The sequence below is a fragment of the Sulfurimonas sp. genome (assembly GCF_029027405.1).
Taxonomy (GTDB): Bacteria; Campylobacterota; Campylobacteria; order Campylobacterales; family Sulfurimonadaceae; genus Sulfurimonas.
The window spans coordinates 1441785-1499105 of the sequence record NZ_CP093396.1; the positions used below are offsets into that span (position 1 = coordinate 1441785).

63 protein-coding genes (2 of these 63 running past the window's edge) are annotated in these 57321 nt (G+C 31.9%); 39 read left to right on the top strand and 24 right to left on the bottom strand.

Annotated features, from left to right (window positions below; all coding sequences use genetic code 11):
• Window positions 1-1406, top strand: partial view of a transporter substrate-binding domain-containing protein gene (locus MOV42_RS06785; RefSeq protein ID WP_324170437.1) — the 3' portion only. 922 nt of this gene lie to the left of the window's left edge; the window shows 1406 of its 2328 coding nt (coding positions 923-2328); the start codon falls outside the window, past its left edge; the stop codon is at window positions 1404-1406.
• Between the two features lie 4 nt (window positions 1407-1410).
• Here the strand turns inward: MOV42_RS06785 and MOV42_RS06790 are convergent, their stop codons facing one another.
• Complete coding sequence (locus MOV42_RS06790; protein WP_324170438.1) at window positions 1411-2274, bottom strand: hypothetical protein; 864 nt, start codon at window positions 2272-2274, stop codon at window positions 1411-1413.
• Window positions 2275-2328: 54 nt separating this feature from the next.
• Between MOV42_RS06790 and hemL the strand changes: the two genes are divergently transcribed.
• From hemL to MOV42_RS06805, 3 genes are read left to right on the top strand one after another with little or no spacing between them, the layout of a single operon-like run.
• Window positions 2329-3621, top strand: a complete 1293-nt coding sequence (hemL, locus tag MOV42_RS06795; protein ID WP_324170439.1) for a glutamate-1-semialdehyde 2,1-aminomutase — start codon at window positions 2329-2331, stop codon at window positions 3619-3621.
• Entirely contained in the window at window positions 3614-3970 is a 357-nt protein-coding gene (locus MOV42_RS06800; protein WP_324170440.1) for an AtpZ/AtpI family protein, read from the top strand. The genes hemL and MOV42_RS06800 overlap by 8 nt, the downstream gene beginning before the upstream one ends.
• Window positions 3951-4487 (top strand): hypothetical protein, encoded by a 537-nt coding sequence (locus MOV42_RS06805; protein ID WP_416385451.1) that lies wholly within the window; start codon window positions 3951-3953, stop codon window positions 4485-4487. Before MOV42_RS06800 ends, MOV42_RS06805 begins: the two co-directional genes overlap by 20 nt.
• Here MOV42_RS06805 and MOV42_RS06810 read toward each other — a convergent pair.
• Window positions 4484-5167 (bottom strand): hypothetical protein, encoded by a 684-nt coding sequence (locus MOV42_RS06810; protein WP_324170442.1) that lies wholly within the window; start codon window positions 5165-5167, stop codon window positions 4484-4486. The genes MOV42_RS06805 and MOV42_RS06810 overlap by 4 nt on opposite strands.
• A 5-nt stretch (window positions 5168-5172) precedes the next feature.
• On the bottom strand, window positions 5173-7032 hold the full coding sequence (gene rpoD / locus MOV42_RS06815; RefSeq protein ID WP_324170443.1) for an RNA polymerase sigma factor RpoD: 1860 nt from the start codon (window positions 7030-7032) through the stop codon (window positions 5173-5175).
• A gap of 156 nt (window positions 7033-7188) precedes the next feature.
• Here rpoD and MOV42_RS06820 point away from each other — a divergent pair, with 156 nt between their 5' ends.
• From MOV42_RS06820 to MOV42_RS06830, 3 genes are all read left to right on the top strand, one after another.
• A complete protein-coding gene (locus MOV42_RS06820) occupies window positions 7189-8010 on the top strand; it encodes a flagellar hook-basal body protein (protein WP_324170444.1) in 822 nt (273 codons plus the stop codon).
• 10 nt (window positions 8011-8020) lie between these two features.
• A complete protein-coding gene (flgG, locus tag MOV42_RS06825) occupies window positions 8021-8809 on the top strand; it encodes a flagellar basal-body rod protein FlgG (RefSeq protein ID WP_324170445.1) in 789 nt (262 codons plus the stop codon).
• 112 nt (window positions 8810-8921) lie between these two features.
• Window positions 8922-11033 carry a methyl-accepting chemotaxis protein gene (locus MOV42_RS06830; protein WP_324170446.1) on the top strand — a complete coding sequence of 704 codons (2112 nt, stop codon included), beginning with the start codon at window positions 8922-8924 and terminating at the stop codon, window positions 11031-11033.
• A 56-nt stretch (window positions 11034-11089) separates the two neighbouring features.
• On the opposite strand, the gene MOV42_RS06835 is transcribed toward MOV42_RS06830, so the two are convergent.
• The 5 genes from MOV42_RS06835 to MOV42_RS06855 are packed head-to-tail and all read right to left on the bottom strand — an operon-like array spanning window position 11090 to window position 18993.
• Window positions 11090-13096 carry a dynamin family protein gene (locus MOV42_RS06835; RefSeq protein ID WP_324170447.1) on the bottom strand — a complete coding sequence of 669 codons (2007 nt, stop codon included), beginning with the start codon at window positions 13094-13096 and terminating at the stop codon, window positions 11090-11092.
• Window positions 13093-15462, bottom strand: coding sequence for a dynamin family protein (locus MOV42_RS06840; protein WP_324170448.1), 2370 nt, complete (start codon window positions 15460-15462; stop codon window positions 13093-13095). The genes MOV42_RS06835 and MOV42_RS06840 overlap by 4 nt, the downstream gene beginning before the upstream one ends.
• A 50-nt stretch (window positions 15463-15512) precedes the next feature.
• On the bottom strand, window positions 15513-16232 hold the full coding sequence (locus MOV42_RS06845; protein WP_324170449.1) for a fumarate reductase iron-sulfur subunit: 720 nt from the start codon (window positions 16230-16232) through the stop codon (window positions 15513-15515).
• A complete protein-coding gene (locus MOV42_RS06850; protein WP_324170450.1) occupies window positions 16229-18214 on the bottom strand; it encodes a fumarate reductase flavoprotein subunit in 1986 nt (661 codons plus the stop codon). The genes MOV42_RS06845 and MOV42_RS06850 overlap by 4 nt, the downstream gene beginning before the upstream one ends.
• The gene (locus MOV42_RS06855) at window positions 18211-18993 is read right to left on the bottom strand and encodes a fumarate reductase cytochrome b subunit (protein ID WP_324170451.1); all 783 of its coding nucleotides are present in this window, start codon (window positions 18991-18993) and stop codon (window positions 18211-18213) included. Before MOV42_RS06855 ends, MOV42_RS06850 begins: the two co-directional genes overlap by 4 nt.
• Before the next feature lie 207 nt (window positions 18994-19200).
• On the opposite strand from MOV42_RS06855, the gene MOV42_RS06860 reads away from it, so the two are divergent.
• The 6 genes from MOV42_RS06860 to MOV42_RS06885 are packed head-to-tail and all read left to right on the top strand — an operon-like array spanning window position 19201 to window position 22689.
• Entirely contained in the window at window positions 19201-19704 is a 504-nt protein-coding gene (locus MOV42_RS06860) for a 3-isopropylmalate dehydratase small subunit (protein WP_324170452.1), read from the top strand.
• Complete coding sequence (gene leuB / locus MOV42_RS06865; protein ID WP_324170453.1) at window positions 19704-20771, top strand: 3-isopropylmalate dehydrogenase; 1068 nt, start codon at window positions 19704-19706, stop codon at window positions 20769-20771. The genes MOV42_RS06860 and leuB overlap by 1 nt, the downstream gene beginning before the upstream one ends.
• Before the next feature lie 12 nt (window positions 20772-20783).
• Window positions 20784-21023: a hypothetical protein gene (locus MOV42_RS06870; RefSeq protein ID WP_324170454.1), complete on the top strand. Its 240-nt coding sequence runs from the start codon at window positions 20784-20786 to the stop codon at window positions 21021-21023.
• Entirely contained in the window at window positions 21023-21370 is a 348-nt protein-coding gene (locus tag MOV42_RS06875) for a CiaD-like domain-containing protein (RefSeq protein ID WP_324170455.1), read from the top strand. The genes MOV42_RS06870 and MOV42_RS06875 overlap by 1 nt, the downstream gene beginning before the upstream one ends.
• Window positions 21367-22203, top strand: coding sequence for a formyltetrahydrofolate deformylase (purU, locus tag MOV42_RS06880; RefSeq protein WP_324170456.1), 837 nt, complete (start codon window positions 21367-21369; stop codon window positions 22201-22203). The genes MOV42_RS06875 and purU overlap by 4 nt, the downstream gene beginning before the upstream one ends.
• A 15-nt stretch (window positions 22204-22218) precedes the next feature.
• Window positions 22219-22689, top strand: a complete 471-nt coding sequence (locus tag MOV42_RS06885) for a tRNA (cytidine(34)-2'-O)-methyltransferase (RefSeq protein WP_324170457.1) — start codon at window positions 22219-22221, stop codon at window positions 22687-22689.
• A 112-nt stretch (window positions 22690-22801) separates the two neighbouring features.
• Here the strand turns inward: MOV42_RS06885 and MOV42_RS06890 are convergent, their stop codons facing one another.
• On the bottom strand, window positions 22802-22960 hold the full coding sequence (locus MOV42_RS06890; protein ID WP_324170458.1) for a hypothetical protein: 159 nt from the start codon (window positions 22958-22960) through the stop codon (window positions 22802-22804).
• Between the two features lie 59 nt (window positions 22961-23019).
• On the opposite strand from MOV42_RS06890, the gene MOV42_RS06895 reads away from it, so the two are divergent.
• Together MOV42_RS06895 and MOV42_RS06900 are read left to right on the top strand one after the other, a co-directional pair.
• Window positions 23020-23679: a LexA family transcriptional regulator gene (locus MOV42_RS06895; protein WP_324170459.1), complete on the top strand. Its 660-nt coding sequence runs from the start codon at window positions 23020-23022 to the stop codon at window positions 23677-23679.
• Window positions 23680-23695: 16 nt separating this feature from the next.
• Window positions 23696-25033 (top strand): SH3 domain-containing C40 family peptidase, encoded by a 1338-nt coding sequence (locus tag MOV42_RS06900; protein WP_324170460.1) that lies wholly within the window; start codon window positions 23696-23698, stop codon window positions 25031-25033.
• A gap of 9 nt (window positions 25034-25042) precedes the next feature.
• Here MOV42_RS06900 and MOV42_RS06905 read toward each other — a convergent pair whose 3' ends face one another.
• Both MOV42_RS06905 and MOV42_RS06910 read right to left on the bottom strand, forming a co-directional pair.
• The gene (locus tag MOV42_RS06905) at window positions 25043-25348 is read right to left on the bottom strand and encodes a hypothetical protein (RefSeq protein WP_324170461.1); all 306 of its coding nucleotides are present in this window, start codon (window positions 25346-25348) and stop codon (window positions 25043-25045) included.
• 68 nt (window positions 25349-25416) lie between these two features.
• Window positions 25417-26616: a tetrahydrodipicolinate N-succinyltransferase N-terminal domain-containing protein gene (locus tag MOV42_RS06910; protein WP_324170462.1), complete on the bottom strand. Its 1200-nt coding sequence runs from the start codon at window positions 26614-26616 to the stop codon at window positions 25417-25419.
• Between the two features lie 75 nt (window positions 26617-26691).
• On the opposite strand from MOV42_RS06910, the gene MOV42_RS06915 reads away from it, so the two are divergent.
• Window positions 26692-27195, top strand: a complete 504-nt coding sequence (locus MOV42_RS06915) for an ankyrin repeat domain-containing protein (RefSeq protein WP_324170463.1) — start codon at window positions 26692-26694, stop codon at window positions 27193-27195.
• 1 nt (window position 27196) lies between these two features.
• Here the strand turns inward: MOV42_RS06915 and MOV42_RS06920 are convergent, their stop codons facing one another.
• Window positions 27197-27388, bottom strand: a complete 192-nt coding sequence (locus tag MOV42_RS06920) for a hypothetical protein (protein ID WP_324170464.1) — start codon at window positions 27386-27388, stop codon at window positions 27197-27199.
• Window positions 27389-27488: 100 nt separating this feature from the next.
• Here MOV42_RS06920 and MOV42_RS06925 point away from each other — a divergent pair, with 100 nt between their 5' ends.
• Window positions 27489-28727 carry an EAL and HDOD domain-containing protein gene (locus MOV42_RS06925; RefSeq protein WP_324170465.1) on the top strand — a complete coding sequence of 413 codons (1239 nt, stop codon included), beginning with the start codon at window positions 27489-27491 and terminating at the stop codon, window positions 28725-28727.
• A gap of 1 nt (window position 28728) precedes the next feature.
• Here MOV42_RS06925 and MOV42_RS06930 read toward each other — a convergent pair whose 3' ends face one another.
• Window positions 28729-29334 (bottom strand): DUF6166 domain-containing protein, encoded by a 606-nt coding sequence (locus MOV42_RS06930; protein WP_324170466.1) that lies wholly within the window; start codon window positions 29332-29334, stop codon window positions 28729-28731.
• Between the two features lie 240 nt (window positions 29335-29574).
• Here MOV42_RS06930 and MOV42_RS06935 point away from each other — a divergent pair, with 240 nt between their 5' ends.
• Genes MOV42_RS06935 through MOV42_RS06950 form a run of 4 tightly spaced genes read left to right on the top strand, consistent with a single transcriptional unit; the run spans window position 29575 to window position 34474 of the window.
• A complete protein-coding gene (locus tag MOV42_RS06935) occupies window positions 29575-29862 on the top strand; it encodes a hypothetical protein (protein WP_324170467.1) in 288 nt (95 codons plus the stop codon).
• Window positions 29863-29921: 59 nt separating this feature from the next.
• Window positions 29922-32306, top strand: a complete 2385-nt coding sequence (locus tag MOV42_RS06940) for an efflux RND transporter permease subunit (RefSeq protein ID WP_324170468.1) — start codon at window positions 29922-29924, stop codon at window positions 32304-32306.
• Window positions 32303-33085 (top strand): outer membrane lipoprotein-sorting protein, encoded by a 783-nt coding sequence (locus MOV42_RS06945; RefSeq protein ID WP_324170469.1) that lies wholly within the window; start codon window positions 32303-32305, stop codon window positions 33083-33085. Before MOV42_RS06940 ends, MOV42_RS06945 begins: the two co-directional genes overlap by 4 nt.
• A gap of 3 nt (window positions 33086-33088) precedes the next feature.
• The gene (locus MOV42_RS06950; RefSeq protein WP_324170470.1) at window positions 33089-34474 is read left to right on the top strand and encodes a DUF1302 family protein; all 1386 of its coding nucleotides are present in this window, start codon (window positions 33089-33091) and stop codon (window positions 34472-34474) included.
• Between the two features lie 4 nt (window positions 34475-34478).
• Here MOV42_RS06950 and MOV42_RS06955 read toward each other — a convergent pair whose 3' ends face one another.
• From MOV42_RS06955 to MOV42_RS06965, 3 genes are all read right to left on the bottom strand, one after another.
• The gene (locus MOV42_RS06955; protein ID WP_324170471.1) at window positions 34479-35669 is read right to left on the bottom strand and encodes an ATP-binding protein; all 1191 of its coding nucleotides are present in this window, start codon (window positions 35667-35669) and stop codon (window positions 34479-34481) included.
• An 85-nt stretch (window positions 35670-35754) separates the two neighbouring features.
• Window positions 35755-36822, bottom strand: coding sequence for a HAMP domain-containing sensor histidine kinase (locus MOV42_RS06960; protein ID WP_324170472.1), 1068 nt, complete (start codon window positions 36820-36822; stop codon window positions 35755-35757).
• A complete protein-coding gene (locus MOV42_RS06965; protein WP_324170473.1) occupies window positions 36809-37462 on the bottom strand; it encodes a response regulator transcription factor in 654 nt (217 codons plus the stop codon). The genes MOV42_RS06960 and MOV42_RS06965 overlap by 14 nt, the downstream gene beginning before the upstream one ends.
• Window positions 37463-37595: 133 nt before the next feature.
• Here MOV42_RS06965 and MOV42_RS06970 point away from each other — a divergent pair, with 133 nt between their 5' ends.
• The gene (locus MOV42_RS06970; protein WP_324170474.1) at window positions 37596-38396 is read left to right on the top strand and encodes a nucleotide-binding protein; all 801 of its coding nucleotides are present in this window, start codon (window positions 37596-37598) and stop codon (window positions 38394-38396) included.
• On the opposite strand, the gene MOV42_RS06975 is transcribed toward MOV42_RS06970, so the two are convergent.
• Window positions 38389-38547, bottom strand: a complete 159-nt coding sequence (locus MOV42_RS06975) for a hypothetical protein (protein WP_324170475.1) — start codon at window positions 38545-38547, stop codon at window positions 38389-38391. The genes MOV42_RS06970 and MOV42_RS06975 overlap by 8 nt on opposite strands.
• 65 nt (window positions 38548-38612) lie before the next feature.
• Between MOV42_RS06975 and MOV42_RS06980 the strand changes: the two genes are divergently transcribed.
• Together MOV42_RS06980 and MOV42_RS06985 are read left to right on the top strand one after the other, a co-directional pair.
• Complete coding sequence (locus tag MOV42_RS06980; protein ID WP_324170476.1) at window positions 38613-38912, top strand: type II toxin-antitoxin system RelE/ParE family toxin; 300 nt, start codon at window positions 38613-38615, stop codon at window positions 38910-38912.
• Window positions 38905-39183, top strand: a complete 279-nt coding sequence (locus MOV42_RS06985; RefSeq protein WP_324170477.1) for an addiction module antidote protein — start codon at window positions 38905-38907, stop codon at window positions 39181-39183. The genes MOV42_RS06980 and MOV42_RS06985 overlap by 8 nt, the downstream gene beginning before the upstream one ends.
• A gap of 45 nt (window positions 39184-39228) precedes the next feature.
• Here MOV42_RS06985 and MOV42_RS06990 read toward each other — a convergent pair whose 3' ends face one another.
• Together MOV42_RS06990 and aspS are read right to left on the bottom strand one after the other, a co-directional pair.
• The gene (locus tag MOV42_RS06990; RefSeq protein ID WP_324170478.1) at window positions 39229-39798 is read right to left on the bottom strand and encodes an adenylate kinase; all 570 of its coding nucleotides are present in this window, start codon (window positions 39796-39798) and stop codon (window positions 39229-39231) included.
• Window positions 39799-39922: 124 nt separating this feature from the next.
• Window positions 39923-41680, bottom strand: coding sequence for an aspartate--tRNA ligase (gene aspS, locus MOV42_RS06995; RefSeq protein ID WP_324170479.1), 1758 nt, complete (start codon window positions 41678-41680; stop codon window positions 39923-39925).
• Between the two features lie 55 nt (window positions 41681-41735).
• On the opposite strand from aspS, the gene MOV42_RS07000 reads away from it, so the two are divergent.
• The 13 genes from MOV42_RS07000 to mrdA all read left to right on the top strand — a co-directional run bounded on the left by MOV42_RS07000 (window position 41736) and on the right by mrdA (window position 52437).
• Complete coding sequence (locus tag MOV42_RS07000) at window positions 41736-42626, top strand: NAD(+)/NADH kinase (protein WP_324170480.1); 891 nt, start codon at window positions 41736-41738, stop codon at window positions 42624-42626.
• 86 nt (window positions 42627-42712) lie between these two features.
• Entirely contained in the window at window positions 42713-44248 is a 1536-nt protein-coding gene (locus tag MOV42_RS07005; RefSeq protein WP_324170481.1) for an AAA family ATPase, read from the top strand.
• Window positions 44245-45021, top strand: a complete 777-nt coding sequence (locus MOV42_RS07010) for a TatD family hydrolase (RefSeq protein WP_324170482.1) — start codon at window positions 44245-44247, stop codon at window positions 45019-45021. Before MOV42_RS07005 ends, MOV42_RS07010 begins: the two co-directional genes overlap by 4 nt.
• Window positions 45022-45077: 56 nt before the next feature.
• A complete protein-coding gene (locus tag MOV42_RS07015) occupies window positions 45078-46307 on the top strand; it encodes a lytic transglycosylase domain-containing protein (protein ID WP_324170483.1) in 1230 nt (409 codons plus the stop codon).
• Window positions 46300-47109 carry a septal ring lytic transglycosylase RlpA family protein gene (locus MOV42_RS07020; protein ID WP_324170484.1) on the top strand — a complete coding sequence of 270 codons (810 nt, stop codon included), beginning with the start codon at window positions 46300-46302 and terminating at the stop codon, window positions 47107-47109. Before MOV42_RS07015 ends, MOV42_RS07020 begins: the two co-directional genes overlap by 8 nt.
• A 4-nt stretch (window positions 47110-47113) precedes the next feature.
• Window positions 47114-47686, top strand: coding sequence for an imidazoleglycerol-phosphate dehydratase HisB (gene hisB / locus MOV42_RS07025; RefSeq protein WP_324170485.1), 573 nt, complete (start codon window positions 47114-47116; stop codon window positions 47684-47686).
• The gene (locus MOV42_RS07030) at window positions 47683-48177 is read left to right on the top strand and encodes a KdsC family phosphatase (RefSeq protein ID WP_324170486.1); all 495 of its coding nucleotides are present in this window, start codon (window positions 47683-47685) and stop codon (window positions 48175-48177) included. Before hisB ends, MOV42_RS07030 begins: the two co-directional genes overlap by 4 nt.
• Window positions 48178-48189: 12 nt before the next feature.
• A complete protein-coding gene (lptC, locus tag MOV42_RS07035; protein WP_324170487.1) occupies window positions 48190-48714 on the top strand; it encodes an LPS export ABC transporter periplasmic protein LptC in 525 nt (174 codons plus the stop codon).
• A complete protein-coding gene (gene lptA / locus MOV42_RS07040) occupies window positions 48711-49187 on the top strand; it encodes a lipopolysaccharide transport periplasmic protein LptA (protein ID WP_324170488.1) in 477 nt (158 codons plus the stop codon). The genes lptC and lptA overlap by 4 nt, the downstream gene beginning before the upstream one ends.
• Window positions 49184-49786, top strand: coding sequence for a ribosome biogenesis GTP-binding protein YihA/YsxC (yihA, locus tag MOV42_RS07045; RefSeq protein ID WP_324170489.1), 603 nt, complete (start codon window positions 49184-49186; stop codon window positions 49784-49786). The genes lptA and yihA overlap by 4 nt, the downstream gene beginning before the upstream one ends.
• Window positions 49779-50237 carry an N-acetyltransferase gene (locus MOV42_RS07050; protein WP_324170490.1) on the top strand — a complete coding sequence of 153 codons (459 nt, stop codon included), beginning with the start codon at window positions 49779-49781 and terminating at the stop codon, window positions 50235-50237. Before yihA ends, MOV42_RS07050 begins: the two co-directional genes overlap by 8 nt.
• Window positions 50204-50656 (top strand): hypothetical protein, encoded by a 453-nt coding sequence (locus MOV42_RS07055; RefSeq protein ID WP_324170491.1) that lies wholly within the window; start codon window positions 50204-50206, stop codon window positions 50654-50656. Before MOV42_RS07050 ends, MOV42_RS07055 begins: the two co-directional genes overlap by 34 nt.
• The gene (mrdA, locus tag MOV42_RS07060; protein ID WP_324170492.1) at window positions 50653-52437 is read left to right on the top strand and encodes a penicillin-binding protein 2; all 1785 of its coding nucleotides are present in this window, start codon (window positions 50653-50655) and stop codon (window positions 52435-52437) included. The genes MOV42_RS07055 and mrdA overlap by 4 nt, the downstream gene beginning before the upstream one ends.
• Here mrdA and MOV42_RS07065 read toward each other — a convergent pair.
• The 3 genes from MOV42_RS07065 to MOV42_RS07075 are packed head-to-tail and all read right to left on the bottom strand — an operon-like array spanning window position 52427 to window position 54002.
• Window positions 52427-53356, bottom strand: a complete 930-nt coding sequence (locus MOV42_RS07065) for a calcium/sodium antiporter (protein ID WP_324170493.1) — start codon at window positions 53354-53356, stop codon at window positions 52427-52429. The genes mrdA and MOV42_RS07065 overlap by 11 nt on opposite strands.
• A 3-nt stretch (window positions 53357-53359) precedes the next feature.
• Window positions 53360-53779 carry an rRNA maturation RNase YbeY gene (ybeY, locus tag MOV42_RS07070; RefSeq protein WP_324170494.1) on the bottom strand — a complete coding sequence of 140 codons (420 nt, stop codon included), beginning with the start codon at window positions 53777-53779 and terminating at the stop codon, window positions 53360-53362.
• Window positions 53780-53822: 43 nt separating this feature from the next.
• Window positions 53823-54002: a hypothetical protein gene (locus tag MOV42_RS07075; protein ID WP_324170495.1), complete on the bottom strand. Its 180-nt coding sequence runs from the start codon at window positions 54000-54002 to the stop codon at window positions 53823-53825.
• An 83-nt stretch (window positions 54003-54085) separates the two neighbouring features.
• On the opposite strand from MOV42_RS07075, the gene queC reads away from it, so the two are divergent.
• The gene (queC, locus tag MOV42_RS07080) at window positions 54086-54760 is read left to right on the top strand and encodes a 7-cyano-7-deazaguanine synthase QueC (protein ID WP_324170496.1); all 675 of its coding nucleotides are present in this window, start codon (window positions 54086-54088) and stop codon (window positions 54758-54760) included.
• Window positions 54747-55415: a SprT family zinc-dependent metalloprotease gene (locus tag MOV42_RS07085; protein ID WP_324170497.1), complete on the top strand. Its 669-nt coding sequence runs from the start codon at window positions 54747-54749 to the stop codon at window positions 55413-55415. Before queC ends, MOV42_RS07085 begins: the two co-directional genes overlap by 14 nt.
• On the opposite strand, the gene MOV42_RS07090 is transcribed toward MOV42_RS07085, so the two are convergent.
• Both MOV42_RS07090 and MOV42_RS07095 read right to left on the bottom strand, forming a co-directional pair.
• A complete protein-coding gene (locus MOV42_RS07090) occupies window positions 55405-56631 on the bottom strand; it encodes a putative glycoside hydrolase (RefSeq protein ID WP_324170498.1) in 1227 nt (408 codons plus the stop codon). The two genes, MOV42_RS07085 and MOV42_RS07090, sit on opposite strands and share 11 nt — an antisense overlap.
• A gap of 60 nt (window positions 56632-56691) precedes the next feature.
• Window positions 56692-57321: the 3' portion of a TRAP transporter substrate-binding protein DctP gene (locus MOV42_RS07095; protein ID WP_324170499.1), read on the bottom strand. Its footprint extends 504 nt past the window's final position; 630 of the gene's 1134 nt are visible here — the last part of the coding sequence; its start codon lies beyond the right edge, outside the window; its stop codon occupies window positions 56692-56694.

A 57321-nucleotide genomic window follows, 5' to 3' on the forward strand; every position in this document is an offset into this window, starting at 1 on the left:
CCGAGTATCTTAGGGAAATTGAAAATCTTACAAACATAAAATTTAAAATAATTAAAACTTCTACTTGGGAAGAGTCTGTAGCTTTGATGAGAGAAAAAAAAGTGGAGATTATTTCAGCGGCTGTAGCACCATGTAAGCATAAATCATTCTCTTTTACTCAAGATTATCTTGAAGATCATATTGTTATTGTTATGAAAAAAAACTCTAGCTATGTAGATAATCTTTCAATCATAAAAGATAAAAAAATTGCTGTTATTAAAGAGTATGGATACATTCCAAAAATACAAAAAGCATATCCAAATATAAAATTCATAGAAGTTGACAATATAAATATGGGTTTAGAAGAGGTTTCCAAAGGGCGTGCTGATGCTCTTCTTTGTACTATGTCTTTAGCCTCTTATTATATCTCTAAGAATGGCTATGTAAATCTACGCATCGTAGGAAAAACTGAATTTTCCACCAATATAGGATATGGAGTTCAGCCTGAACTAAAGCTGTTGATAGGTATACTTAACAAAGCTATAGCTATTTTGGAAAAGGGTAAAAAACAGGAAATATTAAAAAAATGGACAGTTCAAAAGTATATAGAGAAGGTTGATTATACTTTGGTTTGGCAGATTTTTAGTATTGCAGTGATTTTACTGAGCCTATTTTTATACTGGAATAGAGAGATGAGAAAGGAGATTGCTCGTAGAATTGTAGCTGAAGAAAATCAGTATCGAATGCTAGTGCAACAAGCAAAAATGGCGGCAATGGGAGAAATAATTGATTCTGTTGCCCATCAATGGAAGCAACCTTTAAATGCTATTTCTATGCTTAGTGAACTTTTAGAGATTGATTTTGAAAATAAAATGGTTGATGAAAAATATATGAAAGAGTACAGAGGGCAAATTGATACTCAGATAGAGCATCTCCTTTTAACATTAAGTGAGTTTAGAAATTTTTTTAGACCGAGCAATAATAAAAGTGTTTTTGATGCTACACAAGCATTGGAATCAATACTTGTTTTAGTGAAAGACGACTTTTTAAAAAATACTATAGAGGTTAGAATACAAAATGATACTGAGTTTGAGTTTAGGATTGAAGGTGTTGAAAATGAGTTTAAGCATATAATTTTAAATATCATAAACAATGCCAAAGATGCTTTTAATGAAAATAATATTCAAAATAGGACTATAACAATTAGACTCTTTATGAGAGAGAGGTTTAAATGTATAGAAATAAGTGACAATGCAGGTGGAATTCCTGAGTATATTATTGAGGATATTTTCAAAGCAAATGTAACTAGTAAAGATAAGGGAACAGGTATTGGTCTTTATATGAGTCAGCAGATAGCTAAGAAAATGAATGCAAAACTTAGTGTAAAAAACAGAGGCGATGGAGCTGTATTTATTTTGGAAATTTAAAAAATTAATACCTTGCCAAGTTATAATATACAACATATTTAATTAATGTTTTTTCTTTTGGTCTAGGGTATCTACTATATGCATAACTAATAGTTTCTTTTGTCGTATCGTCAAGTATATAATATCCGCTTTTCTCTAAGAATTTAAAGTCACTCATATCTCCATTTGGATGCAGATAAAATTCTATTACATTGCTTCTATTTACATTCATGCTTCTTGAAAGATTTACTCCAGCAACGCGAGTAAGAACTTGCTGGGTTATTCTTCTCATTATTTCTTGATTATCAATGATGTATGCTTGTTGTCCTTGAGTTAATTTTCCAAATTCTTCTCCATAAAGTTCTTTTACATTTTGGCTAACACTACTGCCTGTGTGTGTTTTAGTCTCTTTTTTAATTTCTTCTTCGCTTGATTTATCTTCATACATCCAAGATAATGCATTTTTAGATTTTTTTTCTTCTTTTTTTGGAGGCTTCTTTTTACTTGCATTCTTATCTAGCAGTGGAATATATGGTTTATTTGAAGGTATTAGTTCTACTTTTGGCTTTGGCTTTGGTTTAGGATTTAACCTTGGTTTTTTAGGTTTAGCTTTTGGTTTTAATTTAATAAGTGGTTTTTTGATGATTTTTTTAAGTTGAGAGCCTTTTGGCATCGGTGGTGCTATCTCAGGTGGTTTGACCTTTTTCTTAGTCATGACTGATTTTTTATCTGTTTTTGGCATCTCTCTTAAAGAGATTTTTATCTTTTTTTCTGGTGGTTTTATTGTTTTTTTGATTTCACTTGAAAAATTATTAAGCAGCAAAAAAAAGACTATAAAGAGAAGATGAATAAGCAGTGCTACAAATAAAGCAAAAGAAGATCTATTCAAAGTATTCCTAATTATTTTTGATATAATAACAAAAAAATAATTAAGGTCATATATATGAGTACAGAAATATCATTAAAAGCATTTAAGCAAGCTCAAGAACTAATCCCTGGCGGGGTAAACTCTCCAGTTAGAGCATTTTCAAGTGTTGGTGGAACACCACTTTTTATAAGTGAAGGGAATGGAGCTTATTTAACAGATGTAGATGGAAATAAATATGTTGATTTTGTACAAAGTTGGGGACCACTTATTTTTGGACACAGAGATGAAGCTATAGAGTCAGCTGTCATAAATGCTGTGAAACGAGGACTTAGTTTTGGTGCTCCAACACAAGCTGAAACAGACTTAGCATCTCTAGTAGTTTCTATGTTTGACTCTATTGACAAAATAAGATTTGTAAGTAGTGGAACAGAGGCTGTTATGAGTGCTATTCGTCTTGCTCGTGGATTTACAGGTCGTGATGATATCGTTAAGTTTACAGGTTGTTATCATGGTCATAGCGATTGTCTTTTAGTAGAAGCTGGAAGTGGTGCTGTAACTTTTGGAAATCCTTCAAGTCCAGGAGTTCCAGCGGACTTTACAAAACACACATTACTTGCAACCTACAATGACATAGAGAGTGTAAAAAAATGCTTTGAGGATTCTAGCGATATAGCTTGTATCATTATTGAGCCTATTGCAGGAAATATGGGTTTAGTTCCAGCAGATAAAGAGTTTTTGCGTGAATTAAAGTCCATTTGTCAAGCAAATGGAGCTTTATTAATATTTGATGAAGTTATGAGTGGTTTTAGAGCTTCTATAAATGGTGCTGAGTCTATTACTGGAACTAAGCCTGACATAGTTACTCTTGGTAAAGTTATCGGTGGCGGAATGCCTGTTGGTGCTTTTGGCGGACGAGCGGAGATAATGGCAAAACTTTCTCCTGAGGGGCCAGTTTATCAAGCAGGAACACTTAGTGGAAATCCAGTTGCTATGGCAGCAGGACTTGCAGCCTTAACTAAACTAAAGAAAAATGCACAAGTTTTAAGTGTTTTAAATGCAAGAGCAACCCGTTTAGTTCAAGGTATGCAAGCTGAAGCTAGGACATGTGGTATAACTATGCAAATAGATACAAGAGGAAGTATGTTTGGCTTTTTCTTTAATGATAATCCTGTAAAAAACTTCGCAGATGCTTGTAATTCAGATGCTAAAATATTTGCATCTTTTCATTCACAGATGCTCAAAGAGGGCTTTTACTTTGCTTGCTCACTTTATGAAACAGGTTTTATCTCAACTGCTACAACTGATGAAATGATAGAAGATACAATAAAAGCGAGTACAAGAGTCTTTAAGGCAATATCAAATGCCTAAGAAGACGCAAGCAGAAACTAAAGATAATGAATTAGGTGAAAAACCAGAAAGAAAACCCAGAATAAAACCAATCATTGAAGCCGCTGATAGCCTTTCTTTAGGCATTTCAATGGTAGTGGCAGTTGTTATGGGTGTCGGTATTGGAATCTTGCTTAAAAACATAACAGGAATTCCTTGGCTTTTTTGGATAGGGGTGAGCATAGGAATAGCGGCGGCAGTTTTAAATGTTTACAAGGCTTACTCTAAACAACATAAAGTAATGCAAGACTTAGCTAAAGAACCGCGATATGCGATAAAAAAACAACTTGATGAAGATGATGACGAGGACTATGGTGAAAAAAGTTATTAAACTTATTGCTATATCTGAAGTAATTATTTTAGCAACTTACTTTATATCTTTTAGTTTTTACATGAATGTGCAAATTTCATTTTTGAGTAGTTTATTTATCATTATTGGCTCTTCGTTTGCATATAGAAGATTAGTAAACACTCAAGTGTCATCAGATATGGTAGAAGAAAAAAGAGATTTATTAGATGAGATAGAAGACCCTTACGAACTTTATGATGACAAGGTGAATGATGAAGTCAGAGAGGGTACCCCAATAAATAATGCTCCAGCTGAAGAGTTAGACTTAAAAGCTATAGTAAAAGAAGAAAGAAAGAAGATTAAAACTTTAAGCGTTGCAAGTATGAAGCAAGGTTTAAAAGGTGGTGCTTCACTATTTAGACTTGTACCTTATCTGTTTTTAGTTTTAGGATTTATCGCACTTAAAAATAATGAACTTTTAGATATTGTCGTTTATCTTCCATCTCTACTTTTTGGCATAATTGTAGGCTCCATTAGCTCAAAAGAGATTTTTTCCTAAGAAGTTATCATCGGTATATTTATAGTTATCTTTTTTTGTATGTCAACATAAAAGTTAGTGTTTGCTACTAAAACTTCAAGCTCATTACTTTTTGCTTTATTGATATTGTCTGCTTTTATCTCTACTGAAAATATACTATATTTCTTTTTATCGAACTTAATATGTTCACCAACTCTATAAAATATTTTTGTACAAATAGTTTCATTTTCTTTAAAACAAAAATAGACTTTATTTAATAATTTAATAAAACTGTTTATGTCTATGATTATTTCTGGTATCGTTGGGTCAAAGTCTTTTAAATATTTTGTAGTTGAACTTATAGAGTTTGTCGAGATGCATAAATCTACTAGTGTATAAATATTTGTCAATTCTCCACTAGGTTTTGGCTTATTGAGTTTAAATGATGGAACTTGATATAATTTTATACCTATCTCATCCTCATTTTCATAACCAATAGTTAATGCAAAAAATTTATATCTACCAAATTCTAATTCTAAAAAAGTTGTTTTAAAGCCAAAAGTTACATTGGCATAAGTAGTTGCAAGTTCAAAAAGTTCATGTGCAGATGCTGAACCTAAAAGAAATTGAGCTTCAGAGTTAAGAGATAAAACTTTACCTTTTGAGCTAAAAAGTACGAAAGGGTTATAATCGTACTCCAGCCATTGTTGCTCAAAGGTCATAATCTTTACTCTTCTATATAACTTTTAAGTTTTCTGCCAACTTTAGGGTGTTTTAGTTTTTTGATAGCGCTTGATTCTATTTGACGAACGCGTTCTCGAGTAACACTAAGTTCTTTTCCAATCTCTTCAAGCGTTCTATCACTCTCATCATCCATAATTCCAAAACGAAGTTTAATAACAGCTTTCTCTCTTTCATTTAACTGTTCTAGTACATTTTCTATTTGAACTCTTAGGTCATCTTTAAGTATAGAATCTGCAGGAGAAATTGAAGATTTATCTTCTATAAAGTCACCAAATCTACCATCATCTTCGTTACCTATCGGTGCTTCAAGAGAGATAGGCTCTTTTGTTATTTTGATAACATTTTTAACTTTTTCAACGGATAAGCCAACTTCATCAGCAATTTTATCTACATCTGGCTCTTTACCATGCTCTTGAAGGTGCTTGCGCATTATTTTATTGATTCGGTTAATAGTTTCTATCATATGAATTGGAATACGAATAGTTCTTGCTTGATCAGCGATAGCACGAGATATTGCTTGACGAATCCACCATGTAGCATAAGTTGAAAATTTGTACCCTTTTTGATACTCAAATTTATCAACTGCTTTCATTAGTCCAATATTTCCTTCTTGTATAAGGTCAAGGAATGGTAATCCACGGTTTGTATATCTTTTTGCAATAGAAACAACTAGTCTAAGGTTAGATTTTGCCATTTTAGTTTTAGAAATTTCACTAATATTTTTTCCGCGTTTTATTTGCTCTAAAATATCTGAAAGTTTATCAGGTTCCATATCAAAACTATTTTTACTTGCCTCTTTTGTTTGAACAAGTTTCTTTATTTCCATATAAGTACTTACCATTGTCGCTTCTGGAACCATTCCTGCAATATTTTCTTTATTAAGTTCTTGGATTTTATCTACCAATACTTTGTGATTAGCTTTTAGGGTAGCATTAAAAAGTGGTAGTTTGTATTCTAATCTTTTTAACTCTTTGTCAAAACCATCATCACTCTTAAGAGCAGTTTCCATAGCTTTTACAAGTTCGTTAATAAGTTTTGATGTTGGTCCTAGGTCTAAAAGTTTATTTTTTAAAACTGATTTTTTAAATATCAAATTTAAGAAGTAATGAACGGTCTCTTGTGTTACTTCTATATCAATGTTATTTGGAGCTTTTTCAGATACTTTTGCCCACTCTTTTTTGGCTTTCTCTAATGCTTTAAAACAAAAAGTTACTTTTTCTACTCTACTTTTGTCTTTTGCAGTTAAAGTTTTAATCTCACTTTGAGCATCTGTTGAAGCTTCTGCTCCATCTGTATCATCACTATCTTCTTTTTCATCTTCAAAGCTTTTAAATAGTTCTTTTACTCTTCTTTCTCTGTTGATTAAAGGGTCTCTGTAATCTAAGATAAATTTGATTAAGTATGGAACAGAGCAAATAGCATCTATGATTATACTTTCTCCACCCTCAATTTTTTTACTTATTTCAATCTCTTCTTCTTTTGTTAAAAGTGGAATTTGTCCCATCTCGCGAAGGTACATACGAACAGGAGAGTCTGAGCGTGACCACTCTAGTAATTCATGTTCTTTTAAGATATCAAATTTATCAGACTCATTATTGATAAGCATCTTTCTTTGTGCATCTTGTCGCGCTTTAGCTTCTTTATCATTTAGTTTTTTTGCATGTTCACTTGAAGTATAAAGGCAGGTTTTATGTTTTGTCATTAAATTAAATATATTTTTGGCTTGTGCAGTAGTTGGTTGTTTTTCAAAAAGTTCTATTAGTGATTCATAAGTTGCACAATCTTTTGATTTGTGCTCACTAAAAAATAGGTCAATGGCTTTGTTTAATTCTTTTGCTGTCATTTTAAAGAAGGTCCTTAGTTAAGGTTTTTTGGTTTAAGTTAAATTAAAGAGTGGATTATACCGAAACTATATCAATTTAGACTTAAACTATATTAATTAAATTTTGGAACATTGTTTGCTAGATTATTAAAAAATATTGCTAATTAAAGGGATTTTATGCAAAGTGGATATTATAGTGCTGCTGCTGGAATGGTTACTCAGTTTAACCGTTTAGACACCATAGCTAATAATCTTGCCAATGTTAATACGGTTGGTTTCAAAGAAGATAATTTAGTTGTTGGCGATTTTATGCGTATATATAAAGAGGCAAGAGATAAATTGCCAAATGAAAATCACAGCGAAAAAGCTGCTGCTTTCTTAAATAGAACAATAACAAAAGCACCACAGGTCGTAGATGCTTATACAAACCACTCTGTTGGTAATATGCAACTCACAGATAATCTAATGGATTTCGCACTTTCAAGGGAAGGACTATTCTTTTTGGTAAAAACTCCTCACGGTGTTAGGCTTACAAGAGATGGTTCTTTTACAAAAGATGAGGACGGACTACTTGTGACAAAACAAGGTTATGAAGTTTTACCAAGTGATTATTTTGAAGCAGGTAGAAACATAACATTTAACTCAGATGAAAATATTATAGAGGTTGATAAAAATGGTCAACTTTATAAAAATATTCCAAACAGTGTAAATTTAGTTGAAGCATCTAAGCTCTTTATTGCAAATCCTGATAATGTTGCATTTTTGAAAAAAGAAGCGGATGGTCTTTATCGTTACGATGGACTAGATGATTTAGTAAGTTTGGAAGAGACAGGAGCTGTCTTACAAGGCTTTACTGAAAAGAGTAATGTAAATGCTGTAAAGATGATGACACAGATGATAGAAACAAATCGCTTAGTTGAGATGTACCAAAAAGCTATGAAAGTACAAATGGACGATATGAATAGCGACGCAATTAACAAAATAGCAAGAAAAGCATAAGGATTTTAAGATGATGCAATCACTTTATACTGCCTCAACAGGAATGTTAGCGATGCAGACACAAATAGACACAACAGCAAATAATATTGCCAATGTAAACACAATAGGGTTTAAAAAATCTCGTGCAGAATTTTCTGACTTGATGTATAAGGTTATGTCTTATGCAGGAACTGCAACAAGTGATGTTACAAAAAGTCCTACTGGTATAGAAGTTGGACTTGGTGTTAGACCAACAGCAATTAATAAAATATTTTCAGAAGGAAGTCTGAAGCAAACTGACAATCAACTAGATATCGCCATAACAGGTAAAGGGTTTTTTAAACTTGAACTTCCAGATGGAACAGAAGTTTATACAAGAAATGGTGCTTTTAAGATAGATGATAACGGAACAATGGTAAACAGTGATGGATATACTCTTGTTCCTCAAATTGTAATACCTGAAGATGCAACAAATGTTAGTATAGCAACTGACGGAACGGTTACAGTAATTCAACCAGGGCAAACTCAAGCAGCAGTTGTTGGACAAATTTTAACAACAAACTACATAAATCCAGCAGGACTTCACTCCCTTGGAGATAACATATATATAGAAACAGACTCTTCTGGTCAACCAGTTGAGGGAACTCCAGGAGTAGATGGATTAGGAATCCTTAGACAAGGCTTTGTTGAGCTTAGTAATGTTGAACTAGTTGTTGAATTAACTGATCTTATAACAGGACAGCGTGCTTATGATTCTAACTCTAAAGTTATAACAACAAGTGATGAAATGCTGCAAACTACAAACAATCTCAAGAGATAACATCTTTATTTAGTTGAATTTATTACTCTTAGTAATTATATATGTCTTTTTATGATAGAATTAAACCTTTTAAAAACTAAAAAATTCAAATATGATGCAAAAAGGGGTTGTTATGTCTGTAAAAATGAAAATCATTATTTTGATTATTATTACAATAATTGCTGTGTCAGCTGCTATGATAATACAGGCTGTGTACAACATAAATGCTATGACAGAAGATAATATAGCTAAATATAAAAAGGAAGCTTATTCCTCTAAAGAGAATGAGCTTAAAAATTATGTTAGTGTCGCTATAAAATCTATTGAGTCTTATCATAAGAGGACAGCAAAAGATAAAATAAAAAAAGAAGTTGAAAATGAGTTAAAAGAACAAACTGACTTTTTATTTGGAATAATTAAAAAAGCATACAAGCAAAACAAAGACAAAATGTCAAAAGAACAACTTCAAAAATATCTAAAGTCTATAGTAGCATCTGCTAGGTATGGGGAAAGTGGATACTTTTGGATAAATGATACAACTCCTACAATGATAATGCATCCGATAAAACCAGCACTTAACGGAAAGGAACTTTCTAAATTTAAAGACCCTCATGGTATTTTTCTTTTTAACAATATGGTAAAGGCTGTAAAATCAAGCGGAGCAGGTGTTGTTGATTATCACTGGGCAAAACCAGGCTTTGAAAAACCACAACCAAAAGTTTCGTATGTGAAAAAATTTAAACCTTACGGATGGATTATTGGTACTGGTGCTTATGTTTCAGATGTTACATCTAATATGAAAAAAGAAGCTTTAAAAACTATAGCTGAAATGCGTTTTGGGAAAAACGGATATTTTTGGATAAATGATACAACTCCTAAAATGCTTATGCATCCAATAAAACCAGCGTTAGATGGAAAAAATCTTTCAAAAGCTAAAGATTCTAATGGTGTTTATCTTTTTAATGAGATGGTTAGAGTTGCTAAAACAAAAGGTGAAGGAATGGTTGAGTACAGTTGGGCAAAACCAGGTTCAAACAAGCCTGTTCCTAAAATGTCTTATGTTATTTTGTTTAAGCAATGGGATTGGATTGTTGGTACTGGAGAATATATAGATAATATTGAAGCTCAAGTGCAAGAAATGCGTGTAAGCTCAAATGAACAGATAGCTGCTTTGACAATAAAAACAATTATTACTTCTTTTATTTTAGCAATATTTATTGGTTTAATATCAAGTTATGTGGCGAATAAAGCTATTATAGGACCAATCAGAAGCATACTTGGTATTACACAAGATTTAGCAAGAGGTGAGGGTGATTTAACAAAAAGAATCATTATTGATAGCACAGATGAGATTAAAGATGTTGCAGATAATATAAATGAGTTTATTTGCAAAGTTCATAGCAGTGTAGATGGAGCTAAAAAATCAAGTTTTGAGAATTCATCTGTATCGAATGAACTATCTGTAACCGCTCTTGAAGTTGGTTCAAATGTTGAAAAATCTGTAAAGATTGTTGATACAACAACTGCGAATGCTTCGCAAGCACAGGAGCAGATTAAGTTAGCTATAGAAGACGCGCTAAGTTCAAAACAAGAAATGTTAGTAGCTAATGATATGTTAAATGGAGCGAGAGATGAAATCATTGTTCTAACATCAAAAGTTCAAATAAGCGTTGAATCTGAAGCAGAACTTGCTATGAAAATAGAAGAACTTTCTCATGATACAGAACAAGTAAAAGATGTTCTTGTTGTTATCTCTGATATTGCAGAACAAACTAATTTGCTTGCTTTAAATGCAGCTATTGAGGCTGCTAGAGCAGGAGAACATGGTCGTGGATTTGCTGTTGTTGCAGATGAAGTACGAAAACTAGCGGAGAGAACTCAAAAATCATTAGCAGAAATAAATGCAACAATAAATGTTATTGTTCAATCAACTGCATCTGCGAGTGATGAAATGAGTTCAAATTCTAAGCAAATGGAAGAGTTATCCATTATTTCAATAGAGGTTGAGGCTAAAATAGAATCGACTACTGAGTTGGTTCAAAAAGCCACTCAAGCGAGTGATAAAGTTGTTGAAGATTTTGAACTTACTGGAAATCAATTAAATGATATAGTTGAAGGAATCAAAGAAATCAACTCCATATCTTCCCAAAATTCAAGAAGCGTTGAAGAAATAGCAAGTGCGGCTGAACATCTAAATAGCTTAACGGATGAACTATCTACTAAGCTAGAGCAGTTTAAAACATAAAGAGTATGAGATGATGATATAACATAGTCTCAATGTAACTAGAGCGGTTCTTAAACTTAACTAACATGTAAGCCTTTGATAATACTTATTGTTTTGTTATGACGCTCTTTTCTTTGCTGTAAAAAATCATGTTTTTCTTCATTTATATTTTTAAATTCTTCTACTAACCTATCATAATTTTTATTTAAAAAAGTATTGTTTGTATTCATCATATTTTGAAGTTCGTAAAGATGAAAACTTATGTTAAGCCTTTCTTTTATCTCGTCAAGTTTAGGTTGATATAAAGAAAATTTTGTAGGGTTTTGCTCATAAAGTTTTATAGACTGCTCAACTTTCTTTTCTAAGAAGCCAACACATACTCCAGTAGCATTTTGATAGTTAAAACTAACAGCAGAGCTTAAATGATTAAACTCTGAGCTTATTTTTGCATAAGAAGAGTGTATCTCATCACTATAAGGCTTCAAGATGTTCTCGTAAGCCTTAGAAGCAAATTTACGGATATTTGCAAACTCTATATCTGAATCAACTTGCTTAGATTTTCTGATAAACTCATATGGATTTTGCCATCTTCTTATTTTCTTTTTAAGCATCTCATATACAAGAGCATTGTTTTCATTAACTTCATCTTGAATTTCTTTTAAGTTTCTAACATATTTTTTAAACATCTTTCCTACAATATCATCATCATAAAAAAGGTGTTTATATATTGCGTCCGAGGCAATCTTAGATACTTTGTACTCAACAGGTTCAAAAACTGTTTTACTCTTTAATAAACCTACTTTCTGCTCGGCATATCTAGTTCTAGTTACTTGTTCTATGTGATTATAAATATCATTGGCGATAGTATCTATAATTTCTTCTATTCTACTATAAGCATCTTTTAGCTTTTTTGTAAACCTATTTTTAAGTTCAGCAAATTTCTTATCTGCTTCTTCTTCAAATTCATTAAGCTCACCATCGAGTTCATTGTATATTTTTAAAAACAATTTATGCTGTTTTATAAGGTCTGAGCAAATAATATTTATATCTTTTTTAATTGCAAAATCTTTTGAACTGTTTGCAAGTGGTCTAATATTTTCATCTATAAACTTTAAAACAAGCTCTATATTTGATTCTTTTAATAAATTTATATTACTACTTAAATCGCTACTTAAAATATCTTCTATTTTTTGCTGATATGCTTTATATTCTTTCTCAATATCAATAGTAGTAGAAGATTTTAAACTATTTGAAAGTGATTTTAAAAATTCTTCTAGTTCCTCTTGTGTTTGTATTTTTTTATCATGTGTTCTTGATTCAAGTGCTTGTATAGCTGAAATAGGAATAACATCACTAAAATATTCTGCAAAGTTTTTTTTAACATAATCAACACTTTGTTTTACTTGGCTAGGCTCAAACTTATCTTTTTGATTTAAGACACAAAGTGATTTTCCTTGGTACTCATTTAGATACTGCTCTAAAACCTTGGCTTCACTAAGCTTACCTGCATTGTCTATGAGAGAGAGCCAAATAATACCATCTACTTCTTTTAATACTTTTTGGGTTGTAGTTGTGTCTGTTATGGCTTGAGAATTTAATCCAGGAGTATCAACGAAGACTATATCCTTTAAAAGCTCCAGAGGAACATAAAGAGTTAAATACTCTATTTCCTCTACAACTTCACGCTGGTCTGTAAATTTTGATATATTTTCAACACTTTGATATTCGTCTCTTCCATCTTTATATCTTATACGTATTTTTAGCTCATCCGCATAGCGTATGTAATTCACTTTTGATGTTACTGGTGTTATTCCTGTTGGAAGTATATTTTTTGATAAAAGAGCATTTAAGAAAGTTGATTTACCGCTTGAGAATTGCCCTGTTATCGCAACTTTCATAGGCTCCTTAGCTCTTATTTCTAGTTTTAGTAAAGCATCTCGTAACTCTTTACTTGGTGACATTTTTTCATCAAGCATAGCGTAGCTTGTTTTTTGAATAAGACCAAGAAGGTTTTCATCAAATTCCGGAACAATGTCTATAAACTTCTCTTTGTATGAGGTAATAAATAAGTCTAATTTGCTCATGATATTTTTCCAAGATGATTTAAATCATTTTTCACTTTTTGAATAAGCATTATTTTTTGCTCAATACTTGATAACCTTGTAGAAGTGTCAAATGATTTATCCTGTACTCTGTGTTTTGCTTTTATAATATTGTCTTCTTTTGTATTCATCTCAAATTCTATTTTTTTAACAGGTTCTTTGCATGTTGATTCAAATTGATTTACTAAATCAATATTTATTTTTTCTGTTTTATTGTTAAACTTTGCATATAGCTCATCAAACGCTTGAGTAAAGAAATCTTCACATTGTTTATCTAAAGCTTCTATTTCTTTTTTAGAAGATGACTTTATTGCAGAATTTACTTTCTGTATTAAGATTAAGTTGCTGTTTACTAGGTTTAAATCTCCAAAGTGCTTTTCAAAAAAATATTTTGCATCTCCAGTATTACTATCCGCCTCTTTAAAACCTTCAAAATTTCTTTGTATTTTTTCAAAAGAATTTTGCATCTTTTTTTGAAACTGGTATCTATAATCTCTAAGCAAATCAATAAAGCCATCTTTTATACCTGTCTCTATAATTGAAGAAATTCTACTTTCTTCAGGTTTTGTTTTATTTTTTCTCAATTCATAAGATACATCATCGGTAACTCTTCTTTTAACAATGTTTTGCAAAGTTGTCATTTTATTTTTAGATATATTTTTAAGTGTTGAAAAATAATTGATTAATTCACTTTTTGAATCGTCGATATCTTGATTTAGTTTTGTTATCTTTGTTTTAATTTCTACTATACTTTCTTGATGTTTGTTGTATTCATTCTCAATTTCACTAGCACTTTTACCAAGCAAGTCTCTTTCAATATTTAAAGCATTTAGTGAGCTATTAGCTATACCTAGAAGTTCTTTAGTATTTGATTCTATGACTAAGATAGCCTTTTGTGAGTTATCTCCAAAAAGTATATCATTTAAGTAACTTTCAATTTCTAAAATACCTGTTTTTTCAAGTGGATATCCGATTTTTGTAGCTTCTTCACCTTGACCTATGCGATGCATAAGTGCCATCTTCCCCGCAATAGGAATAAAGTCAATTTTATCTATGATTGAGTTAAACTGTGCTTCTTTGTTTAAACTTTTAAGTTTCGCTTTTATGCTCTGTTTTGTGTACTCTATAACTTCATCTAATTCTTTTTTACTTACTGTGTCAATTCTTGTTATAACGATTAGAAGTCTTGCGATGCTTTGGTAGAGTAGAGTATCAGTTATAAACTCTATATCTTTTTGCGTCGCTGATTGATTTACATTCATTAAGTGACACATCAAGTCACACTCATAAAGATAGCTTTTTGTTATCTCTTCTCTTTGGATTACAGGGTCATCTAATCCAGGAGTATCAACAATTTCCACTCCATTTTCAACGAATTTTAAATCAGTATAAAGTTCAACACTTTTAACTAAATTACATTTTTTATCTGAATGTTCGGCAGATGTGTAAGAGGGAAGTTCATCTATGCTTATCTCAGCACTAAAACCATTGTCTGTAATAAAGGTACTCAAATTATCCTTAAAGTGTTCCTTAGTTTCCTTTATGAAAGGTTTCATACTTTCAAGAGTAAGAGCACTCTTTTCTATATTTTTCCATTCGTTACTTGTCCAAAAGTTTACTTTTGCACTTGGTTTTTTTGCGTACTTTATAATACTTAAATTTGCTGTTTCAGGTATAACAGAAGTCCCCAATATCTCCTTGCCTAAAAGAGCATTTAAAAGTGTAGATTTACCAGCATTCATTACGCCTGTAATACCAATAGAGAATTTTTCGCTTCTTATCTTTTTTGGTATGATTGTTAATCGTTCATATAAATTTTCATCTTCAACACCATTTTTAAGATTATCTACAGCAGTACAAAGTGAGTTCAAAGCACTCTCAAAGAAGTTTGAACCACTTTTAGCTTTGACTATATGGATAGGTTGAATTTCTTCTTTTTTTGCTTCTATCAGAGTTAAAAGGCTTATTAGTCGTCTACTTATCTCATAGCCTATAATATTTTCTTTTCTTAGTCTGTCAAACCTTTGTTGTATCTCTTTATTTAGTTTTATATTGCCATTAGCATTTAAAAAAAAGAGAAGCTCTTTTTGAATATACTGAACTCTTTGCTTATCCCATTCATTTAGACCAACAAGAAACTTCATAGCTTCTCTAGCTTCGCTTATATCTGAAAAATTATCTATATTTGAGGGAGTAACGATAAGCAAGATGGAAGTATAATCACAAAAAGCTTCGTGATTAGATTTTAAAGTAGATGTTAAAAAAGTTTTAATATCTCCAAGACTTGAGAAAAGTTGTTTTGCATCTTCTTTCCAAGTAAGAAGAAAAAAATCATTTATTATATGCATGGACTCTCTTTTTAAAGGATGATAAATTCATATCATCCCTTATTTAAGTTTTAACGAAGTGCTACTAGTTTACGACGCATATACGCTATTTTACTTTGTAAAGGTAGGTGTTTAGGACAGTTGTCTTCACAAGCAAGTAGTGACATACAACCAAATATACCATCATCATCACCAACTAATTCATAGTAATCCTCATCAGTTCTGTTATCATGCGGATCAGCATAGAATCTCGCAACTCTATTTAATCCAACAGCACCAACAAAATCAGGACGCATTAGTTTAGTTCCACAAGCAGCAACACAAATACCACATTCGATACAACGATCAATCTCGAAAATTTCTTCTGCAAGTTTTGGATCAGACGGAGCTTCAAGTTTTGAAATATCAACATCTTCATTTGTATGAATCCAACTCTCAACACGCTTACTCATATCGTTCATCCAGTTACCAGTATCAACAGATAAATCTTTTAGAAGTTTAAAAGCTGGCATAGGAAAAAGCTCAAGAACGCCATCATCATAATCTTTTGTAAGAGTACGACAAGCAAGTTGAGGAGTTCCGTTTACCATCATTCCACAACTACCACAGATACCTGCACGACATACAAAGTCAAAAGATAAATCTGGATCCATTGTTTCTCTGATTTTGCTCAGAGCGATAAATAGAGTCATTCCTTCAGTTTCTTCTAGCTTATATTCAACCATGTGAGGCTTAGAAGCTACTGAGTTAGGGTTGTATTTTAATGCTTTTATAGTTACTGTTCTGCTCATTTTTTATCTCCAAGTCTTTCATTTTCAGCTTTAAAAATAGCTTGCAATTCAAAAGGCATTAACGCATCTTGAATTTCAATTCTATCTTTACCATCTGCTTCCATCTCTTCGCGCATTTTATCAACTTCTTCTTGACGCTTAACACTTAGTTCATTCTCAATCATCATACCTTTTGCACCATAACCACGAAATGCTGGAGGCATTTCCATCTTCATGATATCTAAGTCTTCATAAGTTAGAGTTGGCAAAGTATCACCTTCATTCCATGAAGCAAGAGTTCTCTTTAACCAGTTTTCATCATCTCTTTTTAGGTAATCTTCTCTATAGTGAGCACCACGGCTTTCTTTTCTTTCAAGTGCACCAAGTGCTACACAAAGAGAAAGTTTAAGCATCATTGGAACTCTATAAGCTTCTTCAAGTTGAGGATTAGCGCAAAGAGTTTTAGACTCTACTTTAACATCTAGTGATTTTTTATAAAGCTCTTCTAGTTTATTTACAGCTTGGGTAAGACCTTCTTCATCACGGAAAATTGCAACTTTGTCCCACATGATAGCTTTCATCTCATTTTTGATTTCAAATATATCGTTTTTACCTTCTTTATTAACAAGGTCATTCATATATTTTTCTTTATCATCAATACTAGATTGAAGAGTTTTTGAACTAATGTCAATATCGTGTGAAGCACAAAAATCAGCAAAGTAATCTCCAACGATCATACCGGCAACAACAGTTTCACTTACTGAGTTTCCACCAAGTCTGTTAAAACCGTGCATATCCCAACAAGCAGCTTCTCCACAAGAGAAAAGACCGTCTAGTTTTTGAGATTCACCAGTTGCTTTTGTTCTGATTCCACCCATTGAATAATGTTGCATAGGAAGAACTGGAGCCCAACCTTTTGGACCTTCATCAGCTGGATCAATTCCGTTAAAAATTTGACATATTTCTTGAACATCACGAAGATTTTTTTCAATATGCTCACGACCTAAAATAGAAATATCTAACCATAAGTGATCACCATAAGGAGATTTAACACCCTTACCATTTCTAATATGCTCAAGCATTCTACGACTTACAACATCACGAGATGCAAGTTCTTTTTTCTCTGGTTCGTAATCCGGCATAAATCTGTAACCATCTACATCTCTAAGGATACCACCATCACCACGACAACCTTCAGTAAGAAGGATTCCAGATGGAACAATTGGCGTTGGGTGAAATTGTACGGCTTCCATATTTCCAAGTGTTGCTATTCCAGTTTCAAGAGCGATAGCCGCACCGATACCTTCACAAATAACAGCATTTGTAGTTTGCTTATAAAGTCTTCCATATCCACCAGTTGCAATAAGAGTACCTTTAGCAACATAAGCACTTAGCTCACCAGTTACTAAGTCTCTTACGATTGCACCATAACAACGATTGTTTTCATGGATAAGAGAGATAGCTTCTTTTCTGTCTTCAATGTTTACATTGTGCTTTAGCGCCTCATTAGCAACACCAAAAAGCATTGTATGACCTGTCGCATCTGCTGTATAACAAGTTCTCCATTTTTTAGTTCCACCAAAGTCACGAGAGTGAATGTAACCGTGTACTTCATCATCTTCAACTAAAGTAGTTCTCTCAGCATTCATAACAACTTCTCTTGGACCTTTTGTAATTCTTGTCCAAGGCACACCCCAAGCAGCTAATTGACGAATAGCCTTTGGTGCAGTTGTAACAAACATACGAGCTACCTCTTGATCACAGCCCCAGTCACTACCTTTTACAGTATCTGCAAAGTGAACATCTTCGTTGTCACCTCTACTCATTTTTGAGTTACCTAAACTCGCTTGCATACCACCTTGAGCAGCTGCTGAGTGAGAACGCTTAACAGGAACAAGACTTAAAACAGTTGTACTTAAACCTTTTGACTGTGAAGCAACTGCAGCTCTAAGACCTGCTAATCCACCACCGATTACTAATGCATCGCAATATTTTACATTCATGCTTTTACCTCTGTGTTTACATTATAGATTTTTTCTATTTGTGAAGTTGGATGATATTTTTCACCAGCTTTGTCCGCATGTTCCATACCGATTTTTAAGTATGCTAATAGAGTAGCAAGACCAAGAACTAAAAAGAATACAGTTATAGCCCATTTGACTTTTTTCAAAGTTTTTCTTGTTTCTTTTGCGTTTTCACCTTCAAACCAACCCCATTTAATACAGAGACGATAAAGACCAATACTTCCGTGTAATTCAACAGCAAAAAGAAGCATAAGATAAAAAGGCCATAGGGTTAACATTCTGTCGCCTGAACCATATGGTCCAATTGTACCAGGTTGAGTTAACATAAGAAATAAGTGAGCAGAACCAAGAAAGAACATTGAAAAACCAGTAACAGCTTGAATAAACCACATGCTAGTTTCGTCATGCTTCATCATTTTCATGTGAGTTCTATAAATTTGCCATTGTCTAAAGCTAGCTGGAAGTTTTCTCATACCCATAGCAGCATGAACAATAAATATAATAAAGACAGCACCAACAGCAAGAGATACTAAGCCTGGCTTAGGTTCCTCAAAAAACATACTACCTTCCATAAATTTTGTAAGCGAATACATAAAGTCTTTACTTATTAATATAGTCGATACGAAAAACATATGCCCCCACATAAATAAACCTAAAAACAACCCTGTTGCACTTTGAATATAATCTAACTTAGCTGGTAATCTACTCTTTTTACCATCCACAGACTTACCTAAAAACCCTTCAATAAGGTCACTCATGTATTTATCCTTTTGTGTTTTTACCCAAGACTGAATTATTTTGGGAAATTTACGAAATATTACTCCTCTTTTGATTAAAAATAAGTTAATTATTATAAGTATTTGTGAACTTGATAACTATGTGATAGTCAAAAAATCCTGCTTTATATGGTTGAAATATCATTTTGGATATAATTCCAAAATATTTTATAAAATCTAGGAATTTATATGCAAAAAGCAAATATTGAAGGAAAAGTTTGGACATTCGGAAAAGATATTGATACTGATTTAATTATTGCAGCACGCTATCTTAATACTTCCGTGCCAGAGGAGCTTGCGAAACATGTTATGGAAGATTCAGATCCAGAATTTGTAGAGAAGATGAGGAAAGGTGATATCATAGTTGCTGGTGAAAATTTTGGTTGTGGTAGTTCAAGAGAACATGCACCAATAGCACTTAAGGCTGCTGGAGTTGCTGCTATAATCGCTCCAACTTTTGCAAGAATTTTTTATAGAAATGCATTCAATATGGGGCTACCTATTTTTGAGCTTGAAGAAAGTTATGAGATAAGTGAGGGCAATGAAGTAAATATAAATATGGATGCAGGCACAATCACAAATAAAAGTACAAATAAAACATATAACTTTAACCCAATTCCAGAGTTTATGCAAGAGTTAATAGATGCAGGTGGATTAATGAACTTTGCACAAAATGAAATAAAAGGTAAATAATGAAAAATTATAAAATTGCACTAATTAAGGGTGATGGAATAGGTCCTGAAATAATAGATGAGGCAGTAAAGGTTTTAGATGCTGTTTCAGCTTGTTCAGGTTTTCATTTTGAGTACGAAGAGGCTTTAATGGGTGGTATCGCTTACGACATAACAGGAAATCCGCTACCAAATGAAACTATCAATATTTCGCTTAACTCAGATGCTGTGCTTTTTGGTGCTATTGGTGGAGATAAATGGGATAATCTTCCTCGTGAATTAAGACCAGAGAGTGGACTTTTAAGATTTAGAAAAGAGCTTGGAGTTTATGCAAATTTACGTCCTGCTATTGTTTATGACGAGTTAATTAATGCTTCTTCTCTTAAACCATCAGTAATAAAAGGTGTTGACCTAATGGTTGTTCGTGAGCTTATAGGCGGACTTTATTTTGGTGAACCAAAGGGTCGCGATGAAGACAAGGGTTGGAATACTATGATTTATTCACGCTCAGAAATCAAACGCATTGCACATCAAGCATTTCAAATTGCTATGACAAGAAGTAAAAGAGTATGCTCTATCGATAAAGCTAATGTTTTAGATGTCTCTCAATTATGGAGAGAAGTTGTTACAGAGATCTCAACAGAGTATCCCGAGGTTGAACTAAGTCATATGTATGTTGATAATGCCGCTATGCAACTTATTCGTGATCCAAAACAATTTGATGTAATGCTTACAGGAAATATTTTTGGTGATATTTTAAGTGATGAAGCTAGTATGTTATCTGGTTCTATTGGTCTTTTACCTTCAGCATCTGTAGGTTCTAAAATAGGTGTTTATGAGCCTATTCATGGTTCTGCTCCAGATATTGCAGGTTTAGGAATTGCTAATCCTATCGCAACTATAGCATCTGCTTCTATGATGCTTAGATACTCATTGGATGAAATTGTAGCGGCAGATAAAATTGACTCAGCAATCAAAAGAGCATTAAGAGAAGGTTATAGAACACAAGATTTAGCACAATTTGATGCTAAGGAAGTTTGCTCAACTAGTGAAATTGGTTCTATTATTGCTAACTATATTTCAAAATAATTTTAGATAAAAATGCAAACTCTTACACTAGCAAATATTTACGAACTTCAAGGTCTTAAAGATGAAGCTTTAGATATATATAAGAATCTTTTAAAAGAAAACCCTTTAAATAGTGAAGCAAAAATCGCTATAAAAAGACTATCTGGAGAAAGACGAAAATTTTTAAATGTAAATACGCAAATGAAAGAGTTTTTTCTAAAAATGGAAGTAGATGTTGAGTTTAATGAATTTGAAAGGTGGTTGTTAAAATAATGGAATTAAAAGATGCAATATTATCAACATTAGCAGAGATGGAAGATAATGAAATAACAAAAAAAGTTTTAAGCAGTTCGATAAAAGCAAAAAAAAATAAACAAACTCAAGTAATAGAAGTAAAACTAAAACCTAAAATAATAGAAGAAACAGCAGCATCTATGGATGGGGAAAAGTTTTTTTTAAATTCAATGAAAGAAAGACTTCTCGTATTATTTGAAGGATTTCAGGCACCAAACAACAAAAAAATAGAAGCTAAATTAGACATGACTCTTAATTTTTTAGAATATGCTCTGGCAACAATAGAACAAAGAGAACAAGAGCTGAAAAAAGGAAAACGAAAGTGAGTCAATATATAGTTTTAATAGATGCCGATGATGAAAAAGGTTTAGTTTATAAAGTTTCTACTGTTTTTTATAATAATAATCTAAATATAATTTCAAATAGTGAATTTGTTGATAGAGATAATAATAAATTTTTTATGAGAAGTGTTGTCGAGGGAGATATTAACTCAAAAGATTTAAGTGGCGCTATTGAAAATATTTTACCGCAAAGCTCAAATGTTAAAGTGATAGAACCAAAAAAGAAAAATATAATAATTATGGCAACAAAAGAACTACATGCATTAGGAGATATTTTGATTCGTCATGAAGCTGGAGAGCTAGATGCTAATATCTTAGCAGTGGTATCTAACTATGATAAGTTAGAGTCTTTAGTTAGTAAGTTTGATATACCATTTATTTGTATTTCTCATGAAGGTTGTGAGCGAGAGGAGCATGAAGATAAAATAATTGATTGTATAAATTCTTTTGATAGTGTTGATTATATAGTTTTAGCAAAGTATATGCGTATTCTAACTCCTAAATTTGTTGAAACCTATGAGCATAAAATAATAAATATACATCACTCATTTTTACCGGCATTTATAGGTGCTAACCCTTACAAGCAAGCTTATGACAGAGGTGTTAAAATTATTGGAGCAACGGCTCACTTTGTCAATAATAATCTTGATGAAGGTCCAATCATCGCTCAAGAAGTTATGCATGTTAATCATGCATACGGCTGGAAAGATATGCAACGTTCAGGAAAAGATGCTGAAAAAGTTGTTCTCTCTCATGCTCTTAAGCTCGCACTTGAAGATAGAATCTTTGTTTACGCAAATAAAACAGTTATATTTTGATTTTATGGAGTTCGCTTGTTTAATCTTGTCTTGGTAAATCCACAAATCCCTAATAATACAGGAGCTATTGGTCGCTTGTGCGTAAATGCAGGAGCATCTTTACATATAATTAAACCTATAGCTTTTGATATTGATGAAAAGGCAGTGCGTCGTGCAGGGCTTGATTATTGGGAAAAGTTAGATTTGCATGTTTGGGAAAGTATAGATGATTTTTTTGCAAACAATAAAATTACTAATAATGCACATTTCGCAACTACAAAAACAGATAAGCCATATTTTGATGCAAAGTTTAAAGATGGCGATTTCATATTTTTTGGTAGCGAAACAGCAGGAATTCCAGAAGATATTTTAAATAAATATAAAGAGCAAAATATAACTATTCCAATGACTAAAGAAGGAAGAAGTCTTAACTTAGCAATAAGTACAGGTATAGTCCTTTATGATGCTATAAGACAAAATTATACTAATTTCAAAGAGGTTCTATGAGTACAGTTTTAAATATTATAATGATGATACTTTTCATTTTGTTTATGGTTTTTATTTTTGGTGGTTACCATAAAAGTAAATTTGATAAACGAGAAAAAGAAGAAGACAAGTCTTAAAAAACTTTCTTTGCCCACATTTCAATAGAATTTTCAAATCTTTCAAATAAACTTTGTGCATTATTTATAATGATTGACATTTCATATCCTTTACTTAATTTATAAAATATTACAATATTTCTAAGTATTTTATAAAAAGTATTGCATTTTGCCATGCTTTCTTTGACTTTCTTTCAAAAAAACATTATAATATGAAAAATCTGGGAGAAATGTAATGAAAAGTTTTTTAGAAATAGTTGAAGAAATAAAAAGTATTGTATCTGCTGAGTATAACTCTAAAAAAATATTTGATAAAGATATAGCTAATATTCTTGGTATATCTCAAATGAATTTTGCAACAATGAAAAAGAGAAATAAGGTTCCCTTTGGAGAGTTAATGGATTTTTGTGCCTTAAGAAGTATATCTATAAATTGGATGCTTTATGGTCAATCACCTGAAAGCCTTGTGGAAGCTACAAATAAATTTTATATGGTTAAATATTTTAGCGATGTTAATGCAAGTGCTGGTGGTGGCACAGATGAGCAATGTGAAGAAGTACAAGAACTAGAAATACCAGAACAGTTTGTCTATATGCTTGGTGGTGATAGAGAGCTTAAAAGCATAGAAGCTATTAATGTATCTGGTGATTCTATGGAGCCTACTTTTAGTTATAATGATATAGTATTTATAAATAGAGCAAAAACCGATCTTCAAAGAGGTGGCATATTTACTATAAGAACAGAAGCAGGGTTATTTATAAAGCGTGTTCAAAAAAGAATAGATGGAAAAATAGATATAATATCTGACAATAAAGTTTACTCAACTCAAACCCTTGACCCTAGTGAAATTGAAGTTATAGGAAGAATAGTTTGTAGATTTGGTGATGTAGATTAATACAGGGAAAAATAAATTGAAATATATAGTTTTAGTTTTTGTAGCGATACTTTTTGGGGCATGTTCTTCAAAAGAAGTTGTTGTAGAAAAAAATACAAAAGAAGAAAAACCAAGTAAAAACATAGAAATATCTGATTTAATTTATATTCCCCAAGATGTAGAGTTTTTTACAAAAGATTTGAATTCAACGAAAAAAATATATAAAATTCAAAAAAAATATGAAAAATATTATTTTAATGTTTGGAACAATAGCAAACCAAGAGAAAGCGTAGAAGAAGTTAAATGGCCATTTTATTCATATAGAGTTGGCGGTAGTTATGGAGAAAATTTTGAATTATTAAAGCAAAGTTTTTTTGATGAAATGTTAGAAAATGCAAACTTTAGCGAATATGCAACTTTAAATAAAAAAGCAATAACTTTAAGGGAAGTAAACATAAGAGCTTTCCCGACAATAAAGCCACTACTTAGAGACCCAACTATCGCAGGAGAGGGTTTTCCTTTTGATTATTTGCAAAATAGTACACTTCATGCAAATAAACCACTATTTGTTTCCCATTATTCAAAAGATAAAGAGTGGGTTTATGTTTTTAGTAGTTTTACTTCTGGTTGGATAAAATCAAGTGAAATGGTTTTTTTATCGCAAAAGCACGTAGATGCTTGGCAAAAAGCCCAGCAAGTTTTTTTTATAAAAGAAAACATCCCTTTTTATTCTAAAGATGGAACTTTCTTATTTCACTCAAAAATAGGAATGATGTTAGCCATCATATCTGAAGATGAAAATAAATATGAAGCTTTAGCTATCTCTTCATACAAAAACACTAAAGCGATGTTTCAAAGAGTTGAAATATCAAAAAGTATCGCAACAAAAGATGTGTTAAGTTTAAATAAAGAGGCACTCACAAACATAATGAGTGAAATGTTTAAATCTAATTATGGTTGGGGTGGCATCTACGGACAAAGAGATTGCTCTTCTATGCTGCGTGATTTATATGCTCCTTTTGGAATTTGGCTACCTAGAAACTCATCTCAACAAGCAAAAGTTGGTAAAATCATTTCACTTAAGCATCTAAATAATGAAGAAAAAATTAAAACCATTAAAGAAAAAGCCGTTCCGTTTGAGACTCTTTTATATAAAAAAGGGCATATTGTTTTATATGTTGGTATTTTTAATGGAGAAATCATTGTTTTTCATAATATTTGGGGCATTAAAACAAATGAAGAAGGTAGAGAGGGTAGAGTAGTGGTTGGAAAAGCTATTTTTAGTACTTTAAAAGTAGGAAGCAATATTGATGATTTTGATAAAGAGTCTGAGATTTTAAAAAATTTACAAAGTATGAATATTTTAACGCAATAGCTTAGGGGGCTAAGCCTTGATGTCTAAAAGCGTGCCAATCATTTCGTCTTGCGTTTTAATAGCCGTCATATTAACTGCAGTTGCATCTTCGATGACTATTTGTTCTGGTAACTCTTTGCTTAAGTCAGTTTGAGAATTTGTCGAACCATTGTTATCTGATTTTCTAGTGTGAGTAGAGACAGAATTTTCTTGATTTATAATTTTTGTGTCAGAAGGTAGATAAGCAGCTGAATTTACATTTGCGACATTGTTTGCATTTGTATTCATCATAGTTTGATGAGCTTGTATTGATGAAATATTATTTGAGATATTCATAAACTTACTCCTTTTACCTAAAGTTCATTATAGTATTAAGAAACTAAAAGTAAGTTTATGCAAGAAATTTAGTGTAAATCAGCGTTTAGTTTTATCTCTCTTGTTGAACGAGAAGCTGTAATCTCACCCGTCATAGAGTTTTGTCTAAAGTGGATACCATTGAAAAATGCTAGTTGCTTAGCTTTGAAAACCTCGCCTTTCATATTAGCATTTGTATTTACTTCCATAATCTTTTTAAGCTCTGCTGGATAGATGCCAACTTTAGTACCTTCTAAAATTGATAAACCTGCATCTATGATACAAGCATCTCCAAGAGGAATACCACAAGTTGAATTTGCACCTAAAAGAGTGTTTTTACCAATAGATATAGGATTACCATCAGTTCCACTAAGTACTCCAAGTATAGAAGCACCACCACCAATATCAGAACCATCTCCAACAATAGCAGAAGAAGAAATACGACCTTCAACCATAACAGAACCAGTTGTTCCCGCATTGAAGTTTATATATGAAGCACCTGGCATAACAGTAGTTCCAGCAGCTAACTGAGCGCCAAATCTTACTTTTGATGTATCAAGTATTCTGGTGTTATCTTGAGGAATAACATGCTGTAAAAATCTTGGGAACTTATCAACAAAATCGATATGTGGATACTCATTTGCAAGTTTTAATTCTATTTCAAACTCTCTAAGGTAATCAAGCTCAATTGGCTCACCTTTTGACCAAGCAACATTAGGAAGTGATCCAAATGCACCATTTAGATTTATATCTCTTAAAGGAACTTTTGCTTGAGAAAGTGCATATAATTTAAGGTAAGACGCTTCAACACTTTCTAATGGAGCATCATCAAAAATAAATGTAACTTTAAACTCTCCATCATAACTTCCACTATTTATAATCTGTGCATAAAGGGCAGAAACAACTTGGATATTTTTGTGTGCATCTCCAAAAGCCTCATCCGAGTAAGGAGTAAAAGCTTTTAAGCAGCTTCTTAAAAAATCTAAGTTAATGTCAAAAACAATTTCACTTTGAGAAAAATCTACATTTTTACCTTGCTCTGCTAGTGCTTTAATAAAAATAGCAGCACTACCAAAGTTTTCATCCCAGTTTATCAATGGATAAGTTGCTTGAAGAGTTTTTTCAACATTCAATTGTCCTAAATCAATTCTACATATACCAAATGCTAAAGGATCTCTATATCCATCCGTTGTTGACTTTATATCTTGTATCAATGCTTTAAAAGCATCTGTCGTTTCAATAATTTGCATGAATTCTCGCTTAAGTAATTTAATGGTGGAATTATACTCAAAAACTACTAATAAAGTTTTATATATACTTGCATTATGGATAAATGGTTAGAATATTTAAAAGATAATGACTACATGAGAGTTAAAAAATATATCAAAGATGGCGCTGATGTCAACGAAGCAAACGAAAACGAAGAATCAGTTTTAGCTTGTGCCATTCAAAAAAGATGTGATTTTGACTTATTGATGCTACTTATTGATAATGGTGCAGATATAGATGAGTTTGATGATGAAGGTGTCAGCATCTTAGATAATGCTATTGCATACAACTCGATTGAATTAGTGAAATATATGATAGATAAAGGTGTTGATGTAAATAGAACCAACAGAAGAAGTAAGTTTACACCACTGATGGGCGTTGCCTGTTATGGAAGAGTAGAAATAGGAAAACTTTTTTTAGAAAATGGTGTTAACAAAGAAGCAGTTGATATGAAAGGATTCAAAGCAACTGATTTTGCTAGAAAGATGAATAAGAAAAGCATCTTAGAACTTTTAGATTATGACGAAAGTAGTCCACAGAACAGGTCTTATGCTAGATGATTTAGTTAAAAAACTTTCCTTGTTTTTCATTATCTAATGGTTTTCTTTTCTCTTTTGCTAGCCATTCCTGTAAAAGAGACTCTATTACTTTGCTTAAGCTCATTTTATATCTTCCTCTTGAATATTTCATTGATTCATCCCAAGTTGTTCTATCTATAAGAAGACTTCTTGTTATCTCATCTTTTGGCTTCATGATTACCTCAATATATAGTATACTATATAGTACCTATCTTTGGCTTGTTGTATGCTTAAGATTACTCTTGTATAATTATGAAAAATATAAAGAATTGAAAATGAACAAAAGTTTATATATTGCAAGACAACCAATTTTAGATATGAACGAAAATATTTTTGCTTACGAACTGCTATATAGAGACACCTTGCAAAGTTCAAATATTAAAAATGATAGACACGCAACAGTTACTGTTTTAAGTAATGTTTTAAATAAATTTGGTGTAAAAAGTTTATTGTCAAAATACAAAGCATTTATAAAAACAGATAAAAAATTTCTTTTGCATGATGTTATATTTTGTATTCCTAAAGAGCATTTTATTTTTTCAATTGGAGCAAATATAGATTTTAGCGAATTAGTTGAACAAAGAATAATAAAACTTCATGAGATGGGCTACACACTTGCAATAAATGATGTTCTTTTATCTATCGATATAATTGATAAGTTTTTTTCAATACTAAAGTATATATCATACTTTAAAGTAGATATCAACACTTTAGCATCTGCTGTTGAAAAACTTAAACAATACCATATTAAAACTATATTTACAAAGGTTGAAACTTATGAGATGTTTGAAAAAGCAAAATCACTTAATGGTGATTTTGTTCAAGGTTATTTTTTCTCTAAGCCAAAAGTGCTACAGCAAGAAAATTTTGATCCAAATTCTCTAAAAACTATTAATTTATGTAATTTTATTATGAGCGATGCAAGTATCGATGATATTGTTGATGAGTTTGAAAATAATCATGCGATGTCTTTACAACTTTTAAAATTTATAAATTCAGGCTCTTTTTACTTTAGAAATAAAATATCCTCAATTAGACAAATACTTACATTGATGGGTAGAACACCATTAACAGAGTGGCTTATGCTTATGGTTTACTCAACAAACTTATTGGATGAAGATTCAGAGACAGAAACACCACTTTTAAACCTTCTTCAAAATAGAACAAACCTTATGGTCGCTGTTTCCAAGCAGATAGAAAATAGTAATATTCAAGACTTAACATCTAAGGTTTATTTTCTTGGAGTTATATCGTTATTAGATAGTCTCTGTAATGTAAAAATGGAAACTATTTTAGAAGAACTGAGTATAGATAATGAAATTAAAGATGCTTTAGTTAGCGAAGAAAGTATACTTGGAGAGATATATATGTTTACAAAAAATATAGAAACATTTAATGCTAAAGGTGTAGAGACTTTTTGTAATAAATATCACATAAAAATAGATAAGTTAAAGAAACTTACTTTTGATGTTCTTCAAAGTGCAACAGAGTTTAAAAGCTCAAAAAGCAAGTAGATTACGCACTTTGTAAAAGTTTAACAAAGTTTTTATAGCTATCAACAACTTCTTGATTTTTTCTATTTTGTATGTAAAATTCTATTGCTTTTTTCCCAAGTCTAGGTATTTCATTTTTAACAGCCCAAGAACTTACTGTTCCTTCTGGTACTTCTAGTATTTGAGCAAGGTTTTTTTGAGTTATGGATAGTGTAGTGCAAACATCTTTTACAATATTCATTTTTACTTTTTTCTTTTTTCTTGGAGGCTTAACTAAGTCCATAGCTTGAGGTTCATGTTTTATGCTATTTATATTTTCAGAATTATTTTCTAGCCACTCGATGACATCTGTCGCGTTGAGTATCCACTCTCTTGAGTTTAATAATTTTACAACTTCATTGCAAAATATTGTTGCATATTTTGTTGCAATTTCTGTATCGCTTACTTGATAAAGAATTGAAAATGATAGCTGAACAGAACCAGAACTACCAGTTCCCCAATCAAATCCATCTTTTGATTTAGAAAAAAGCTTATAGTTTGAAGGTAGCTCAACTTCTCCATAGGTTACATATCTATTTCCAAGTAATGCTTTGTACCCTTTAAATACATAGTTATTTCTTGTTGTCATAATTCTCTCTTATATTTTAAATGTATAATGTTTTTTGTTATATTTAGAATTTTCTTTTTTTTTGAAAAAAGAAAATCTATAAATAACATAACTAATTATCACTAGCAATAAAAATACCAATAACCAAACTAACATGATTAAATTCCTTGATTTATGATATATTTATATCGACAAAATCTATAATTTATTAATATTTTTGTTTATTTTAAGTAATATTGCACATTAATTTAAGGAAAAAAAATGTCAAATATAGAAAAATTAGAAGAACTTCTTATCAAAAGTGTTATACCAGATATAGAAGAAAGACTAGATGAAATCTTTGAAGAAATCGCTGATAACAAAGAAGCAAGTGAAGAAGCAAAAGGCGAAATAGAAGAGTTAAGAGAATTTAAAGAAGATCTTAAAGATGTTTTAGATGACATAACTGCAGGTGACCTTGATGAAGAAGAAGCTAAAGAATTGATAGCAGATATTTTAGACGCACAAAAAGGCGATGAAGAAGATTTCGGATTTAAAGAAGAAGACTAGCATTAACATTCCCCTAATATAGAAATAATACTATTTTGAATTATGAAATAGGGGAATAAATGAACTGGCGTAGTAAAACTGAAGCTTCCTTGGAGGCGATGGGTGAGCAAATCACTCAAAATCCAATAAAAATAATATTTCTTATTTTGTTACTTAGTACCGCTATTATCTCATATTTACCAAAAATAACTATTGACACATCGACAGAAGGCTTTTTGCACGAAAGTGATCCTGCATTAGTTAGATATGAAGCTTTTAAAGAGCAGTTTGGTCAAGATGAAAAAATCATGGTTGTTGTTAGAGGTAAAAATATCTTTGAGAAGGCATTTTTAGAAAGACTGCAAGCTCTGCATCTAGAACTAGAAAATAATATACCTCACCTTAATGATATTACTTCTCTTATAAATGCGAGAAATACAAGAGGTGAAGGTGATCAGCTAATAGTTGAAGATTTATTTGAAAAGTTTCCAAAGAACGCACAAGAGTTAGAACTAAAAAAGAATCTAGCTGTAAACAGTGTAATGTATAAAAACCTTCTTCTTAGTGAAGATCTTACTCTTACTACTATCATCTTAGAACCAAGTGCGTATGAAGGCTCAAGTGGTGGAGATGATTTAGATGGATTTTCAGATGATGAATCAACAGAGAAACTAGAGTTTCTAAAAGACACTTCAAAGAGCGAGATGGTTGGAGCAGCTGAAGAAATAGCAAAAAAATTTAGTGCAGAGAATTTTGATGTATTTATCGCCGGTTCACTTGCTGTAAATGACTTTAATAAGCGCGCAGTTCAAAAAGATATGCAAAAGTTCGTAAAACTTGTTCTTCTAATGATGATGATATTTCTCTTTGTAGTGTTTAGAAGAGTGAGTGCGGTAATTTTGCCTATTTTTATCGTAGGACTATCACTACTTACTACTATGGGAACTATGGCGCTTGTTGGAACTCCTATAACTATTCCTACTCAGATTCTTCCATCATTTTTATTGGCAGTTGGCATCGGGGCAGTTGTGCATCTACTAGCAATGTTTTTTAACCATTTAAACGAAAACTCAGATAAAAATAAAGCTATTTCTTACGCTCTTGGGCATTCAGGGCTTGCTATTATTATGACATCTTTAACAACTGCGGCAGGATTACTTTCATTTTCTACTGCGGCTATTGCACCTATTGCTGACTTGGGAATCTTTGCTGCGGTTGGAGTTATGATAGCTTTAGTAAATACTTTAATTACTCTACCAGCGATGTTAGCGCTACTACCTTTGAAACCAGCAAAACAAAAGCATATTGAAAAAACTAAAAAAATGGATAAGCTTTTAACTAATATAGCTCTTTTTAGCGTTGATCATGCAAAAACAATTGTATCAGCAAGTGTGATAATCATAATAGCATCTATCTTTTTTGCAACTAAAGTCAACTTTACACATGACCCATTAAGTTGGCAACCTGATAACTCACCAATAAAACTATCAACACAAATAGTAGATAGAGAACTAAAAGGTTCTGTTACTATGGAAGTTATAATAGATACAAAAAAAGAGAATGGTCTATATAATTCAGAACTTCTAAAAAAGATTGATTTAGTTGTTCGTAAAGCAGAGGCTATACAAAACGATAAGTATTTTGTAGGTAAAGGTTGGAGTGTAGCTGAAGTCTTAAAAGAGATTCATAGAGCATTACACGAAAACGATGAAGCTTTCTACGCCATAACAGAAAATAATGCTCTTATCCCTCAAGAGTTTTTACTTTTTGAAAATAGTGGAAGTGATGATCTTGAAGATTTGGTAGATTCATCATTTTCTAAGGCTCGTGTAACATTTAAACTACCATGGATGGAAGCAGGGCAGTATGAAGAGTTATCTCAAGAAATAATTTCTTTAATGAAGAGTGAGCTTGGAAGTGATGTAGAGATTACTGTTACAGGAATGGTTCCACTCTTTCAAAGAACTCTCTCTGCTGCGATGAGTTCAATGGCTACAAGTTACATAACAGCCTTTATACTTATAGCTATTATGATGATGATTCTACTTGGAAGCTTTAAAATCGGTCTGACAAGTATGATACCAAATGTTCTTCCAATTATAATGGCTTTAGGATTTATGGCCATAGTTGATATGCCTCTTGATATGTTTACGATGCTAGTCGGTGCCATAGTTATAGGACTATCAGTTGATGATACTGTCCACTTCTTTCATAACTTTGCTAGATACCACCATCAAGGATTAGGAACAAGAGAGTCTGTTGTAAAAACTATGACAGGAACTGGTCGCGCACTTGTTGCAACGAGTGTTGTTCTCTCTTTAGGCTTCTTTGTCTATATGTTCGCATCTCTTAGTAACCTCATAAACTTTGGAATACTAGCAGGTGGCTCAATAACTATAGCGCTTATCTCAAACATAATACTTGGGCCAGCACTTCTTACTCTAATAACTAAGGATACAAAATGATTTTTAAAACATTACTAATAGCATCATTGACAGTAGGTTCTCTTTTTGCCATAACAGGGCAAGAGATAGCACAAAAAGTTCATGATAGAGATGATGGCGATAATTCTACATCAAATATGAAGATGATACTTATAGACAAAAAAGGTCACAAAAGAGTTCGTGAGCTAAAGAGATATGCAAAGGACAAAGGAGAGGATGAGCTTAAACTTATGTTTTTTCTGACTCCTGCTGATGTTAGAAACACAGGCTTTTTAACCTATGACTATGAAGACTCAAATAAAGATGACGACCAGTGGTTGTATTTACCTGAACTTAGAAAAGTTAAGCGTATAGCATCTAGCGATAAAAGCTCATCTTTTATGGGAAGTGACTTTACTTACTCTGATATGACATCAAGAAATGTACAAGATTATACATATAAAATAATGAAAGAGACAAAAGTTGGTGGACACAAGACTTGGCAAATGCTAGTTACTCCAAAAATAGACAAGACTATAGAAGAAACGGGATATACAAAGTCCATAGTATTCGTTCGTCAAGACAACTTTGTAATTGTTCAAGCACTGCACTATATCAAAGCAGGTAAGAAACTAAAGTATATGAAAATCACTTCACTTAAAGAGATAGATGGCATCTGGAGTGTTAAAAAGATGCAAATGGTAACTAAAAAGGGTAAGAAAACTCTACATAAAACAGTATTTGAATTTACAGATATAAAATACAATCAAGATTTAGAAGAGTCTTTTTTCTCTACGCGTACTTTAGAAAAAGGCATATAGTAGATGCTAGTAAAAGTGCTTATATCTTCTTTTGTAACTATATCTTTAGCATCTACTCTTCTTAATGCCAAGGAGAGTATAGAAGAAGATGACCTGTCAGGTTTTGATGATGAGCCTATAGAAATAGCATCTAAAGAAGAAGTACAAAAGAAGAAAGAAGAAAGCAGGGTAACAATTAGCGGTGATTTAGCTTTTAAGACTTCTATAGGTTATAAAAAGCATAAGGTAGATGGTGTAGAGTACTCGGGAGTTAACCAAGCTCAGACTTCATTATTTTTAGAGCTAGATGCAAAACTATCAGATGACTGGAAACTAAAGATAAGTGGAGATGCTTTTTACGATGCTATATATGACATACACTCTACAAATAACTATAGTGATGACATACTAGATGCATACAAAACTCAACTAAGACTAGATGACACTTATGTCCAAGGAAGTATCACTTTATCTCTAGATGCCAAGATAGGGCGACAAATAGTTGTTTGGGGTAAATCAGACAGTATTAGAATTACAGATGTAATAAACCCGCTTGATAACCGTACTCCTGCTATGACAGATATAGAAGATTTAAGGCTTGGCGTTGGTATGGCTAAGTTTGATTATTATGTTGGCACATGGAATTTTTCAGCTATGGTGATTCCTGAGAATCTTATCATGATAGAAGCACCTGCCAGAAGTGAGTACTTTCCCGTAGATGCTATTTTTCCTTTTGCTCCAAATCCTTTTATAGAGCTAGAAACACCAAGTAGCTCATGGAACAATATGCAGTATGCTTTTGCCGCTAACGGTATTTTTTCAGGATGGGATCTCTCTTTTTACGCTGCTGATGTACTTGACCAAAAATGGCATATAGACCCTGTTGATAAAATTCGTAAAGTCACTAAGATACAGATGCTAGGCTCCGCCATAAACATAGCATCTGGGAGTTGGTTGCTTAAGAGTGAAGTAGCACTTCTTGATGGGATAAAATACAACTCTACTACAGATGCTAAGAGTCGTCTAGATGCGCTTGTAGGATTTGACTATATGGGTATAAAAGATACAGTACTTTCTGTTGAGGTAGCAAATAAACATATATTTGACTACGAAGCGCAAATGCCAATAGTCGTACTAAGACCTGACTATGTAGATGAAGATGAGATGCAAACTGCTCTGCGTGCTACTAGAAGCTTTTATAATGACTCTTTAAACGCCTCGGCACTTCTTAGCATCTTCGGTTCAAGCTGGCAAAACGGTGGCTTCGCTAGAGTTTGGATAGAGTATGAAGTAGCAGATGCTATAGGCTTAAATGTAGGAATAGTTGAGTACATAGACGGCGATAAGCCTCTAATGAAAGCCATTAAAGACAACAATAGAATCTTTGCGGATATTACTTACAGTTTTTAATGTATTAATACAAAAACCCAAATAACCATAAAGGAATCTTATTTCCAAAACCACTCTCGATATCATCAGCTATGATAAAACTATTTTCTATATCTTTTATCTGATTGTAGTTTTTATTTTTACCGCCAACTTCTACTATATATTTATCATCAATAATAAAGTCACCTTTTGATGGTACAAAAACTATATGTAAGAGATTTAACTGATTTGCAAAAAAAGTCTCTCGTATAGTTCCTATCTCTTGATTTTGACAATAAGTGTAGTTAAGATTTGTATTGTTTAGATAAATCTTATCTGGTTTTAAAAATATATTATCACCTTTTGATTTTGAGCGTAAGATATTGAAAATTTTTCCCTGATGCAGATACTCCAAATATTGATATAAAGTATCTCTATCCACGTCTATTCTATTGCTTAGTTCTTTTATATTTAAAGTATACGGCTTAGAAGTACATATTAGTTTTGTGAGTTTTTTTAGATTATTTATTTTCTCATATTTTATTTTAAATATGGAGGGTATATCTACTTCTATAACTGTATTTATAGTTTCATTTAGTTTTATATTATATGTATCTTGATTTTGAAAATAAAATGGATAAAAACCATACTTTAAATACTCCATCCAAAACTCTAAAGGTTTAAAAGATTTAAAATCACTGTTCACTATGTCTAAATGATTTTTCAAAATATCTTCAAGTGTATAAGTAGAAAAACTAATATCAAGTTTTATCTCTAAAAACTCTCTATATGAAAGTCCATTTACTCTGTACAATACAGCTCGTCTGCTAAGGTCTGCTTTAGAGTGTTCAATATTTATAGCTGATGATCCTGAAAAAATTACTTTTAAGTCAAGCATATCGTGCATCTGCTTTAGTTCTATCTCAAAGTTCTTGTACTTATGTATCTCATCTATAGCTAAAACTTCACCACCTAAAAGAGAAAACTCTTTTGCTATTTCTAAGAGTGAGCTGTCAAATAGTTCAATATTATCAGCACTTATATAGAGTTTTTTAGACAAAGGTATATCAAGTTGCTCAAGATATTGTAGTATATATGTTGTTTTACCTACACCTCTTGCACCTATAATACCTATGAGTTTATCATTGTGATTTATGGTACCCCATATATACCTTTTGTATGTTTCTTTTTGATTTTTTAGATATTGTAAAAAGTTTTTGTGTAGTTGCTCTATCATTTTAAACCACCTATATTTGTCATATAGTATCATAAGTTTGGTTACAACCCAAATAAACTTATTTTTCTTTTGGTTATAGTCGAGTTTAGTTTTTAAACTTCAGACTAACAGTAGTACCAACATCTACTTGTGAAGTGGCGGATATTTCTATGTCCATAGCTTCGCAGAGGCGTTTTGTAATGTCTAGTCCTATTCCTGTTCCACTTTTTTGCTCCACATAAGAACGGTTAAATATCTCACTAGGATTTTTAATCCCGATGCCATTATCTTCTATGCATAAAACTCTATTGGCAGAGTAGATTTTGATGAAACCATCTTGCTTGTTATACTTACTTGCATTTGAGATAAGATTTGTGAGAACCTGAGAAAAAGCATTTGTATTTACAGATGCGTTAAACTCTTTTAGCTCTATCTTATACTCTAGATGCGTATATATTTTCTGATGAGTCAAGACTACATCTTCTATAATTTTAACAATATTTTGCTCGTCTACAAGCATCGTATCTTCTTGAAGTAGGGTAGTGAGGTTGTTGTGAAGCTCAGAGATATTTTCAACATTCTTTTTTATTCTACTAAGTGGTTTGTTGCCATTGAAGTTACTATTTTTCTCTAGAAGTTTCATATTTAAAAGTATAGAAGTTAGAGGCGTGTTTAAGTCGTGAATGAGGTCTTTTGAAAAGTTATCTAGCTTCATGATGGCTTCTTGCATCGGTCTAAGTGCTCGAAGTGCAAGAAAATAACTAATAAGAGCAAACAGTAAAAGAAGAAGAATCTGCCCTGAGACAATCTCTACTTTGGTAGAAAAAAGTTTTTTATAAAACTCTTCTTTGTCTTTTTTTACAAGAACATACTCTCCATCCCAAGTATAAGGAAGATACTTTTCAAAATAATCTTCTTTTATTTTAAAGTTGTCAATATTAAAATTTGGCAGTTTATTATCTACTATCTTGTATGTTATAGAGCTGCGAGTAGGTAGTGGTTGTTTCATCTTTAGTTGTCTGATATGCTCTATCATAGAGAAATGCTCTTTTTCTATAAGCATCTTTTTTTGGTCTTGAAAGTAGAAAAACCCAGATGCCAAGATAAGTATGGCTACACTACCAAAGTAAGTGATAAAGAACTTTATAAATGCTTTTTTTTCATGCTTTAACAAGTCTGTATCCTGTACCTTTAATGGTTTGAATCTCTAAACCGACTTTTCGTAGTTTTGTTATGTAGACTCTAAGTGCGCCTTCACTAGATTCATTTACGCTGTCTAGCTCGTGAAGTAACTCTTGCTTCGTTATGGTCTCATCTATGCGTTTAAATAGCAAGGAGAGTAGTTTCTGCTCTTGTGGAGCAAGTTGAATAAGTTTGCCAGCATCTAGGAGTTCATTTGTCGAGATTTTATAAACTAAAGAGTTATACTTTACTTCATTGTTTTGAGCATTAAACGACTTTCTAAGAAGTGCTTGTATACGGATAATAAGCTCATCAAAATCAAAAGGCTTTTTTATGTAGTCATCTGCACCAACTTCAAAACCACGAGACAGAGATGCTATGTCATTTAAAGATGTTAAAAATATAGAAGGAGTTGTGTTTCCTGAACTTCTTAGCATCTGGAGTAGCTCAAAACCATTCATGTCTGGAATATTTACATCCAAAAGCATAAGTTCAAACTCATTTGAGTAAGTAGCATCTAAGGCTTCGTTAGCACGTTGAGCAAGAGTCAGGTCATAACCCTCATCTTCAAGTAACTCTAGCAATGTTTCGGAAAGTATTTGGTCATCTTCAACTAAGAGTATTCTTGCCATTGTAAGCCTTTTTTAAATATTTTAGATTATAGCAAGCATCTGCAAACAGAGGCTTAATCCTTCGTTGATTTATATATATTTATATTTGTTGCTATAATGCTTCTTAAGAAAATACTATTAAGGGTATATAAAATTGAATTTTGAACTTTTACATAATGATTACGAAAAAATTGAATATTTATATAATATATTAATTGATCGTGCTACTGGTGGATCTGTAAACGAAGAAGAGTATAAGTTATTGAGAAGCGAATTATTAAACAATAAATCTTTAACAAATTTTATGCCTAGCTGGCTAAGAACAAATCGAAATTTGGATTCGTTTTGGGGCTTTATTAAGCCTAAATTTGATTCATATGCAGAAAGAAGAACTTTTTTAACAAATGAATTTTCACAAATATTAGATCATTTAGAATTTGGAACTGAGCTTAATAATCATAAGAAAGATATGTATTTAAAAGAAGAAATAACAGAGGATCAAAAAGTGCTTAAAAATAAAGTTTTTATTGTTCATGGACATGATAACGAAACAAAGCAAGAAGTGGCAAGATTTGTTCAGAACCTTGGGTTAGAAGCTATTATCCTGCATGAACAAGTAAGTAGCGGAATGACAATAATTGAAAAAATAGAACATTATACGAATGAAGCTGATTTTGCCATAGTTCTATATACTCCATGCGATAAAGGAAGAGGTGCAACAGAAACTAAAGTACATCCAAGAGATAGAGCAAGACAAAATGTTGTTTTTGAACATGGATACTTAATGGCACAATTAGGAAGAAAACATGTGTGTGCTTTAGTCAAAGGAGATATAGAAACACCAAGTGATATTAGTGGTGTAGTGTATACTGACATGGATATATCTGGAGCATGGAAAATAAGTATTACTAAAGAATTAAATGCTTGCGGATATAACGTAAGTTCAATTATTTAGAAAATAAGCAAGTTGATATTTTAGTATTTACGAAAGTTCCCATCTCAGAAACTATTTCTTCAATAGTTCCTTCTCCAGAAATTACTTTTAAAATATTCTCACTAGTGTTGAAAGCTTGTATATCTGATAAAGGTTCAGGGTAGACTTTCATGCGATTGTCAAACACTTCATCAACGAGAAATTGACTTTTATGTATCTTTTAGGATACAATTAAATATGTACACGATAAAAGAAACTGAGCAATTTTCAAAATGGCTTTTAAAACTTAAAGATATTAAAGGAAAAGTTACCATACTTCGTAGAGTTGATAGAATGAAGCATGGAAACTTTGGAGACTTTAAATCTGTCGGAAACACTTTGTATGAGCTTAGGATTACATCAGGTCCTGGATATAGAGTTTACTATACTAAAGAGGATGAAAAAATAATTATTTTACTTATTTGTGGAGATAAATCCTCACAAGGTGATGATATAAAAAAAGCAAAAAAAATTATAAAGGAGCAGGGAGATGCATAATTTAACTACATTTGATATAGCTGAGTATCTTGACGATAAAGAAGTAATAGCAGAGTATTTAACACAAGTTTTGCAAGATGGAAATAACAATGAATTTTTGGAGGCTATCGGGAATATTGCAAAAGCAAACGGAATGACTCAAATAGCAAAAGATACTGGTTTAGGAAGAGAAAGTTTGTATAAATCTTTTAGTGCTGGTGCTCATCCTAAATTTGAAACAGTTAGTAAAGTTTTAAATTCACTTGGTATAAAATTGCAAGCAACGGCTTAAATAGTTCCCAAGTAAAACTTGGGAACTAAAAGTAAGATTTATTGTTTATATTTTAGATTCTATAAATATTCCCATCTCAGCAACTATCTTTTCTATAGTCCCTTCACCAGAAATCACTTTTAGAATATTTTTAGTAGTGTAGAAAGATTGTATGTCTGCTAGAGGTTCAGTGTAGACTTTCATGCGGTTGTTAAACACTTCATTGTTATCATCAGCACCGCGAGCACGACCAAGAACTCTATCTCTTGCAGTTTCTTCGCTTACATGCACTTCTATAACACTACAAAGCTCTAAAGCTGAGCCATCAACTAAATACTCATCTAAAGCATTTAACTGCTCCATGCTTCTAGGATAACCATCTATAATGATGATATCAGTAGGGGCATTTTTAATAGCATTAGTGATTGTTTTAATAGCTACCGCAATAGGTACTATCAAACCTTTAGAAATATACTGGTCTATTTCAAGTCCAAGTTCACTTTTAGTTGCAACTTCAGCTCTAAGCATATCGCCAGTAGAGTAGTGTGTTATAGCGTCATTTTCTTCGGCTATAAGCTCTGCATCTGTAGTCTTACCAGAGCCTGGTGCGCCAATTATAAGAAATAGTTTTTTCATAGGTAGTGAAATCCCTTAGTTTTTTTTAGGAAGTGAGGCTTCAGCCTCGCCCAAATGTTGGACTCAGAGTGGATAATGCCATTGGTTAGCATTCCTAAAAGTCCCACTTCCGAGAAGAATTGGATTACGCTTTAGTTTGTTCGCGTAAACGAATATGAAGGTCTCTAAGTTGAGTGTTGTCAACTCCACTAGGTGCTTTTGTAAGAATACAAGAAGCTTTTTGTGTTTTAGGGAATGCGATAACATCACGGATGCTTGATTTTTTAGTGATAAGCATCATCATTCTGTCAAAGCCCATTGCGAAACCACCATGTGGAGGTGCTCCAAACTTAAGTGCATCTAGTAAGAAACCAAATTTCTCTTGTGCTTCTTCTTCTTCGATTCCTAGAAGTTTAAATACTTCGTTTTGTACATCTTCTTTATGGATACGAATAGAACCACCACCAAGCTCTGTACCGTTTAGAACGATGTCATAAGCGATAGACTCTATCTCTTCTACATCGTCTTTGTCAGTATCTTTAGGCTGTGTAAATGGATGGTGAAGTGCTTTTACTCTTCCATCTTCTACTTCAAACATTGGGAAGTCAACTACCCATACAAATTCGAAAGCATCTCTATCTAAGATACTCATCTTTTCATGCTCTGCTAGAAAGATTCTAAGTCTTCCCATGTAGTCCCATACAGTCTTCTTATCGCCTGCACCAAAGAATACAACATCACCAACTTGCATACCAAGTCTCTCAACTAGAAGTGCTATATCTTCTTCTGTGAAGAATTTAATAAGTGGACCTTTAAGACCATCTTCTTTCATTTGAAAATATCCAAGACCATGCGCTCCAAATTGGCGAACAAATGTCTCAAAACCTTTCATTTCACGCTTAGAAAAGATTAAATCAGCACCAGGAACTTTAAGCGCTTTAATACGGTTAACATGTGGCTTCTTAGCGATGTTAGTAAAGATTTCATTATCACATCTTTCAAAGATATCAATAACATCAATCATCTTAAGGTCGTATCTCATATCTGGCTTATCTGAACCGTAAAGCTCCATAGCATCGTTATAAGTAATACGATTAAATGGACCTTGGATGCTGATGTCACAAGCTTTAAACATAGCTGTTAAAAGGTCTTCAGCAACTTTGATTACATCTTCTTGGTCACAAAAACTCATCTCAACATCTATCTGAGTAAACTCAGGTTGTCTGTCAGCTCTTAAGTCTTCATCACGGAAACATTTAGCTATCTGGAAGTAACGGTCAAATCCACCAACCATTAAAAGCTGTTTAAAAAGCTGTGGTGATTGTGGAAGAGCATAAAACTCGCCATTGTGAACACGAGATGGCACAAGATAATCTCTAGCACCTTCTGGAGTAGACTTAGTTAAGATAGGAGTTTCAACTTCTAAGAAACCATTTGCATCAAGAACATTTCTTGCTGCGATAGCTGCTTTTGAACGAAGACGAAATGTTTCATACACTGCAGGGTCACGAAGCTCTAAGTAACGGTACTTAAGTCTTGTCTCTTCACCAACATTAGGATCACCTATAACAAAAGGGATAGGAGCGCTTTTATTTTCAATAATAAGCTCAGTTACGATAATCTCTATAGAACCAGTTTTTAGCTTTGGATTTGTAAGACCTTCACCACGAAGACGAACCTTACCTTTAGCAATTAAAACATACTCATCACGAACGCCATCAGCAACTTTATGCGCTTGGGCTCCATCTTCTGGGTCACATGTTAGTTGAATAAGACCTGTCTTGTCGCGTAAATCAATAAAAATAATTCCACCGTGGTCACGATGATTATTTGCCCAACCTGTAAGAACAACATCTTGTCCTACATTTTCTTCACTTAAATCTGTACAGTAATGACTTCTCAAAATATAGAATCCTATATATAATTTTCGCGATTATATCCAAAGAAGTCTTATATTAGTGTATAATGCAATAAAACAACTAAAAAGAGTTTCTTTGCATAATAAAATTATTAAAAAAATTGGTGTGATACTTAGACCTTCTACTCCAGAACTAAAAAATACTTTTCATAAGTTAAAAGAAGTCTTTAATAAGTACGACATAGATGTATATTTAGATAGCGCTAGCGGTGATATGATAGAACTCGTTGGAATGGATTTTGACTTGCTCTGTAAGCGCGTAGATGCATTGGTTACTCTAGGTGGAGACGGAACACTCATAGCTACTGTTAGAAAGTCTTTTGATTATGATTTGCCGACTTTTGGTGTTTATGCAGGCAACTTAGGGTTTTTAGCAGATGTTAGCATGGACGAGCTTGATGAATTTGTTAAAAATATAACTCTTAAAAAATATAGAATAGATGAGCGTGCAGTACTTGAAATCATGATTAAAATTGGTTCTAAACAAACAAAATTATATGCTTTTAACGACATAGTTTTGACTCGTCACTCTGTATCAAACATGATTCATATTGAAACCCTTATAGATGGAAAATCTTTTAATACTTACTATGGAGATGGTGTTATAGTTTCTACGCCTACTGGTTCAACTGCATATAATATATCAGCAGGAGGACCTGTTGTTTTTCCTCTTTCAAATGTATTTACACTCACTCCAATCTGTCCTCACTCTCTTACTCAAAGACCAATGGTTTTACCAGGTACATTTTCCATGGAGATGAAAACACCACGAGCAAATGCCTTAGTGATAGTTGATGGGCAAGACATACATGAGTTAGCTCAGGGAGAAAGTGTACATATCAAATTAGCTGAGAAAAGAGCCAATCTCATTCACAGAGAAGAGTTTAACTATTTTGATGTACTTAAAGAGAAGCTTAGTTGGGGAGAGTAGGTTAAATATGACAAAATGCAATATTTTATATTAAAACATAAAAAACAGTATATTATTTCTCAAATATAAAATTATAAGGTCATAACATGATAGAGAGATTTTACCTAAAAGAGTATCTCGGTTTTAAAAATGTTGAAATAGCTCCCAAGTCTGGTTTAGTTGTTTTCACTGGACCAAGTGGAAGTGGTAAGTCTATACTTATGAAATCAATACTCTCATCTTTGGGTGCAGACTCTTGTGAAGCTTCATTGTGCGAATCAAGTGTCACATGGGATATAAACAACGATGATCTAGGCATAGAAAATGAAGATGTAAACACATTTAAGTATATAAAAAAAGAAAAAGCAAGATATTTTATAAATAACCAAAGCATCTCTAAAAAAGTAATATCGCAACTCACATCAAAGCATCTACGACATTTAAGTTTAAAAGATTTTAGTGATTTTGAAAATGAAAACTTACTTTTAATTTTAGATAGCAGAATTCAAAAAAAATCTCATGATATTTTTACACTAAAGCAAGAATATAAAGATACTTTTTTTGAATATAAAAAAATAAAAACTCAATTAGAAATTCTTGAAAAAGAAGAAAAAAAGATTGAAGAATTAAAAGAATTTGCTTCTTATGAAATATCTAAGATAGAGGAAATAAATCCTCAAATTAGCGAAGATGAAGAGTTGATAAGAATAAAAAAGGAGCTCTCAAAAAAAGAAAAAATACTAGAAAAAATATCTTTAGCAAATAGTATTTTTGAAAATGAACATCTTGTTAGCAGTGCCATAGATGCTCTAGAAGTTGATAGCTCGTTTTTTGATGATTCTATGAACGAGCTGAGAGCTATGTTTGAGAGTGCTGAGGCTAGGTTTAATGCTCTAGAAGATGTAAATATAGAAGATGTCTTAAATCGCATAGAAGAGATATCTGGGCTTAAAAAAAGGCATGGAAGTGTTGAAGAAGCCATTGCATATAAAGAACAAAAAATTGTAGAGTTAGAGAAATATGAAAATATTGAGATAACAAAAGATAAACTAATAGAAGAAGAACTGCTTTTAAACAAAAAAGTAAAAGGGTTAGCTTCAACTTTAAGTAAATTTAGAACAAAAGAATTAAAAGTTTTTACTCAAGATTTAAACTCTTATCTAAAAGAGTTGTACTTAAGAGATGCGCAAGTTATTTTACAGGATACTGAGCTTACAGAGCATGGAAAAGATGAAATACTAATACAGCTTAACAATACTAAGTTGCAAAAGATAAGTACTGGAGAGTTCAATAGACTTAGATTGGCTATATTAGTTCTAAAATCAAAGTTTATGCGTGGCAATGGCGGAATACTAATGCTAGATGAGATAGATGCCAATCTTAGTGGAGAAGAGTCTATGAGCGTTGCAAAGGTACTTAGACAGCTATCGAAACATTTTCAAATTTTCGTTATATCTCATCAACCACAATTAACATCTATGGGAGAACAGCACTTTTTAATTTACAAAGATGAAGATGAATCTAAAGTCTTAGAACTAAATGATAAACAAAGAGTTGATGAAATTGCTAGAATAATTAGCGGAGAAGGCATCTCTAAAGAAGCAAGAAGTTTTGCAAAAGAACTTTTGGAGGCAAACAAATGATAATAGATACACATATACACTTAGATGACGAAAGATATAACGAAGACTTAGATGCAGTACTAGACAGAGCAAGAGATGGCGGAGTAAAAAGGTTTATCATACCTGGAGCAGATCCAAAAACCATAACAAGAGCCCTTGAAATAGTAGATGCTCACGATGATGTATATTTTGCAGTTGGAGTACATCCTTATGATATGGACTCTTTTTATGACTTTGATATTAAACAATATGTAACACATAAAAAGTGTGTTGCAATCGGTGAATGTGGACTTGATTACTATAGACTAGAAGGTAGCGATAGTGAAAAAGAGACTGAAAAGAAAAAGCAAAAAGAAGTTTTTATAGCACAAATAGAATTAGCAAAAATATATAAAAAACCTCTAATTATACACATTAGAGATGCGTCAAGGGATTCAAAAAAGATACTCCTAGATGCCAGTGCTGGCGAGATTGGAGGAGTGCTTCATTGTTACAACGCAGATGAAGAATTACTAAGCTTAGCAAAAGAAGGTTTTTATTTTGGAATAGGTGGAGTGGTTACTTTTAAAAATGCCAAAAAACTAGTAAATGTATTGGGGGAAATTCCTCTTGAAAAACTACTTATTGAAACAGATGGACCATACTTAACCCCTATGCCTCACAGGGGCGAAAGAAATGAACCTTTTTATACTACTTTTATCGTAGAAAAGATATCTCAACTTCTAGAGATGCCATCCAAACAAGTAAAAGATATAACAACACAAAATGCCCAAAAACTCTTTGCTTTACATTAATATTAATACTTTTTTAGATAAAATGTAAACTTTAATTTTAAAATAAGAGTTACTTTATGAATAGATATTTTTTACTACTGCTTTTTCCACTCCTGCTTAGTGCTAACTTAACATTTGCTGTAAACCACAACAAAGAAGTAGCCCTTTTAGAATCTTTCGATATTGATCCATCTTTTATTTATGATCCTGTTATGAACAAGATGAGAAATAAAAAAACAGCTATTTATAAAAATAAACATTTTTTTAAAGCAATGGATAAGGCTTATATCTTTATTCCTGCAATTAAAAGAATTTTAGCTGAAAATGATATTCCTGCAGAGTTTTTGTATTTGGCAATGGCTGAATCAAACTTTTCAACAAGAGCATACTCTAAAAAAAGAGCTTCTGGACTTTGGCAATTTATGCCAAGAACAGGTAAACAGTACGGACTTAAAATAGATAAATATGTTGATGAAAGAAGAGACCTTGTAAAATCAACTGAAGCAGCAGCTAAATATCTGTCACATCTACATAAAAGATTTGGCAAATGGTATTTAGCAGCAATTGCTTACAATTGTGGTGGTGGCAGATTAAGTAAAGCCATAAAAAAAGCAAAAAGTGATGAACTTTCTGTATTGCTAAACTCAAAAAAAAGATATATTCCAAGTGAGAGTAGATTTTATATACGCAAAATTATTGCTCTCGCAATGGTTGGGCAAGATGAGCAATATTTAATGAATAGTGAGTATGAGCATCTTCTTAACCGTGCAAACGCTTACTCGATTTCAACTGTACAACTATCTAGCGGCGAATCATTAAGAAGGGTTTCAAAAATAGTAGGCATTCCTTTAAAAGAATTGAAAAAGCTAAATAGACATCTTAAGTATGATTTTGTTCCACCATACGAAAAAGCATATGATATTTATATACCATATGTAAAGTTAAATGAATTTAAAAGAAATTATCGTCCAGAACCAATACGAAATATATATAAAATTCATGTAGTCAGAAGTGGGGATAACCTGTCTAAAATAGGTAAAAAATATGGCGTTTCCTACAGAGTTATCATGGATTTTAATAAACTTAAACATTCAAGATTACGCTTAAAACAAAAGCTTGTTATTCCAATAGATAGTAGGAAAAAATTTAAAACGATAAGCACAAGACACTATTACATGGTAAAAAGAGGAGACACTTTAGAATCCATTTCAAAAGCACATAAAGTTAGTGTTACTAACTTAAAACTTCAAAATCATCTCAAAAGCAGTCTTATTAAAATTGGCGATAGGTTAAAAATAAATGAGTAGATTTTTTTATATTATTTTTCTAGTAATTATTTTATTTTTTACTGCTTGCAGTACTAGAAGTAAAAGAGTTTACAATGATGCTCAATATAGCGCTCCTAAATCGTATTCTTCAAACTATAGTTCAAAAATTGATAAAAAGACATACTCTCATCCAACGATGAAACCTTATGTTATAAGGGGAATCAGATATTATCCAACAGTTGTAAGCGTTGGAGATAGATTTAGTGGACGAGCTAGCTGGTACGGTCCTGATTTTCACGGTAAACATACCTCTAATGGTGAAAGATACAATATGTATGATATGACAGCAGCACACAAAACTTTACCTATGAACACCATAGTAAAAGTTACAAATCAAAGCAATGGTTTGAGCATTATTGTTAGAATTAACGATAGGGGACCTTTTGTAAATAGCAGAATTATAGATTTATCTAAAAAGGGGGCTGATAAAATCAATATGATAGCAACAGGGACAGCTCCTGTTGAACTTGAGATTTTAGGCTTTGAGACTAAAGGTAAAAAAAGAATACCAACGAAAAAAGAGTTAAAAAAAGCTCCTCAAAAGAAGTCCATTTCTGGTTTTGCTATTCAAATAGCATCTTTTTCAAACATAGATGGGGCCTTAAAAATACAAGAAGCTTTTGATAAAAAAGATGGCTACTCAACAGTTATAAAAGATATGGAGACAGAAAGTGGCAGAACTTTTAAAGTTTGGCTAAAAGGTTTCAAGAGTGAACAAGAAGCAAGAGACTACAAAGCTCAAGGGCATTTTAAAAATGCATTCATAGTACGAGAGGAATAAAAATATGATAAATAAAACAAGAAAAACAAAAGAAACAGATATTACGATTTCATTAGAGTTATACGGAAAAGGACAAAGCAATATAGATACTGGTGTTGGTTTTTTAGATCACATGCTAGTAAGCTTTTCTAAACACTCACTTATTGATATGAATGTAAAGTGTGTAGGTGATACTCATATAGATGATCACCATAGCGTAGAAGACATTGGAATCGTTCTTGGATCTTTAATAGCAGATGCTATCTATCCAGTTGCCCATATAGAGAGATTTGGCAGTGCTACTATTGTAATGGATGAAGCATGTGTATCTTGTGACTTAGACCTTAGCAATAGACCATTTTTAGTTTATGAGTCAGATGTAACTGGAAAAGTAGGAGGCTTTGATACTGAACTTGTTGAAGAGTTTTTTAGAGCTTTTGTGTTAAATGCAAGAATAAGTACGCATATCATAATGCTCAGAGGAAGAAATAAACATCATATTATTGAAGCGTCTTTTAAAGCACTGGCGGTTGCCATTCGTCGTGCAATTACAAAGAATGAAAGAATTGGTATTCCAAGCACCAAAGATGTACTATGATAAAACTAATTGTTTTAGATGTTGATGGTTGTTTAAGTGATGGTAAACTTATCTATTCAGCAGAGACAATCGAAAGTAAAGTTTTCAATGTAAAAGATGGACTTGGGATTACTACATGGATTAAGCTTGGTAATAGAGTCGCAATAATAACAGGTAGAAAGTCAAGTATTGTTAAAAAACGTTCGGATGAACTTGGTATACAGCATCTTTTTCAAGGTATAAAAGATAAAGATAGAGTTTTAAAAGAATTAATAGACTCTCTTGATTTAAAATACTATGAAGTTGCAGCAATTGGTGATGATTTAAATGATTATAATATGCTAAATTTAGTAGGAAGAAGTTTTACTCCCAACGATGGAGTGAAAGAGATAAGAAAAACGGTAAATAAAGTCTTAGCAAGTGATGGTGGCAATGGTGCCGTCAGAGAGATGATAGATATTCTTGTTGATGAAAACAATCAAAGAGATGACTTTATGAAAGTTTGGATATAAGGCGACACCTACTTGAATATAAATATATTTTTTTTAGCAATTTTAGCAGGTTTACTAATGATATTTCTTGGCTTTAAACCACTTGATATTAAACAACAAGAGTTTATTGATGTCCCAGTTTTTCAACTTAACTCGTTTACTCTTCATGAGTTTGATGACAAAAGTTTAGTTACATTAATGAAAGGGGCAAAAGGAACAAGATACGCAGATAGGTACGAAGTTTCAAATATTGACTATACAGATAATTCAAAAAAGTATATCGCAAATATGCGTGCTGACAATGGGCTATACAGAGATATTGATGATAATGTTGATTTAAAAGGTAATGTATTTTATAATAGAGAAGATGGTTTGATTTTCGAGACTCAAGAAGCGACATACAGCAAAAAAACATCTATTGCAAAAACGAGAACCTCCTATGTTATGCATAGAGGTTTAAATAGAGCAACAGGTAGTGACCTTGAGTACAACAATAAAACAAATAAAATTAAATCAAAAAATATAAAAATAAATTATAAACTAAAAGAGAAAAAATGAACAAATGCTTAATAATTTTAATAATTTTTTTGACAATATCTTTAACAGCAAGCGAGTTAAAGATAAAAGCAAGTCAATTTAATGCTGATGAGAACAAAGGTATATCGATATTTCAAGGAAATGTAAATATTAAAAAAGGTTCAGATGAACTAAATGCAACAAAAGTTACTGTATTCACCAATAAAAAGCATCAACCAACAAAGTTCATAGCAGTAGGTAATGTTTCTTTTTATATCATGACTAAACAAGGTGCTATATATCGTGGTAAAGCAGAAAGAGCCATATATATGCCTCTGATTAAAGAATATCATTTTTTTAAAAATGTTCACTTAACTCAAGTTGATGAAAAAAAAGAAATTATTGGCGAAGAGGTTGTTCTAAAAACAACAGAAGGTAAGGCATATGCCAAAGGTGCAACAAAAGAACCAGTTATTATGATTTTTAAAATGTCATCGCAAGAGGAACAAAAATGATAGAAATAGTTGAATCAAAATTTATAACATCTGCCCCAAATATAGAAGGAGCACCAGATGTTCAAGAGCAAAATGAAGTTGTATTTATGGCACGCTCAAATGTTGGAAAAAGTTCTTTACTTAACGCATTAACAAACCATAAAGGACTTGCAAAAGTATCTTCAACACCTGGTAAAACAAGACTTATAAACTATTTTGATGTAACTTTTATAAATAGAGAAGACTCTGTCAAAAGCCTTGCAAAGTTTGTAGATTTACCAGGTTTTGGATATGCTAAAGTTTCAAAATCAATAAAATACGATTGGGAGAAGAACTTGACTGATTATATTTCACAAAGAGAACAAATTAAACTTTTTATACATCTGATTGATTGTAGACATCCGCATCTAGACATTGACACTTCAGTAAGTGAGTTTTTGTTTAACAATCGAAGGGAAAATCAGTATATATTACAAATATTTACAAAAATAGATAAGTTAAACCAAAAAGAGCAGAATGCACTTAGAAGGCAGTTCCCAGATGCCATGATGGTATCTAGTTCAAAAAAAAGAGGGATGCAAAAAGCTATAAAAGTTATTTATGAGATACTAAATGATTAACTATCAAAAAGCTAAACTCAGTAATATTACCAAAATGCAAGAACTTGTTAGTCCAGAAATTGAATCTGGAATAATTCTAAACAGAACAGACGATGAAGTATCAACAAATATAAGATCCTACACCTTATGTTTAGATGACGAAAAAATAGTTGGTTTTTGTGCTCTTCATATACATACTCAGTATTTAGGAGAAATCAGGTCTTTAGTTGTTAGGGAGAGCGAAAGAGGTAAAAAAATAGGCAAAAAACTAGTTGAACAATGCTTAGAAGAAGCTAAAAATTTAAAGCTTCAAAAAGTTTTATCTTTGACTTATAAGCAAAGCTTTTTTGAAAAGTTAGGTTTTATAGAAATTTCTAAAGATTCTATCCCCGAACATAAGATTTGGGCTGATTGTATTAAATGTAAACATTTTCCAGTATGCAACGAAGTATCATTAATCAAAGCCCTCTAGCACCTTTCGTCTATGTGCTGTTATTTATAGCATACGAAAGTCTAAGCAGCATCTATTTATTTCTTCCTCCACTTTTTGCTATTCTTTTTGTATTTTTTATAAATGCTGTCAAAAAAGAAGATGGTGTTGAAATATTTTTAATATCTTTATGTCTCCTCGTATATGAATCACAAATGGGATTTCCTGTTTTTAGTTCTATAATATATTTTGGTATGATTTATAAATTTGTAATGCCTAAGTTAAAAAAGAACTTTGATTGTAGATCTTGCATTAAAGTAGCATCTGTTATATTATCTTATTTTGGGTTTTATCTTTTTCTTGTGCTTGTTTCAAATATTTTCTTAATTCCAATGCCATCAATTAATTATTACATGCTTTACTACATAGTAATTGAATTTTTTATTGTGAGTATTTTATGAAAATTAAATTTATACTTACTATTTTTATATCTATTTGGTTAGCTCTAATCGTAAGAATTTTTTTTCTTGCGGTTGAGTCAAATAGTTACTATGAAAAACTATCTTATTCTAATACTATAAAAAGTGAAAAAATAGTCCCTGTTAGAGGTGAGATAGTAGATAGGAACAACAGACCAATAGCTATTAACAGATTAGGATTCAAGATACAACTTCGTCCACACTTGCGCCTAAAAAAGAATATAGCCTCTTTTAATGAGGAAATAGATAATTTATTAAAATTATTACCTTCTTTGAAAAAAGATAAATTGATAAAAAATTATATAAAAAAAGATTCTTATTACAATCATAATTACATAGATATTGTTCACTTTATTACATACAAAGATATTATGCCAGTATATTCAATACTCAGCTTAAGAGATAAGATAAAAATAGTTCCTGCCCCTAAACGGCACTATCCATACGGAAAAGTTGGCGCACATATGATAGGCTATGTTTCTCGTGCAAATAAAAAAGATATAAAAGATGATAAGCTCTTAGAGCTAATCGGCTATATAGGAAAAACTGGTATTGAAAAATCGTATAACAATTATTTACAGGGTAACGCAGGACTTAGAAAAATAAAAGTTAATGCTAACAATCAGGAAATACAAGAATTATCTAACATTCTAGCAGATGAGGATAGAAAACTAACTCTTGCAATAGATATTGAACTTCAAAAATATATATCATCATTATTTAAAAAGAAAGCTGGTGCAGTTATTGTTATGGGTGTGGATGGGAAAATATTGTCTGCAAGTAGTTTTCCAGAATATGATTTAAATACTTTTGTATCTGGAATATCTCATAAAATGTGGAATAAACTCTCAACAAATCTTGATAAACCGTTTACAAATAAACTTATAAACGGGCTATATCCTCCAGGATCAACAATAAAAACAGGCTTAGGATTACTTTATGCGACCACAGAAATAGATAGCAAGTGGAGTGTTGATTGTAGGTCATCAATGCCATTAGGTAAGCGTGTATTTAGATGCTGGAAGAAAAAAGGACATAGAAAAACAAGTCTAAAAAAAGCTATAAGAGAGAGTTGTGATGACTATTTTTATAAAGGCAGCCTTCAAGTTGGTATAAAAAAAATGAGTGAAGGTTTACTAAGATATGGTCTAGGTAAAAAAACAGGCGTTGATTTACCAAATGAGTTCATTGGTATTGTTCCTTCTCGTGAATGGAAAAAGAAAAAATATAATCGTCCTTGGTTTATAGGAGAAACAGTTAATACCTCTATAGGGCAAGGAGATTTTTTAGTAACACCTATGCAAATAGCTCAATTTACAGCACTTATGGCAACATCAAAGCTCCCAACACCGCATTTTGCAACGATGATTGGAGATAAAGAATTAAATCCACCATCAAAAGATATATTGAATGAAAAAGAGTTAAAAAAACTACCTCTAATACAAAGAGCAATGTATGAAGTATGTAACTATCCAAAAGGTACGGCAACACAATACCTTAGTTCAAAAGTCACAATAGCAGGTAAGACAGGAACGGCACAGGTTGTTACAATTTTGCAAGATATAGAAGAAAGAGTGTTAGAGCATGAGATGTCTTATTATAGCCGTTCTCACGCTTGGTTTACATCTTATGGCCCATATAAAAATCCTCAGTATATTGTTTTAGTTATAGTAGAGCATGGCGGACACGGTGGATCAGCAGCTGGTAAAATTGTATCTAAAATATACAATAGACTGTTAAAGCTGAAATATATTAAACAATAACATTTTGTAAAAATAACGCTAGTATAATTAGTAAAAAAATTGCTCCTGCTTTGTTATAAAGCTTATTTGCCAAAATAAATAGAAGCGTTATAGACGCTGCTACTAAAATTAACATATCAAATTTTGTTGATATTAGATCAACAGTAAGTGGGTTAATTAGAGAAGCTCCACCTAAAACCATTGAAAAATTTGCAACATTTGAGCCTATTATATTTCCGATGCTCATTTCAGCATTGCCTTTTTTTACCGCCACTATAGATACAACAAGCTCAGGTAAAGAAGTTCCTAAAGAGATTAAAAATATTCCTATTATCCATTCACTTATTCCAAAAACTCTAGCTATATCTGTTCCGCTTTCTATAACAAAATTTGCACCACTAATAGTTAAAGCAAAACCAATCATTAGCAATATGATGGTTTTACCCCATTTAAATTTTTCTTTCGCTAAATCTTCATCAACAGAATTTTCCAAATCATCTTTAGAATCACTAAATAAAAATACTATGTATGAAAGCATAAGAAGAAGATATAGAATCCCATCAACTCGACCAATTACACCATCTTGAACCATAATAAAGAAAAATACAAGAGGAACAATAACCCAAGCACTATCTTGAGCAAAAAGATTTCTTTTTGGATGCATTTTTTTACTTATTAAAAATACTATTCCTAAAACAAGAGTAATATTGAAAATCACACTTCCTACTACATTTGCGACCGCCATATCGCTCTTACCTTGAGAAGAAGCCATCATAGATGCTGCCATTTCTGGTAAAGAGGTGCCAAATGCTATGAGAGTTGCACCAATCACAAACTGTGATATATTAAAATGCAGAGCAATTCTTTCAGACTCTTTTATTATAAAATCTGCTCCATAAATTAGAGCAGACATTGCAACAATAAAAATTATAAAATCCATTTTTTAACCTTGTGTTCTTGTTATTAAGCTTTTTGGCAAGTTAAATTCATTTATTAACCTTGTTTCTTCTTTTCTCATCTCTCCGTTATCTATTTCATGGTCAAAACCTAAGAGATGAAGCATACCGTGAATAAAAAGAAGATTTAATTCATCATTATTTGTATGACCTAATTTACTAGCTAAGTCTTTTACATGAGAGGAAGATATCACGATGCTTCCGAGTGGACTCATCGGCATCTCTTCATAAGGGAAACTTAAAACATCTGTTGATTTATCTATATTTCGATGAAGTTTATTTATATTTTTAATTTCATCTTCTTCAACAATAAGTAGCTCTATTTCTTTCCCTGTGAGTTTTTTAACAATAGTATTTAAAAATGATTCATCTATTTTAAGTGAGGTTCTATTATCTAAGTCAATCATAAAAAGGATTATATCCAATAAGACTTAGATTTTGTAAAAAATTTTAACCGATAAGGTTTAAGCTATTTCCAATACCTGTTTTTTGTGCATTCGTCTGTTTTGATTGTTCAGTTGCGCTTTCAATAATCTTTTCAACTTGTTTTTCTTGAACATCAACAGCTTTTTCTAAAGGGGTTCCTCCAGATTCTACTGGTGTTTGTTGTGAGGAAGATGATACATCCATAATTATCTCCTTTTATGTATTATAACTCATTATATTATTTGTTTGTTTTAATAAAGATTAAAAATATATGTTAAAATTCTTTTATGAAAAAAGATAATAAAAAAGCATTATGCGTAATGAGCGGTGGCATGGACTCAACACTTAGTGCATATATGATGAAAGAAAGTGGATATGACATAATTGCTCTTCATTTTAACTATGCACAAAGAACACAAAAAAAAGAACTAGAGTGTTTTTATAAAATATGTAAAAGTTTAAATGTAAAAGAAAAATATGTTTTAGATTTAGATTTTTTCTCTAAAATTGGTGCTTCTGCTTTAACTGACAAAAAAATTGATATTCCAACTGCTGGAATAGAAGAAGGTGTTCCTATCACTTATGTTCCTTTCAGAAATGGTATTTTTTTAAGTATGGCAGCAGCTATCGCTGAAAAAGAAGGTGCTAGTGTTATTAGCATAGGAGTGGTTGAAGAAGATAGTAGTGGTTATCCTGATTGTAGAGAATCATATATAAAAAGTATGGAACACTCTATAAACTTAGGCACAAAAGATGAAACAAATATAGAAATAAAAATGCCATTAGTTCATTTGCAAAAATCTCAGATAGTACATCAGGCGTTAGACTTAATGGTTCCTCTTGAATTTACTTGGAGTTGTTATAAAAATGAAGATAAGGCCTGTGGAGTTTGCGATAGTTGCAGACTTAGGCTAAATGGTTTTAAATTAGCTGGAGTTAAGGACCCTATTGATTACGAATAATATAAAGTTTAAAGATTTAGATATTGTGCATGTGCATAACAAAAGATTAAAACATAGCTATATCAACATAAATTCAGATGCTAAAGTAATAGTAAAAACATCATCGGCATCTATACTTTATGTGCAGGATTTGCTCTTAAAAAAAGAAAAATGGATAAGAAAACAACTTCAAAGCAAAAAAGAAACTAAAATTATAAAAATAAATCTTGAAGATGAAGTTTTACTTTTTGGAGAGATTTATAGCGTAGATGCCTCGGAAGCCGAAGGACTGCGTAAACTACTTCATCGCTTAAGAAAGCCAAATCTAGATACCATCACTAGGCGCTACGACAAATTTTATAAACTTTATTCACAAATATACCTAAAACAAAGAGTTGAGTATTTTGCAAATATCATGAATTTAAAATATTCTGAGATTAAATATAAAAAAATGCGAAGCAGATGGGGTAGTTGTAGCTCACAAGGCATCATAACTTTAAATACACAGCTTTTAAAGCTAAAAAAAAAGCAAATCGACTATGTTGTAGTCCATGAACTAGCACATCTAAAGTTCATGAATCATTCAAAAAAATTTCACGATTTAGTTTCACAGTATATATCAGATTCAAAAAATATAAGGCATGAAATAAGGCATAGGCAAAATTTTACTTTTTAGGTTTAAAATACTCTAAATGATACTTACTAGATGGTGACCACATCATCCAACCGCTTGTATTAATATCTCTGCTTGCTCGCATCTGTTCATTTACTTCAAATTTTCTATAGTGTTTTCTTGTATGCGCATAATCTTTAAAGTATTGAAGCCAAGGTCTAATTCTTTGTGGATTAATCCTATCTTGAACATTTTTAATACTTCTATATATAACAATATACGGTTCCTCAGATGGAGCGTCCAAGCCAAATGAACCACTTGCAAAACCGGAAGGGTAGAGCATTGGTGAAATATAATCACTATACTTTGAAAGGGACTCTATCTTTTGCCCAATACCACTATCTCCTTTCTCCCAACAAACATTTCCATAAGTATCTACTGATATAAACACTCCATATTTTCTAAGTTTATTTCGTGCTAATCTTAAAAAATCTTCTATTGCTTTTATACGATTTTCTTGAGTATTTTTTTTAGATAACTTCAACCATCTTTTTGCTGGAAATCTAATATAGTCAAAGTTTATCTCATCAAATCCTCTTGCAGCAGCATCCTCTGCAATAGCAACTGTATATCTATGACTTCTTTTATCAAAAGGATCAACCCATGCCATATTGTCATGGTTTCTCCAGATGCTACCATCTGTTTTTTTGATTGCATAATCTTCATTATTTGATGCTTGAAGTTCATCTTTAAAAACTACAACCCTAGCAATAGTATAGATGCCCTTAGACTTCATAAGCTTCATAAAGTTTTTAATATTTCCAATAGTTCTTTTTTCATAAGCTCCATAGCTATTTGCTTGTTTAAACGAAGTTCTATAAGAGGTGGAGCCATACTCATTTTTAACATCAACAACTATCGCATTAATCTGTGTTTCTTCAATAATTTTCAATATTTTTGCTGTTGTTTTAGAGTAAATATTTGCCCCCCAAAAAGTCAAATAAAGTGCTTTTATATTAATGGGCTCTATACTAATGGTTGTATTATTTAAGTCTTGAGTAAAGCTATAAGGTCTGTATCCATAAGCTTTAATATGATAGTTTTTTTCTTTAGAATTTATACTAAAAGAGCCATTTTCATCAGACTTTACAGTTATTTTAGAATCACTAATCATAGCTTTACGTATAGGCTTATTAGTTTTATAGTCTATTATTGTTCCACTAAATGAAGCAAAAAGAAGAGTGTGGGTTGCTATTAAAGCAAATAATAATTTTATCAAATATATTCTCTAGTTTTAAGTTGTTTTTTATAAGCATTTATCATGCCATAGAATTATACTTTATCTCTCATTTAAAAAGTAACGCAGACTTACATCGCTCCACTTTTTTGAGAGAATTAAATGCTTATCAATAGAAGTATAAACTTTTTCAAAGTCACTATTTCTTGAGCTAAGTTCGGCTATTACTTCCTTTAAAGCTTTTTTTCCAGCATCTATGACATCACTTGGGTATCGTTTTATCGATATATTTAACTTGGTAAGTTTTGCCAACGCTTGAATATTTTTGGCATGAAACTCATATGTCATGTTCGAGTTCATTTCACTTGCTGAAACTTCTATCATAGATTGGTGTTCAAAACTAAGTTTACCCCAAGATTGTTTGTTAAAAGTAAGTTCTAGAATAGAACCCGGTTCATGCCAACCAGAGTAGTAATATGGTGCGACTTTATAAAATCCCATTTTAATATCAAGCGCTGGGCCAACCCATTCAGTAGCATCTATAACACCTCTTTCAAGAGATGTATATATTTCTCCCGCAGGTAAAAGAATTGGATTAACACCCATCTTTGCAAAAACTTCTCCACCAAGACCAGGAATACGCATTTTCAAGCCTTGCATATCTTCTAAAGAATTTATGGGCTTTCTATACCATCCACCCATTTGAATGTTAGTATTACCTCCCATAAAGGG

Excerpts from the sequence above, each read along its gene's own strand:
- hemL (WP_324170439.1), top strand. The coding sequence starts at position 2,329 with ATGAGTACAGAAATATCATTAAAAGCATTTAAGCAAGCTCAAGAACTA.
- MOV42_RS06800 (WP_324170440.1), top strand. The coding sequence starts at position 3,614 with ATGCCTAAGAAGACGCAAGCAGAAACTAAAGATAATGAATTAGGTGAA.
- MOV42_RS06805 (WP_416385451.1), top strand. The coding sequence starts at position 3,951 with ATGGTGAAAAAAGTTATTAAACTTATTGCTATATCTGAAGTAATTATT.
- MOV42_RS06810 (WP_324170442.1), bottom strand. The coding sequence starts at position 5,167 with ATGACCTTTGAGCAACAATGGCTGGAGTACGATTATAACCCTTTCGTA.
- rpoD (WP_324170443.1), bottom strand. The coding sequence starts at position 7,032 with ATGACAGCAAAAGAATTAAACAAAGCCATTGACCTATTTTTTAGTGAG.
- MOV42_RS06820 (WP_324170444.1), top strand. The coding sequence starts at position 7,189 with ATGCAAAGTGGATATTATAGTGCTGCTGCTGGAATGGTTACTCAGTTT.
- flgG (WP_324170445.1), top strand. The coding sequence starts at position 8,021 with ATGATGCAATCACTTTATACTGCCTCAACAGGAATGTTAGCGATGCAG.
- MOV42_RS06830 (WP_324170446.1), top strand. The coding sequence starts at position 8,922 with ATGTCTGTAAAAATGAAAATCATTATTTTGATTATTATTACAATAATT.
- MOV42_RS06835 (WP_324170447.1), bottom strand. The coding sequence starts at position 13,096 with ATGAGCAAATTAGACTTATTTATTACCTCATACAAAGAGAAGTTTATA.
- MOV42_RS06840 (WP_324170448.1), bottom strand. The coding sequence starts at position 15,462 with ATGCATATAATAAATGATTTTTTTCTTCTTACTTGGAAAGAAGATGCA.
- MOV42_RS06845 (WP_324170449.1), bottom strand. The coding sequence starts at position 16,232 with ATGAGCAGAACAGTAACTATAAAAGCATTAAAATACAACCCTAACTCA.
- MOV42_RS06850 (WP_324170450.1), bottom strand. The coding sequence starts at position 18,214 with ATGAATGTAAAATATTGCGATGCATTAGTAATCGGTGGTGGATTAGCA.
- MOV42_RS06855 (WP_324170451.1), bottom strand. The coding sequence starts at position 18,993 with ATGAGTGACCTTATTGAAGGGTTTTTAGGTAAGTCTGTGGATGGTAAA.
- MOV42_RS06860 (WP_324170452.1), top strand. The coding sequence starts at position 19,201 with ATGCAAAAAGCAAATATTGAAGGAAAAGTTTGGACATTCGGAAAAGAT.
- leuB (WP_324170453.1), top strand. The coding sequence starts at position 19,704 with ATGAAAAATTATAAAATTGCACTAATTAAGGGTGATGGAATAGGTCCT.
- MOV42_RS06870 (WP_324170454.1), top strand. The coding sequence starts at position 20,784 with ATGCAAACTCTTACACTAGCAAATATTTACGAACTTCAAGGTCTTAAA.
- MOV42_RS06875 (WP_324170455.1), top strand. The coding sequence starts at position 21,023 with ATGGAATTAAAAGATGCAATATTATCAACATTAGCAGAGATGGAAGAT.
- MOV42_RS06890 (WP_324170458.1), bottom strand. The coding sequence starts at position 22,960 with ATGGCAAAATGCAATACTTTTTATAAAATACTTAGAAATATTGTAATA.
- MOV42_RS06895 (WP_324170459.1), top strand. The coding sequence starts at position 23,020 with ATGAAAAGTTTTTTAGAAATAGTTGAAGAAATAAAAAGTATTGTATCT.
- MOV42_RS06905 (WP_324170461.1), bottom strand. The coding sequence starts at position 25,348 with ATGAATATCTCAAATAATATTTCATCAATACAAGCTCATCAAACTATG.
- MOV42_RS06910 (WP_324170462.1), bottom strand. The coding sequence starts at position 26,616 with ATGCAAATTATTGAAACGACAGATGCTTTTAAAGCATTGATACAAGAT.
- MOV42_RS06915 (WP_324170463.1), top strand. The coding sequence starts at position 26,692 with ATGGATAAATGGTTAGAATATTTAAAAGATAATGACTACATGAGAGTT.
- MOV42_RS06920 (WP_324170464.1), bottom strand. The coding sequence starts at position 27,388 with ATGAAGCCAAAAGATGAGATAACAAGAAGTCTTCTTATAGATAGAACA.
- MOV42_RS06925 (WP_324170465.1), top strand. The coding sequence starts at position 27,489 with ATGAACAAAAGTTTATATATTGCAAGACAACCAATTTTAGATATGAAC.
- MOV42_RS06930 (WP_324170466.1), bottom strand. The coding sequence starts at position 29,334 with ATGACAACAAGAAATAACTATGTATTTAAAGGGTACAAAGCATTACTT.
- MOV42_RS06935 (WP_324170467.1), top strand. The coding sequence starts at position 29,575 with ATGTCAAATATAGAAAAATTAGAAGAACTTCTTATCAAAAGTGTTATA.
- MOV42_RS06940 (WP_324170468.1), top strand. The coding sequence starts at position 29,922 with ATGAACTGGCGTAGTAAAACTGAAGCTTCCTTGGAGGCGATGGGTGAG.
- MOV42_RS06945 (WP_324170469.1), top strand. The coding sequence starts at position 32,303 with ATGATTTTTAAAACATTACTAATAGCATCATTGACAGTAGGTTCTCTT.
- MOV42_RS06950 (WP_324170470.1), top strand. The coding sequence starts at position 33,089 with ATGCTAGTAAAAGTGCTTATATCTTCTTTTGTAACTATATCTTTAGCA.
- MOV42_RS06955 (WP_324170471.1), bottom strand. The coding sequence starts at position 35,669 with ATGATAGAGCAACTACACAAAAACTTTTTACAATATCTAAAAAATCAA.
- MOV42_RS06965 (WP_324170473.1), bottom strand. The coding sequence starts at position 37,462 with ATGGCAAGAATACTCTTAGTTGAAGATGACCAAATACTTTCCGAAACA.
- MOV42_RS06975 (WP_324170475.1), bottom strand. The coding sequence starts at position 38,547 with ATGAAAGTCTACCCTGAACCTTTATCAGATATACAAGCTTTCAACACT.
- MOV42_RS06980 (WP_324170476.1), top strand. The coding sequence starts at position 38,613 with ATGTACACGATAAAAGAAACTGAGCAATTTTCAAAATGGCTTTTAAAA.
- MOV42_RS06985 (WP_324170477.1), top strand. The coding sequence starts at position 38,905 with ATGCATAATTTAACTACATTTGATATAGCTGAGTATCTTGACGATAAA.
- MOV42_RS06990 (WP_324170478.1), bottom strand. The coding sequence starts at position 39,798 with ATGAAAAAACTATTTCTTATAATTGGCGCACCAGGCTCTGGTAAGACT.
- MOV42_RS07005 (WP_324170481.1), top strand. The coding sequence starts at position 42,713 with ATGATAGAGAGATTTTACCTAAAAGAGTATCTCGGTTTTAAAAATGTT.
- MOV42_RS07010 (WP_324170482.1), top strand. The coding sequence starts at position 44,245 with ATGATAATAGATACACATATACACTTAGATGACGAAAGATATAACGAA.
- MOV42_RS07015 (WP_324170483.1), top strand. The coding sequence starts at position 45,078 with ATGAATAGATATTTTTTACTACTGCTTTTTCCACTCCTGCTTAGTGCT.
- MOV42_RS07020 (WP_324170484.1), top strand. The coding sequence starts at position 46,300 with ATGAGTAGATTTTTTTATATTATTTTTCTAGTAATTATTTTATTTTTT.
- hisB (WP_324170485.1), top strand. The coding sequence starts at position 47,114 with ATGATAAATAAAACAAGAAAAACAAAAGAAACAGATATTACGATTTCA.
- MOV42_RS07030 (WP_324170486.1), top strand. The coding sequence starts at position 47,683 with ATGATAAAACTAATTGTTTTAGATGTTGATGGTTGTTTAAGTGATGGT.
- lptA (WP_324170488.1), top strand. The coding sequence starts at position 48,711 with ATGAACAAATGCTTAATAATTTTAATAATTTTTTTGACAATATCTTTA.
- yihA (WP_324170489.1), top strand. The coding sequence starts at position 49,184 with ATGATAGAAATAGTTGAATCAAAATTTATAACATCTGCCCCAAATATA.
- MOV42_RS07050 (WP_324170490.1), top strand. The coding sequence starts at position 49,779 with ATGATTAACTATCAAAAAGCTAAACTCAGTAATATTACCAAAATGCAA.
- MOV42_RS07055 (WP_324170491.1), top strand. The coding sequence starts at position 50,204 with ATGCAACGAAGTATCATTAATCAAAGCCCTCTAGCACCTTTCGTCTAT.
- mrdA (WP_324170492.1), top strand. The coding sequence starts at position 50,653 with ATGAAAATTAAATTTATACTTACTATTTTTATATCTATTTGGTTAGCT.
- MOV42_RS07065 (WP_324170493.1), bottom strand. The coding sequence starts at position 53,356 with ATGGATTTTATAATTTTTATTGTTGCAATGTCTGCTCTAATTTATGGA.
- ybeY (WP_324170494.1), bottom strand. The coding sequence starts at position 53,779 with ATGATTGACTTAGATAATAGAACCTCACTTAAAATAGATGAATCATTT.
- MOV42_RS07075 (WP_324170495.1), bottom strand. The coding sequence starts at position 54,002 with ATGGATGTATCATCTTCCTCACAACAAACACCAGTAGAATCTGGAGGA.
- queC (WP_324170496.1), top strand. The coding sequence starts at position 54,086 with ATGAAAAAAGATAATAAAAAAGCATTATGCGTAATGAGCGGTGGCATG.